The organism is Streptococcus sp. AM43-2AT (assembly GCF_003603405.1).
Lineage (GTDB): Bacteria > Bacillota > Bacilli > Lactobacillales > Streptococcaceae > Streptococcus > Streptococcus ilei.
On record NZ_QTND01000001.1, the window covers coordinates 115,698 to 173,368 of the forward strand.

The following is a 57,671-nucleotide window of genomic DNA, read 5'->3' on the forward strand; positions in this document are numbered from 1 at the left end:
CACCTTGCGAATGAGTTCTCCAGCTTGTTGTTGGACCCGGTCGCGCTCGGCCTTGTCTAAGTAATAGTGGTCGAGGAGATCCGATAAGGTCTCAAAGGTTTCCTCCTGGCTATCAGCAAAAGCGAGAGCAGCAAAGGATTTTTTCGTTAGACGAGGATCTGTTGGAGCTTCAAAGAATGCTCGGAAGGTTTTTAGTTTTTCTCCAGTTTCTAATCGACCGGCCAATTCTTGAGCAGTATCTCGACCAAGCCCTTGGAAATGGGTTTGAAGGTTTTTAGGTGTCAACTCTTCCCGGTGGAGAAAGGCGAATAATGCTTCGTCCTTGATTGTAAATGGGTTGACCGCCTCCGTTTTTGGAGGAGCTAGATAGGTCGAGCCTGGCAAGATAGTCCGGTAGCTATTTTGAGAGAAGCCAACATGTTTGATTGCTTCGATAATTTTTCCAGTTGCCTTGTCCAGAAGAATGATATTGCTGTGCTTGCCCATGATTTCAATAATCAAAGTCACAGAGATATCATCTCCAATTTCATTTTTATTAGAGACAGCGATTTCTAAGATGCGGTCATTCTCCACTTGCTGGATCTGCTCAATGACTGCTCCTTGGAGATACTTGCGCATGACCATGATAAAGGTATTGGGGAAGGCAGGATTCTCGAAGTTGGTCTGGGTCCGTTGGATCCGTCCAAAAACAGAGTGAGAAGAAAGCAAGAGTTTTTGATTCTTGCGGTTGCTACGAATTTGTAAAACCAACTCTTGTTCAAAGGGTTGGTTAATTTTTTGGATGCGACCATTTAAGAGTTCGCTTTGTAATTCATCCACCATATGGTGTAAAAAAAATCCATCAAAAGACATGGGTTTCCTCAACATTCTAGACTAGTTCTAGTAAATTATATCAAAAAAGTGGCTGAAAACCTAGGAAGAAGAAGGACAAACATTTTGCAAAAACAACCTCACTAGGAAAAGAATTTCAGGAAATGCCGAACGTTTTCAAAAAAAACATAAAAAAGTATTGACAAGGCTTACAGAAACATTTACAATGGATTCAATTAGAAAAGTAGTAAATGAAAATTTATTAGAGAGCTCACGGTTGGTGGAAGTGGGTAGTGGACATTTATGAAATTGGACTAATGATGAGATGAATTTGAAACAATAAAAATTCGGTCGGCACACCTTATCGTGCAACTTGTTGCTAGACAAGACAGAGATGTGGGAGGAGTTTATCCATTTTCCCATAAGTGAGGTGGCACCGCGATGACACGTCCTCACATAGCTTTCGCTATGTGTGGGCGTGTTTTTTGTTTCAAGAAAGAAGGGAGAAAAGAAGATGAAGAAACGATGGCGACTCAGTCTCTAACAAAGATTCAAGAAAACTAAAAAACAAATGATTGAGGTAAAAAATATGAAAAACAAACGTGTATTGGGAATGATTGGTGCTTTACTAGCTGTTATTTTGGTAGCTGTTGCTTACCCAATGTTGACCAACAAAAATGATGCGAATAAAACAAATGGAACTAAGAAGGTAAAAGTAGGTGTCTTGCAGTTGGTCAGCCACCCATCGCTAGACGAAATCTACAAGGGGATTCAAGATGGCTTGGCTGAAGAAGGCTACGATAAGGACAAGATTGAGATCGAATTCCTCAATGCGGAAGGAGACCAAAACAAGGTTGCAACCATGAGCAAACAATTGGTCCAAAACAACAACGACGTCTTGATCGGAATTGCAACCCCATCTGCTCAAGGTTTGGCTAGTGCGACTAAGGACAAACCAATCGTCATGGGTGCTATCACAGACCCAGTCGGAGCTAACTTGGTCAAAGATTTGAAAAAACCTGGTGGCAATATTACTGGAGTATCTGACCACAACCCAACGGAACAACAGTTGAAGTTAATCAAAGAGTTGACTCCAAACGTGAAAACAATCGGTGTTCTTTACTCAACCAGTGAAGATAATTCTAAAACTCAAGTAGAAGAATTTACAAAATTGGCTGAAAAAGCAGGCTACAAAGTAGTTCCTTATTCAGTCCCTTCTACAAATGAAATTGCTTCAACGGTTTCTGTCATGACTGGTAAAGTGGATGCTATCTGGGTTCCAATCGATAACACCATTGCATCAGCCTTCTCAACGGTAGTCGAAGCAAACAAAACAGCTAAAAAACCAATCTTCCCAAGTGCGACAGCCATGGTAGAAGCGGGTGGTTTAGGATCTGTGGTCGTAGACCAACATGATCTTGGCGTGGCAACTGGTAAAATGGCTGCGAAAATCTTGAAAGGTCAAAAACCAGCGGATACACCAGTTGAAATCTTCACAGATGGTAAGTCTGTCATTAACAAAAAAGTGGCAGCAGAATTAGGCATTACCATTCCAGAATCTGTCTTGAAAGAAGCTGGACAAGTCATCGAATAAAAACAAACGAATAACAAGAATGGCAAGGGAAGGAAAACAGGATTCACTTGTCATTTTTTGTAAAATCTGATAAACTAGATAGTAATTGAATAGAAATCTGCAAGACTAGTACCTCAAGGGAAGTGCCACAGGGAGAAGAGCCGTGACTGAAAGCTCTTTGCATGAAAGCTGAGTGAATTCACTTGCGTAAGGATTTAGAAATTAAGGTCTGAGTTTCAGATAAAAAACGGATGGTACCGCGTGTCAACGCTCCGAATATGGATGTGGCGCGTGGTTTTTTCTATGTCTGAGTGAAGACCATGATGGAGGAAATATGTCAACGATTGAAGAACAACTAAAAGCGCTTCGGGAAGAAACGCTGGCAGCCTTGAAGCAGATCTCTGCTGAAAATAAAAAAGAGATGCAAGAGTTACGCGTCTCTGTCCTTGGGAAGAAAGGGTCGCTAACCGAGATCCTCAAAGGGATGAAAGATGTCTCTGCTGAGATGCGTCCGGTCATCGGGAAACACGTTAATGAAGCTCGTGATGTCTTGACTGCTGCCTTTGAAGAAACAGCCAAGCTTTTGGAAGAAAAGAAAGTCCAAGCCAAATTGGCTAGTGAAAGTATCGACGTGACCCTTCCTGGACGTCCAGTTGCAAGTGGTCACCGTCATGTCTTGACCCAAACCAGTGAAGAAATCGAAGATATCTTTATCGGGATGGGCTACCAAGTCGTAGATGGCTTTGAAGTCGAAAAAGACTACTACAACTTTGAACGCATGAACTTGCCAAAGGATCACCCAGCTCGTGATATGCAGGACACCTTCTACATCACAGAAGAAATCTTGCTTCGGACCCATACTTCGCCAGTTCAAGCGCGTGCCATGGATGCGCATGACTTTAGCAAGGGGCCTTTGAAGATGATCTCTCCAGGGCGTGTTTTCCGTCGGGATACAGATGATGCGACCCACAGTCACCAGTTCCATCAGATCGAAGGCTTGGTTGTTGGGAAGAACATTTCTATGGCGGACCTTCAAGGAACGCTTCAGTTGATCGTGCAGAAGATGTTTGGTGCAGAACGTCAAATCCGTCTGCGTCCTTCTTACTTCCCATTCACCGAGCCATCTGTTGAAGTCGATGTCTCTTGCTTCAAATGTGGTGGAGCGGGATGTAATGTATGTAAGAAGACAGGTTGGATCGAAATCATGGGGGCCGGTATGGTTCACCCACGCGTGCTCGAGATGAGTGGCATTGATTCGACAGTCTATTCAGGATTCGCCTTTGGACTTGGTCAGGAGCGTGTAGCCATGCTTCGTTATGGAATCAATGATATCCGTGGCTTTTATCAAGGAGATGTTCGCTTCTCAGAACAGTTTAAATAATCATGTTAGTTAGAGTAAAAATCGATCAATTACAGACCTTACGTGACCTAGAGGTGGAAACCTATCGGGAGACCTTTGGTCCCTATATTGTTGAGGAAGACTTGGAAGAGTACTTCTCTACGGTGCTCTCTTTGGAGCAAATCGAGAAAGATCTGTTAGATCCAGAATCCGAAACCTATTTTGTCCTCAATGAAGAACAAGAAATCTGTGGTTTTCTCAAGATCAACTGGGGGCAAGCACAGACGGAGCCAGTAGAGATGGAAAAGTCCTTTGAGATTCAACGGATCTATGTCAAAAAGGAATATCATAGAGCTGGTTTCGGCAAGGAAATGTTTACCTTTGCGCTGGATCAAGCCAAGAGCCGTGGCTTTGAGTGGGCCTGGCTAGGGGTCTGGGAACGCAATTTTAAGGCGCAAGATTTTTACTACCGCTTTGGATTTGAACGATTTAGTGAACACCAGTATATTACCGGAGATACCGTGGATATAGATTGGTTATTGAGAAAGAAATTGACCTAGAATGGATAAGAAACATCTATTCTAGAGAAGGGGAGGTTACTAGACCTACCTAAGCCAGCCTCGAGCTGGAAAACACAAAATGAAAGGATCTAAACGAGGGCTTAAGGAAATCTAGGAAAGTCATTTAGATTTCAGTTTGGCCCTTGGTATCTTACATATGTTAGTTAGTTATAAATGGTTAAAAGAATTAGTGGACATTGATGTGCCATCACAAGAGTTGGCTGAAAAAATGTCAACCACAGGGATCGAGGTAGAAGGTGTCGAAACACCAGCTGCTGGTCTCTCAAAAATTGTCGTCGGAGAAGTCTTGTCTTGTGAAGATGTGCCCGAAACTCATTTGCATGTCTGCCAAGTCAATGTGGGTGAAGAAGAAACCCGTCAAATCGTCTGTGGAGCACCAAATGTGCGCGCTGGAATCAAGGTTATGGTAGCTCTTCCGGGTGCTCGCATTGCGGATAACTATAAGATCAAAAAAGGGAAAATCCGTGGCTTAGAGTCACTAGGGATGATCTGCTCACTTGGTGAATTGGGCATTTCTGACTCCGTTGTACCTAAGGAATTTGCAGATGGCATCCAAATCTTGCCGGATGATGCAGTACCAGGTGAGGAAGTATTTTCATATCTAGACTTGGATGATGAAATCATCGAACTTTCCATCACTCCAAACCGTGCGGACGCCCTTTCGATGCGTGGGGTTGCGTACGAAGTAGCAGCCATCTATGACAAGGCAGTGACCTTTAAAGAATTTTCTCTTGCTGAAACGGATCAAGCCGCAGCAGATGCCCTTTCTGTTAGCATTGACACAGATAAGGCACCATATTATGCGGCCCGTATCTTGGATAATGTGACCATCGCACCAAGTCCACAATGGTTGCAAAACCTCCTCATGAACGAAGGCATCCGTCCGATTAACAATGTCGTTGACGTGACCAACTACATCTTGCTCTACTTTGGTCAGCCTATGCATGCCTTCGACTTGGATACCTTTGAAGGAAACGACATCCGTGTGCGTGAAGCGCGTGCTGGTGAAAAATTAGTAACCTTGGATGGGGAAGAACGTGACTTGGAAGCAACTGACTTAGTGATTACGGTTGCAGACAAACCAGTAGCCCTTGCAGGTGTCATGGGTGGACAAGCTACAGAAATCTCTGAAAAGTCTAGTCGTGTTGTCCTTGAAGCTGCTGTCTTCAATGGCAAATCAATCCGTAAGACCAGTGGTCGCCTCAACCTTCGTTCTGAATCATCTTCTCGCTTTGAAAAAGGCATCAATGTGGCAACTGTTAATGAAGCCCTTGATGCCGCAGCAAGTATGATTGCTGAATTGGCTGGTGCAACCGTACGTAAGGGCATCGTTTCAGCAGGCCAGTTAGACACTTCTGATGTAGAAGTTTCTTCTACTCTTGCAGACGTTAACCGTGTCCTTGGAACAGAGCTTTCCTACGCGGATGTCGAAGATGTCTTCCGTCGTCTTGGTTTTGGCCTTTCTGGAAATGCAGAAAGCTTCACAGTCAGCGTTCCTCGTCGCCGTTGGGACATCACTATCGAAGCGGACCTCTTTGAAGAAATTGCTCGAATTTATGGTTATGACAAATTACCAGCAACCCTTCCAAAAGATGACGGGACAGCAGGTGAATTGACAGCGACTCAAAAATTGCGTCGTAAAGTTCGCACCATTGCAGAAGGAGCAGGACTGACTGAAATCATCACCTACGCTCTGACAACACCTGAAAAAGCAGTGGAGTTCACTACAGCGCCAAGTAACTTAACTGAGCTTATGTGGCCAATGACTGTGGATCGTTCAGTCCTCCGTCAAAATATGGTTTCAGGTATTTTGGATACCGTTGCTTACAACGTGGCTCGTAAGAACAAAGACTTGGCCTTTTACGAGATTGGAAAAGTCTTCGAGCAAACAGGAAATCCAAAAGAAGAATTGCCAAACGAAATCAATAGCTTTGCCTTTGCATTGACAGGTTTAGTTGCTGAAAAAGATTTCCAAACGGCAGCTGTTCCAGTTGATTTCTTCTATGCTAAAGGAATTCTTGAAGCCCTCTTTGCTCGCTTGGGTCTTAAAGCGACCTATACAGCAACGCGAGAGATCAAGAGTCTTCACCCAGGACGCACAGCTTTGATCTCACTCGGTGATCAAGTAGTCGGTTACCTCGGACAAGTGCATCCAGTGACTGCTAAGGCTTATGATATTCCAGAGACTTATGTAGCTGAGCTCAACCTTTCAGCTATCGAAGCAGCCCTTCAACCAGCTGCTCCATTTGTGGAAATTACTAAGTTCCCAGCGGTGAGCCGTGATATCGCCCTTCTCCTCAAAGCAGAAGTGACTCACCAAGAGGTAGTCGATGCCATCCAAGCTGCGGGCGTGAAACGCTTGACAGACATCAAGCTCTTTGACGTCTTCTCAGGTGAAAAACTGGGTGTCGGAATGAAGTCTATGGCCTACAGTCTGACCTTCCAAAATCCAGAAGATAGCTTGACAGACGAAGAAGTCGCACGCTACATGGAAAAAATCCAAGCTTCCCTTGAAGAAAAAGTAGACGCAGAAGTGCGGTAAATCGTAAAAATTTGGAACAGTTGAGAATTTCTCAGCTGTTTTTTTCTTACAGAATTTACTTGATATAGAGCTTAAAACCCTATAAAAATAAAGAAATTCCTTTAAGTACTCAAAATATCCATGTCAATCATCCTTCTATTTTTGACAAATATTTTTATTTTTTTGGCAAATATACTTGTCAAAAAGAAAAAGAAGTGTTACAATAATTTTAGTTGAAAGAAGGGGAGGTTTTCTTATGGGAGCCATGTGGATTCTTTTTATCCCTTTTTTGGTTATATTTTATGCAAGCTCAGAAAAGAAGATAAAAAGGTTGAACAAACGCATCAGACGATTGGAAAAACAATTAAAAGGAAATCAAGATATGTCTAGACTTTTAGAAGAATTAAAAGGCCAAACGGTCACTGTTACAGTAAATGGTTTTGGAACCGAATATGAAATTATCGATATCGATGAAGATTGGGTCAAATTAAGCCGTGAAAATAAGAAAAAAGAAAAGGAAACCAAGTTAGTCCGTATCGAAGATATTCAAGGTATTCAACTATAGGAGGCGGATGCCATGATTTTAAAAAATCGACTGAAAGAGCTAAGGGCGCGTGATGGGCTCAACCAATCCGAGCTAGCTAAGCTAGCAGGAGTCTCACGCCAGTCCATCAGTCTCTTGGAGCGGGGAGAATACACCCCCTCGGTTATCATTGCGATCACCATCGCCCAAATTTTCAAGGAACCGGTGGAGAATGTCTTTAGTCTAGTAGAGGGAGAGGAATAAAAGTGAAAAAGAAGTACAAAGAAAGGTCAGCCCGTTTTCGTTTTTGGAGAAACATTGCCATGTTCCTACCAGGTGTCATCGTCGCTTTTTTGATAGGATTTGTTGGGTCAGACCATCCTATTGAATTCCAAAAGTTATTTGATCGAGATATGCTTTATATAGGTTCTATCATTTTATATTTGATAATTTTCGGAATTGCGTCTACCTATCTTTTCTCGTCTCGTCAGTCATATCAGATGATGGAGGCGACCGAGGATGAAGACGAGGCCTACCGTTATGAAAGCCAAACGAGAAGAATCTATGACTTGGCTACGATTTTCAAAGGCGTCATGATTGTTCCCTATCTACTAGTGATTTTCTTCTCTTGCCAAAAACTAGTCTATGAAGAAAAACTGACAGGTATCCTTGGGAAATACACCATCCCGCTTACTTTCCTTGGTTTGCTTTTACTTACTTTTGGATTGGAACATCAGTTTCGAAAAACGTTTAAACAGATTTATGGAAAAGCGATTCCACGCAATTCTAGCGGAGCAGAAGTCCGTGAATTAATAATGAGTATGATGGATGAAGCAGAAAAACAAATTTGCTACGAGGAGAACTTCGACATTGTTTTCAAGTTAAGCAATTATGTCTTACCGATTTCCTTAATGGCGATATTCTTAGTTGGGATTACATTCCAGACAGATATCTTGTTAGCATTAGTAGTTGTATCACTGATTTATGTCTATATCTTGGTCTCTCAGTACAAGATTACCAAACGTTACTATAAAGAGTAGAGGAGTTTTCTATGTTAGAAATTAGAAATTTAGAAAAGAGTTTTGGCAAGAAGCAAGTCTTGTTCGGGATTGACTTGACTGCGAAAAAAGGATCTATCTTAGGTTTGATCGGGAAGAACGGAGCAGGGAAGACCACCATCTTCCATAGTATCCTCCGCTTCCTTGACTACAGTGGCGATATCCAATTGGATGGCCAAGCAATCAGTCAAGAAACCTATAAGGAAATCGGCTACCTGCCAGAAGAGCGGAGCCTCATGCCTAAGTTGACTATCTACGAGCAAGTCCGTTACCTTGCTAATCTCAAAGGAATGTCAACTGCTGAGGTCAAGGAGAAACTTCCAATTTGGATGGAAAAGCTCCAAGTAAAAGGGAAATTAACCGATAAGATTAAGAGCCTTTCAAAAGGGAATCAGCAAAAGGTTCAATTGATCATTACCATGATCCATGAGCCAAAATTGATCATCTTGGATGAGCCGTTTAGTGGACTGGATCCTGTCAATACAGAAGTGCTTAAGCAGGTCATTTTTGAAGAAAAAGAACGCGGTGCCACCATTATCTTCTCTGACCACGTCATGACCAATGTGGAAGAACTCTGTGATGAGTTGGTTATGATTCGTGATGGATCTGTGATTCTTTCAGGTCCCGTACAAGAAGTTCGCAATAGCTTCGGGAAGACTCGTCTCTTCGTATCCAATGACTTCAGTAAAGAGGAGTTGGAAGTGCTGCCTCACGTGACCAAGGTGACCATGACCAAGCAAGGTCTATGGAAGTTGGTCTTGGATGATGAGACAGCTGGTCCAGACCTCTTTGACCAGTTGACCAAGGGTCGCTATCTAGCAACCTTTGACCAACAAGCCCCAACCATTGATGAAATCTTTAAATTAGAATCAGGAGTAGAAGTATGAAACAGATGCTGATTGTTATCAAAGAAACTTATTTACGCCAAGTGAAATCATGGAGCTTTTTCCTGATGGTTCTTTCTCCCTTTCTCTTCATTGGATTGACGATCGGAATAAACTACTTCGTTGGCTCTTCTACCTCTGCTAAAAGCAACATTGCCTTGATTACAGATCAAGCTCCTGTCAAGGAAGGCTTGAAAGGAACTGATGGCTTGACCTTTGACTATAAGGATGAAGCAGCAGCTAAGAAGGCCATGAAAGAGGAAGAAATCAAGGGAATCCTCACAGTTGAAGAAAAGGATGGCCAGCTAGAGGCTCGCTACCAGAGTGAGGATGCCATGAAGCCAGATTTCAAATCAGTCCTTATGGCAAAATTGAGTCAGGTCCAACAAATGCTCAATGTTTCTAAGGCGGACTTAAGCCAAGAGCAGTTAACAGCCCTTTCGCAACAGGTCTCATTGACTGAAAAAATTGATGAGAAGAAAGAAGGGCTAAAAATGGTGCAAACCATGGTAGCTGGAGGAATCGGTTTTCTTCTTTACATGATTCTGATCTTTTATTCAAGTATCACTGCTCAAGAGGTAGCTAGTGAAAAAGGAACCAAGATCATGGAAGTGGTCTTCTCAAGCATTCGTGCAACTCACTATTTCTATGCTCGCATGATTGGTCTTTTTGGAGTAATTTTTACCCATATTGGTATCTATGCAGTCGGCTTGGGAGGCGTTTGGATGTTTAGAGATTCCATTCCTCTTGTAAAAGATATTTTATCTCCAGACTCTCCTATCACTCAACATATTGGACAATCTATTTCCTTGAACACCTTCTTCTTTATCATTCTCGGAATCTTCATGTACGTTGTTCTTTCAGCTTTCCTAGGCTCAACAGTTGCTCGTCCAGAAGATACAGGAAAGGCCCTCTCTCCTCTGATGATGTTAGTGATGGTTGGATTCTTTGGAGTGACTGCCTTGGGTAGCGCAGGAGATGTCCCTCTATTGAAGATTGGATCCTACATTCCATTCATTTCAACCTTCTTCATGCCATTCCGTACGATTAATGGCTATGCAAGTGGACTTGAATCATGGGGTTCATTCGGAATTGCCTTAGCCTTCACGCTCCTCGGCACCATGATCATTGGAAAAATCTATTCTAGCCTCATCCTACAAACAGATGATTTAGGTTTGGTCAAGACTGTTAAAAAAGCTTTAAGCTATCGCTAAAAGAGACACCTTCAGTGGATACTGGAGGTGTTTTGCTTTGTGAAATCGTTGCTGTTTGGTCTTCTTTACTTTATAATGAAAGTAGAATGAAAAGGAGGCGGACATGAACTATATTGAGTTTTCTGAAAATGAGCGTCTGTCCACGATTGTCCTTGGGATGATGCGGATCAGCCAGATGAGTGAAGATGAGGTGGAGGCCTTAGTGGAGGCGGCCTTATCGATTGGGATCAACACTTTTGATCTGGCGGACATCTATGGCGATGGCCAGTGTGAGGTCCTACTTGGTAAGGTCCTCAGACGTCGTCCGGATCTTCGGGACCAGATGTGGATCCAGTCCAAGTGTGGCATTCGCAAAGACGGCTTTACCTATTTTGATTTTTCTAAGGACTATATTTTGGACTCCGTCGATGGCATACTCGAGCGCCTGCAGATCGAGCGCTTAGATAGTCTCCTCCTTCACCGACCGGATGCTCTCATGGAGCCTGAAGAAGTAGCAGCAGCTTTTGATCACTTGGAGCAAGCGGGCAAGGTCCGTCATTTTGGAGTGTCCAATCAAAATCCTATGATGATGGAATTGCTCAAAACGGCTGTCAAACAGCCTCTCAAGGTCAACCAGTTGCAGTTGAGTGCCGCCTTTACACCGAGCTTTGAAGCTGGTTTTCATGTCAATATGGAAGGGCCAAAAGCAGCCGTGCGAGATGGCAGTGTTTTTGAGTATTGTCGCTTAACAGATACGGTGATCCAAGCCTGGTCTGTCCTTCAGCATGGCTATTTCAAGGGGAATTTTGTCGGTAAGGAAGAGTTTGCGGCTCTCAATCATGTCCTTAATGACTTGGCGAAGAAATACCAGGTCACTCCGATAGCCATTGCCCTTGCTTGGGTCCTCCGCTATCCAGGGAAGATGCAGGCCGTCATCGGAACGACCAAACCCCAGCATGTCCTTGAAGCGGGGAAAGCAGCAGATGTCACCTTGACCCGCAAGGAATGGTACCAAGTCTACCTGGCTGCAGGAAATGATTTGCCATAGAATATTTATTAGTAGACCAGACTTCACTTCTATCAGTGGGCTGGTTTTTTTGTTTTATGCTTTACGGATTTTTCTTGACAATTCTTTCTTTGTTATGGTATTCTTTATGCAACACATGTTGCGTAACAACTGTTGCGCGAAAGGAGTCTTATGCCACCAAAGGTTAAATTTAGTAAAGAGACTATGATTGGGACGGCTTTACAATTGGTGAGAGAAGAGGGCCTGGCTAGTTTGACGGCTCGAGCATTAGCAGAGAAACTGGGAGCCACACCAAGAGTCATTTTTGGGCAATTTGCAAATATGTCTGAGTTACAAACAGAGGTTATTGTTGCTGCGGAAATGGTAGTGGTGGAGTATATACGCCAGGCTTTAGAAGATGAGAAGCCTTTTCGATCTGTCGGGGTTGCTTATATCCTGTTCGCCTCAAAAGAGCCCCAACTCTTTCAATTGCTTTTCCAAAATCCTAGTAAAGATCCGATTCGTCGCTTTCAAGATTTTCTTCCCATGAAGGATCATAGTTACCAATTGGTTCTGGATTCGATTGTCGCAGACTATCCGTTGACGTTAGAGGAGGCTAGTCGCTTGTACCAGCATCTATTTATCTACTCACACGGGATGGCCTCTATGGTTGCTTCTGGTATTTATCAGTTCAGCATGGAAGAAGTGATTGGATTATTGACAGAAGTTTGTCAATCTCTCATCAAAGAAATGGTAGGAAAGAAATGATTCAACTAGAAAATGTTCACAAAAGCTATGGGCAAACCAAGGTCCTAAAAGGGATTGATCTGCAGATTCAAGACCAGGATGATGTGGTTATCCTAGGCCCTTCTGGATCGGGCAAGTCAACTCTCTTAAACGTATTATCCGGATTAGAAAAGGTAGACGAGGGGCATATTCTCATTCAAGGACAGGATTTATCGCAACTCACGGATGCTCAATTGACAGCCTTCAGACGTGAGAAGATTGCCTTTATTTTCCAGCAGTATTATTTATTACCTAATCTGACGGTCAGACAGAATGTAAAGATGGGAGCCGACCTGGCAAACAATCATGATTTTTTGCAGATCATCGAAGATTTGGGGCTTGTCGATAAGCTGGACAAGTATCCAAGTGAATTGTCTGGTGGGGAACAGCAGAGAGTGTCTATTGCTCGGGCCTTGGCCAAAAAGCCAGAGATTCTTTTCTTAGATGAGCCGACGGGAGCTCTCGATGAAGAAACAGGGCGCAAGATTCTTGACTATATCTGGAAGTTGAAGGAAAAGCTAGGATTTACCCTAATCATGGTGACGCACAACCAAAATATTGCGGATATGGCGAGAACCATCATTCGTGTCAATAGTGGCAAGATTACTGAAGTGGTGACCAACGATCAGCCTCAGACTGCCTATGAGATTGGATGGTAAGCTATGTTTTCAGTAAAAGATATTCGAAAATTAGTTGTCGTCAGTATTATTGGGGCTTGTGCGGTCTTTGTGGCCAATCTCTTCTTGAATTTTTATTTGGATATCGAGCAGTTGGAGATTTCTAAAACCAATCCGATGATTACGACCTACTATGATGCCCAAGTTTCGCTATCTTGGATGGTGGCCATGGTCAGTGGAGTCGTCTTGTCCTTGACGTCGATCCTTCTCATGTGCTTTTATATTAAACAATTTGTCGATGGCCACAAGGAACAATTAGGAATTTTAAAGGCCTTGGGCTATAGCAATGGCCAGTTGGCTAAACGATTTTGGGCTTTTGGACTCAGTTTTGGAGTTGGAGCGCTTCTTGGCTATTTCGCTTCTTTTCTAATGATGGGACATTTTTATGACTTTCGTAATGAGAAGGGGATTTTGCCAGACATTACCATTCATTTTCATTGGCAACTCTTCCTTGCTTTGGTGATGCTGCCAACGACCTTCTTTATGGTTCTTGCGATTGGCTATGCTCGAAGACAACTACAAACGCCGGCCCTTCGCTTATTGAAAAAATCTCCAACACCGATCAAGGTCAAAAGGAGAAAGAGGGCTCCTAAGAAAGAGAAAGCCTTCCTAAAAGAGTTGTCTTCGTCGCTGATGTGGGGTAGAAAATCGATCTTGTTTTTTGTAGTCTTTGGCTCCATGTGTTTCGCGGCCATGGTTCAATTGTCCTTTGGCCTAAGTGATTACACAGATGACATCATCCAAGCTATGATGATTATGATTGGCTTAATCCTTTCTTTCTCTATTCTCTTTTTGTCATTGGGGATTGTGGTCTCAGAAGGTCGCGAAACCTTGGCTTTGATGAAGGCCTTTGGCTACACAGATCGTGAATGCCAAAGTCATATTCTCTCTCCCTATCGTTTCTGGGCCTATCTAGGATTCCTTCTTGGGACGGCTTATCAATACGGTATTATGGAAATTTTGATCGGGGTGATCAAAGATACGGTTCCTGAAAAAATTGAGCATCACTTTGACTGGAACGTTTGCTTTTGGACGTTGATCGGATTTGCGGTGGTTTATGAAAGCCTCTTTTATCTCTCCAATAGAAAACTCCAAAAACAAACCATCAAAGAAGTGCTCTTAGCAGAATAAAATAAATAGAAAGAGGCTAGGACAAAAGTCCTAGCCTCTCAATTGTCTTTGGGTTGTCGAGCAAGACGCAGTGGTTGAGTGGGCTCTACTACGCTGATTTCATCAGCTTTTACAGCCCTACTCAACTGTGCGGAGGTGGGACGACGAAATCGAATTCTAACGAATGACCGATTTCTGTCCCACTCTCTTTTCTTGTGAAACTCATTGACAGAGAGGGGCTTTTCCGCTATTCTAAGGGAAATAATAGAAATAAAAGGGAGACAGCATGAAACGGAGCTACTGGCAGGACCTGAAGGGGGCCTTTTACTTAATCTGGCGCAACAAATGGTCCTTTATCTCTGTGGGGATCCTCCTGCAGTTTGTGATTGGTATTGGGGTTGCGGCCTTGAGCTTGGTGTCCCTCAGTACCAGTGAATAGGAATACGGTTTAAATAGAAATCTGGCTTACTAGGTTTCAAGATGGCCAAATTGGAATATTCTTTAGTGATGTTACCTAAATGTTTGATTTTTCTTCCATATTCCTCTATACTAAGTAGTATGAATAATGAAAGTCGTCCCTACAGTAACGCTGTCAGGGCGCTTTCTCTTTCTATAGCTTTCTTTTGTAGGCGCAATCCTCTCAGAACGAAGGACTGTTTCTTTGTTCGGAAATGGACTGCCAGTAAAGAAAACTTTACTAACTAGTATTTTTAGGAGGTAACTATGCTTCAGTCATTGATTGCTGAAATCAAGGAATACAAGAAACCCTCTATTCTAGCCTCACTCTATATGGTGTTTGAGGTCATGTTTGAGATTTCTATTCCATTCATTATGGCGACGCTTTTGGACAAGGGGGTTCAGAAGGGGGATATGACCACTGTTCTCACCTATGGTCTCCTCATGTTGGTCTTCGCCTTTCTCTCTCTTTTCTGTGGGATGCAGTCGGCTCGCTACGGGGCTTTTGCTTCAGCTGGATTTGCTAAGAACCTACGGAAGGCAATTTTCAAGAAGATCCAAACTTTCTCCTTCGAAAACATCGATAGCTTCTCCTCAGGTGGTCTGGTAACCCGAATGATGACGGATGTGACCAATGTGCAGAACTCCTATCAGATGGTGATCCGGATCTGTGTGCGCGCACCGCTCAATCTGATCTTTGCTATCGTTGCTAGCTACTTGATCAATCCGCAGATGGCTAGTATCTTTGTAGGGATTACCCTTTTCTTGGGACTGGTCTTGGGGTTGATTACTAAGCTTGTCTATCCACTCTTTACCAAGGTCTTCGAGGCCTATGATAACTTGAACAACAGCATCCAGGAAAACATCACCAACATGCGCGTGGTCAAGTCTTATGTCAAGGAAGAAGAAGAGACTGTCAAGTTTAAGAAAGCTTCTCGCTTGATCTACAACATGTTCATGAAGGCTATCCGCATCGTGATCTTGAGTAGTCCAGCCATGATGTTATCCTTGTATGCTTCCTTTATCTTGATCTCTTGGATCGGGGCACAACTCATCGTGGGTGGAAGCTTTACGACTGGTGAGCTGACGTCTATGTTTGCCTATGTCATGACCATCCTTATGTCCCTCATGATGTTTATGATGATCTTTGTTATGCTCTCGATCTCTATGGCATCTGTAGAACGGATCAATGAAGTCCTTGGGACAGAGTCAACCATCGTCTCTCCGGAGAACGGTCTGACAGAAGTGGCAGATGGCTCTATTACCTTCGACCATGTGGACTTCGCCTACACAGATGAAAATGGTGACAAGACCCATGTCTTGTCCGATATCAACCTCAGCATTCGCTCGGGTGAAGTGATCGGGATTCTTGGGGGGACTGGTTCCGGTAAGTCTAGTCTGGTCCAGCTCATCCCTCGTCTCTATGATGTGGAGTCTGGTAGCGTTAAGGTCGCTGGTCAGGATGTGCGAAACTATGATTTAGATCATTTGCGCAAGCAAGTAGCCATGGTGCTTCAAACCAATGTCCTCTTCTCTGGTACCATCAAGGAAAATATGCGCTGGGGGAATAAGGATGCGACGGATGAAGAAATCATGGAAGCTTGTAAGATTGCTCAAGCGGATGAATTTATCCAGAACTTTAAGGATGGCTATGATACCATGATCGAACGTGGTGGAGCCAATGTGTCAGGTGGTCAGCGTCAACGTCTCTGTATCGCCCGCGCTCTCTTGATGAATCCAAAGATTTTGATCTTAGATGATTCGACCTCGGCTGTCGATACTAAGACCGATAGCCTGATCCGTCAAGGATTGGCTACCAGTCTTAAAGACACGACCAAGATCATCATTGGTCAACGGATCTCTTCTATCCAAGATGCAGACCGGATCGTGGTCATGAATGATGGTAAGATCGATGCGATTGGTACTCACCACGACTTGATTGAGACCAATGCCATCTACCGTGAAGTCTATGACATGCAAACCCAAGGGAAAGGAGGACAAGCAGATGCAGAATAAGAAAAAAGCAGGCTGGGGCTCTCTCGTGCGCTTACTGGCCTACATGTGGCAACAGTATAAGTTCGTCCTTCTCTTAGCAGCTGCCCTTATCGTGACAGCCTCCCTTTCTACGGTCTATATTACATCCTCCATCCGAGCCTTGGTGGACCAATATATCCAACCCATGCTGGATAGTGGAAGCAAGGACTTTGGCCCCCTCTTAACTTTCTTATCAACATTAGCAGTGATTGGAGTGGTGGGAGTTTTGGCCAACTATGGCTTCTCCCTCATTATGGCGACAGTGTCTCAGGATACGCTACGCTCTCTGCGGAACCAGCTCTTTGCCCGTATGCAGAAGCTCCCTGTGAAGTATTTTGATACCCACCAGCACGGGGACATCATGTCTATCTATACCAATGACATCGACGCTCTTCGCCAAGCGATCGAGCAGTCCATCCCGCAGCTCTTGCAGTCTGCCATCACGATCATCGGTGTAGCAGTCAGCATGATCATGATTAGCCCTCTTCTTTTCCTTCTCGTTCTTTCGATGGTCGGCGTCATGGCCTATGTCATTAAGGATATCTCTGGCAAGTCTGGTCGCTATTTCGCCGATCAGCAAAAGAACCTAGGGATTGAAAATGGCTTTATCGAAGAGATGATGGCTGGTCAAAAGGTAGTCAAGGCCTTTGTCCATGAAGAGGAAAGCATTGAAGCCTTTGAGCGGATCAATGACCAACTCTTTGAATCATCCTACCAAGCTAACCGCTATGCCAATGTCCTGATGCCGATCTTGGGGAACCTGGGAAATGTCTCCTTCGTCTTGACCTCATTGGTCGGAGGAATCTTCGCCTTGAATGGGATCAGTGGCCTCACCATTGGTGGTCTCATGGCCTTTCTCCAGCTCAACCGTTCCTTCAACGGGCCTATCACCCAAGTATCGCAACAGTTGAACTTTGTCCTCATGGCTCTGGCTGGGGCAGATCGGATCTTTGATCTCTTGGATGAAGAAGTCGAAGTGGATGAAGGGAAAGTGACCTTGGTCAACTATGAAGAGGTCGATGGTCGCATGGTCATCACTGATAAGAAGACCAACCTCTGGGCTTGGAAACACCCGCGGGAAAATGGAGACTATGAACTGGTCAAATTGGTCGGAAATGTCGTCTTTACCAATGTAGACTTCTCTTACAATGAGAAGAACCAAATCCTCTACGATATCAACCTCTATGCGGACAAGGGTCAAAAGGTGGCCTTTGTAGGCGCGACAGGAGCAGGGAAGACCACCATAACCAACTTGATCAACCGTTTCTACGATATTCAATCAGGATCTATCACCTATGATGGTATCGATGTGAAGCTGATCGAGAAGGCTTCGCTCCGTCGCTCTCTAGGGATTGTCTTGCAGGATACCCACCTCTTCACTGGAACCATTGCAGAAAATATCGCCTATGGTCGATCAGATGCGACCCGGGAGGAAATCCTGGAAGCAGCCCGCATTGCCAATGTGGATTCCTTCGTCAAACATTTGGACCAAGGCTACGATACTGTCTTGAACGATGATGGAGCCGGTCTATCCAATGGTCAACGTCAGCTGATTGCTATTGCGCGTGCTGCCTTGGCCAATGCGCCAGTCTTGATCCTTGATGAAGCGACCTCTTCGATCGACTCACGGACAGAGAAGATGGTCCAAGAAGGGATGGATCGCCTGATGGCCGGACGCACCGTCTTTGTCATCGCCCACCGTCTCTCAACCATCGTCAACTCGGACGTGATCATGGTCATGGACAAGGGACGCATCATCGAGCGAGGCAACCACGCTTCCTTGATGGCAGAACGCGGGACTTATTACCGCCTCTACACCGGTGGTCTTGAAATTGATTAACACAAAAAAAGTCTGAGCGTTGGCACAGGCTTTTTGCTTATGGATAATGTTGTCTTTGAAACTTTCCTTAGGTGAGATCGGATGTCAGCGAACTTCGAAGAAGTTCCATGACTAAATCAAGATACAAAGGGCGTCTGCGGATAAAGTCAAAATAGAAAGTTTGACGCAGAATCTTTGGATTCTAGGAAGACTTATCTTTTTGACACAATCCGCAGCCCGTGTTCAATTCGTTTTGAGCCCCTTCACTCTTTCATTTCTGGGCTCAGGCTAAAACAGTTTCCCAAACTGTTTTACTCTAAATAATTCCGTGTGAGGCTGGGACAAAAGTCCTAGCCTCTCAATTGTTTTTGGATTGTCGAACAAGACGCAGTGGTTGAGTGGGCTCTACTACGCTGTATTTATCAGCTTTTACAGCCCTACTCAACTGTGCGGAGGTGGGACGACGAAATCGAATTCTAATGAATTACTGATTTCTGTCCCACTCTCTTTTTATGACTTCACTCATTTCCATGGTATAATGGGAGGACTATTCATAGAGAAGATCAAAAGGAGACAAGAGTGGATCAAAAACATCACTGCCAAGTCCTATGGGCGAAAAATAAATACCTGGTGCTGAGTCGTTCTAGTAATATCTACAAGGAAATTCGGGAATACCTCAAGCAAGACCGGGTAGAGGTCAGCCAGGTTGAGGGCTTGATCCAGCAAGCGCTGGCTTTACCGGAAAATCGTGGCCAGGTCTCCAACGCCTTCCAGCATATCTGGGGCTATTTCAAAAAGCAGGCGACTGCAGAGGAAAAGGCGGACTTCATGTTGTTACTTGAGAAGTACCAGCATGGCCAAGCTAGCCAAGAGGACCTTATCAAGGGGATCCAAAATCTCCTTGAGCGCTACCCTAATCGCTATTTACAAGATTCGACGCTACTAGGAGGCCAATAGATGAGACTTTGGCACCAAGACTTGATTCCCAAACTCCCACGCCCCCAGCTCCTGGGCCAACACCGAGAATGCTGCGCTCTGAGAGGCAATGGCTGGGGCAAGAAGCATGCGACGGTCAACTATGTCTTTGACTACTCGCCTTATCGCCTCTATGCCTATCACCGCCTGATCATGGAGGAGATGACCGCTAGAGGATACAAGGTCAGCCCAGAGTGGTGGGAGCCGACCTACCGAGGCAAGACCTGCCCAGCCTATCCAGAATTGGAAAAGGAAGCTTTGAACACCCCCATCTATCCCGAGCACCAGGCTACTTACCTCCAAGAATGCCTGGAGAATCTGACAGAAAAAGGGATTCAATTAGACTAATTATTGATTAAGTAAAAATGTAAGTTAAACCATTCGTAATCAAATTATTACTAATGGTTTTTAGTATCTGAAATATGATAAAATAGAAAGGATAATACATTAATTAAGGAAAGTAAAAATGGCAAATAAAGAAAGTGCAGAGCGTAAGGAGCTTCATCGAAAAATATGGGCGATTGCGGACGATGTTCGTGGAGCTGTTGACGGTTGGGATTTCAAGCAGTACATACTGGGAATTCTTTTCTATCGCTTTATTTCTGAGCACATGGCAGACTATTTTGATCATGCTGAGCATGAGGCTGGAGATATAGAATTTCGTTATGCTGATTTGAGTGATCAAGAAGCTGAGCGAGATTTCAAACCAGGGACAGTTGAGGATAAGGGGTTCTTTATTCTTCCAAGTCAATTGTTTAAGAATGTCGTCAAGAATGCTTCACAAAATGAAAATTTAAACGAAGATTTAGCTAAGATATTCCAAGATATTGAGAAGTCGGCGATTGGATTCAAGTCTGAGGATGATATCAAAGGTTTATTTGATAACTTGGACACACGAAGTAACATTCTTGGTGGAACTGTTCCAGAGAAAAATAAACGTCTTTCTGATATTCTTAATGGTATCAATAGCATTAACTTTGGCAACTTTGAGGAAAATGACATTGATGCCTTTGGGGATGCTTATGAGTTCTTGATTTCCAACTATGCGAGTAATGCTGGTAAAAGTGGTGGTGAATTCTTCACTCCTCAGACAGTTTCTAAATTACTTGCTCGTTTGGTGATGGTTGGTAAGGATAAGATTAACAAGGTCTACGACCCAACATGTGGGTCGGGCTCTCTCTTGTTACAGATGAAAAAACAATACGAAGACCATATTTTGGAGGATGGTTTCTTTGGTCAAGAAATCAATATGACCAACTACAACTTGGCTCGTATGAATATGTTCTTGCACAATATCAACTACAATAACTTCGATATTAAGCGAGGAGACACCCTTTTAAATCCTCAACATTTGGATGAAAAACCGTTTGATGCGATTGTTTCAAACCCTCCTTACTCTGTCAAATGGGTGGGAGATGGAGACCCAACTCTCATCAACGATGACCGTTTTGCACCAGCTGGTAAACTAGCTCCTAAGTCAAAAGCTGACTTTGCCTTTATCATGCATAGTCTCAACCACTTGTCTAACAGAGGTCGAGCAGCCATTGTATGTTTCCCAGGCATTTTTTATCGAGGAGGTGCTGAGAAGACCATTCGTCAGTATCTAGTAGATAACAACTTTGTTGAAGCAGTGATTGCTCTGCCTGATAATCTCTTCTTTGGAACCTCTATCGCAACCACGATTTTAGTGTTGGCGAAGAATAAACTAGAAAATAAAACACTTTTTATCGATGCGAGTAAGGAGTTCAAAAAAGAGACCAATAACAATGTCTTGACGGATGACAATATCGACCATATCGTTGAATTATTTACTAATTATCAAAGTGTAGACTACAAAGCAGCTCTTGTTGATAATGAAGTGATAGGTTCAGAGCAGGATTACAACCTTTCTGTCTCTACCTATGTTGAACAAGAAGATACACGTGAGAAGATTGATATTAATGAGCTTAATAAAGAAATCGCTGAGACTGTTGCTAAAATTGACCACTTGCGTGCAGAGATAGATAAGATTGTAGAGGAACTAGGAGGTAAATTATGAACATCCTAGAAGAAATTCAAAACTGCCCCGTTAAGTGGAAAGAGCTAGGGGAAGTGTGCGAAATTGTCAGAGGAAATGGGTTACAGAAAAAAGATTTTGTAGATGAAGGCATACCTTGTATTCATTATGGACAAATATATACATATTACAGTAGTTATGTATATAAAACGAAATCATTTGTCTCTATTTCTTTGTCTGAAAAGTTGAAAAAAGCACAAACTGGCGATATTATTGTAGCGACAACTAGTGAAAATATAGAAGATGTAGGAAAATCTATTGTTTGGTTGGGAGATGGTGATGTATGCATTGGAGGTCATTCTTGTATAATAAAAACGAATGAAAATCCAAAGTATATAAACTATTATATGCAATCTATTTTCTTTCAAAAACAGAAAGAAAAACAAGTAATTGGCACTAAAGTTATAGAGCTTTATCCTAAAAATCTATCAAAGATTAAAATCCCAATTCCTCCTCTAGAAATTCAAGAAAAAATCGTGCAGATACTTGACAAAATGACTGAGTATGTTACAGAATTGACCTCAGAATTGACCTCAGAATTGACCTCACGTAAAAAGCAATATTCTTATTATCGAGATAAACTCTTATCATTTGAGGATGAGGTATACCAGGTTGAGTGGAAGACTCTAGGAGAAGTGGCTAGATTTAATTATGGCTATACTGATAAAGCGAAAGAGACGGGAGATATTAGATTTATTCGAATTACTGATATTGATGAAAATGGTTATCTCAAGTCGAATGATAAAAAGTATATTTCTTTAACCGAAGAATCTAGAAACTATCTAGTAAAACATGGTGACTTATTGATGGCTAGAACGGGTGCTACTTATGGTAAAACTTTATTTATTGATACTGCTGAAACTAGCGCGTATGCCTCTTTCTTAATAAAAATTACTCCATCAGAGAAGTTAAATTCGAGATACTATTGGCACTTTTCAAAGAGTGAATTGTACTGGAAACAGGCTAATAATTTGGTTTCAAAGGCAGGTCAGCCCCAGTTTAATGCGAATAGTTTGAAAAATGTAAAAATCCCAATACCTTCTTTAGAAATCCAGTCTCGTATTGTTCAAGTTCTGGACAACTTTGATATGGTTTGTAACGACTTAAATATTGGACTGCCTAAGGAGATTGAGCTACGTCAAAAACAGTACGAATATTTCCGAGAAAAACTCTTGACATTCGTCGCCGAAGGCGAGTACACTGACAGTACAGTACAGTACAGACAAGACATCATTAGGCTCTTAAATTGGGTATTTGGTCCAATTCGGGTGAAGTTAGGACAAGTCATCAGTTTACAACGTGGGAAGCGTCTTGTTAGAAATCAGCTAACTACTTCAGGAAGTTTTCCAGTTTATCAAAACAGTTTGACGCCTTTGGGATATTATACCGAAGCAAACAGAGTGAAAAATACTAGTTTTGTGATTTGTGCAGGAGCGGCTGGTGAAATAGGATATTGTGATACGGACTTTTGGGCAGCAGATGATGTGTACACATTAGAGACGTCAGATAATATTTCTGATAAATTTATGTACTATGTCTTGTTAAGTAAGCAAGATAGACTCAAATCGCAAGTTCGAAAGGCAAGTATTCCGAGATTATCTAAGGATGCTATTGATAAAATGACTTTTTACTTACCATCCATTACAGAACAAGAAAGAATTGTCTCCATTCTTGACCATTTCAACACCTTAACTAACTCTCTTTCTGAGGGCCTTCCAAAAGAAATCGAACTAAGACAGAAACAGTATGAATACTGGCGAGAACAATTATTAACCTTTACTAGATAAAGTCTTTAATCAATGTGAGATTGAATCTCAATTAAAACAAAAAAGGAACATACCATGGTTGATTATTCAAAAGTACATGAAGTAATTGCGGAAACAAATGAAGGGATTCTCTTGGCTGAGTATCAACCAGAGTATCGCACGGATCGAGAATATCAGTCAGAGGCTGATTTAGAAAATCAGTTGATTTCTGATTTGGTGAATCATCTCAACTATGAACGCTTAAATATTCATACACCTGAAGAGCTCTTAGCAAATGCCAAGATGCAAATTGAAAAACTTAATAAGGTGACTTTTTCGAATGCTGAGTGGGATCGCTTTGTAGTAGAGTATTTAGACTGCCCCAATGAAGGATTAGTTGAAAAAACTCGAAAAATTCAAGAAAATTTTATCTATGACTTTGTCTTTGATGATGGACGAATTAAGAATATTTTTATCATTGATAAGAAAAATATTCATAACAATAGTATGCAAGTCATCAACCAAGTGACTCAGATGGGAAGTCACACTAATCGATATGATGTAACCATCTTAGTTAACGGTCTTCCCTTAGTTCAGATTGAATTGAAAAGACGCGGGGTTAGTCTAAAAGAAGCTTTTGAACAAATCCATAGATATAGTAAGGAAAGCTTCAATAGTGAAAATTCTTTATACAAATACATTCAAATTTTTGTCATTTCTAATGGAACTTATACACGCTACTTTGCAAATACGACAGCTCAAAATAAAAATCATTATGAATTCACCTGTGAATGGGCAGACCGTAAAAATAAAACCATTCACGATTTAGAAGACTTTACTGTCACTTTCTTGAGTAAGCGAGTCCTCTTGGAAGTCTTGACCAAGTATTGTGTCTTTGATGCGGATAATACCTTACTCATCATGCGCCCATATCAGATAGCTGCAACAGAGAGTATTTTACGAAAGATTCATTCCACAAATGAAATGAAGAATTTCGGTACGATTAATGCTTGTGGCTATATCTGGCATACGACAGGTTCAGGGAAAACTTTGACCAGCTTTAAGACCGCTCGTTTAGCAACGGAGTTGGACTATATTAATAAAGTGATTTTTGTGGTGGATAGAAAAGACCTTGACTATCAAACCATGAAGGAATATCAAAAATTCCAACCAAATTCAGTCAATGGTAGTAACAATACAAAAGAACTCCAACGTAGTATTGAAGAAAATGATGATCGAATTGTTGTCACAACCATTCAAAAGTTAAATAAATTCATCACTGCGAATCCAAACCATGAAATCTATAGTAAAAAATGTGTTTTAATCTTTGATGAATGTCATCGCTCTCAGTTTGGGAAAGCACAAAAACGGCTTAAAAAAGCTTTTAAACAGTATGCCTTATTTGGATTTACTGGGACTCCGATTTTCCCAGAAAATAGCTTAACGGGAGAAACAACACAAGAGGTTTTTGGCGAACAACTTCATAACTACGTTATTACAGATGCTATCCGAGATAAAAAAGTGTTGAAATTCAAGGTTGACTATAACTATATCAAACCTGAAATAAATAAGTATAGAGAAGCGGAAAAAGCAGTCGGCCGAGAGCTTGATGAGAAGAAGCTCAAAAAGATGGAGAAGGAACTCCTTTTGCATCCAGAACGGATAGCAACTATCACAGAGTACCTTTTGAGAGTTTATAATGATAAGACGCATCGAAATCAACACTATACTCATAAACAAAAACAACTGTCTGGATTTAATGCCATGCTGGCTGTACAAAGTATTGAAGCCGCGAAATTATACTATGAAGAACTTCAGAGACAACAAGCAGAAATACCAGAAGCTAAGCGTTTGAAGGTCGCGACTATTTTTAGCTTTGCGCCTAATGAAGAACAGTCAGCTTATGGCGAGATTCAAGATGAAGAGCTAGATCCTCAAGATGCAACTATGCCTCTTTCATCTAAAGAGTTTCTTTCTAAGGCAATCCACGACTATAATCAAATGTTCAAGACCAACTTTTCGACTGATGGGAAAGAGTTTCAAAATTACTATCGTGACCTTTCTAAAAGAGTAAAGTCCAAGGAAGTGGATTTGCTGATTGTAGTGGGTATGTTCTTGACAGGATTTGATGCTCCAACCATGAATACTCTCTTTGTTGATAAAAATCTACGTTATCATGGTTTGATTCAGGCTTTTTCTAGAACCAATCGAATTTTTAACAAGGTTAAACCATTTGGGAATATCGTATGTTTCCGTGATTTAGAAAAGGCCACTCAAGAAGCTATTAAAACCTTTGGGGATACCAATAAACTTGATATTATCTTAGAAAAAAGTTTTAGCGAATACATGGATGGTTTCGTGGATCAGGTAACGGGTGTTAAGGTCAAAGGTTATACAGAAGTCTGTCAGGAAATTCTGGAAAGATTCCCTAATCCACAAGAAATTGAAACAGAGCATGATAAAAAAGAATTTGTTAAGTTATTCGGTGAGTTTCTGAAGCTTGATAACGTCCTTCGAAATTATGATGAATTTCAAGAAACCGACAAGCCTATTTCGGAAGGGTATCTCCAAGATTTAAGAAGTTCTTATGTAGAAATTCGAGATGAATTCTTAAACCTTAAAAATTATGAAAGAACAAAAGACTTAGGTGTTGACCTTTCAGATATTGAATTTGAGATTGAACTCTTAAAAACAGATGAGATTAATCTAGACTATATCCTTGCTTTGATTGTCGAAAAATCGAAGAACTCTGAGTCTAAAGAAGCAATGAAAGCTGAAGTTAGCCGTGTCATCCGCTCAAGTATTGATATTCGTGCTAAGGAAGAGTTGGTTATTGGGTTCATTAGTGATACTGATTTAGCGAGTCTGAAAGACCATGATGAGATTATCAATGCCTTCTATGCTTATGGTAAAGAACGTAAAGCAGTCGCTATTCGTGAATTGGCAGAGTCTGAAAAGCTTGTAAAAGATTATCAATTATTCATTGATCGATCTATTCAACGAGGTTATGCTGAGAATAGTGGAGCTGAGTTGGATTCGATTATTCCACCAACTTCTCGTAGACAAGGAGCTCGTGAACGTAAGAAACAAGATATCCTTCATAAAATTCAAAACCTGGTTGATATTTATTCTGGAATCTAATTGATTATTAATCATTAACTATTTGTACTAAAAGCTTCTTGGATGAAAATTTGAGTGAAGTTTATTCTCCTTTGTTAATAATTACAGTTATCTTATATCCACTTGGTTAACTTCTTACCCTCCTTAGTTTTCTAAGGAGGGTTTTTTGTCGAGTTATTTTTCTTGCTTCTTTGAAAAAAGAGTGTATAATGATGTAATATAAAATGTTACAACAAAACAAAAACGAAAAGGAGAAAACTATGGCCTACGCCTACAATAGCAAGATTTACTTGGCAGAAGCTGTGCTCAATGTGAAGGATTTGGCGCGCCAGACTGCTTTTTACACCCAAATTTTGGGCTTAGAGATGTTGTCTCAGTCGGAGAAGGAGGTCCTCCTTGGGGCTGGGGGCAAGTCCTTGGTCCATCTCATCCAAACGGACCGGTCTGAATCTGTTAGAGCTAGCTATGGTCTCTATCACATGGCCATTCTCCTACCTAGTCGAGAGGACTTGGCGGATGTCTTCAAGCATATTGCTGAGCTGGACTATCCCTTTGTCGGGGCTGCGGACCATGGCTACAGTGAAGCCCTCTATCTCGAGGACCCAGAGGGCAATGGTATCGAGCTCTACCTGGATAAGCCAGTGGCGGACTGGGATATCCGTGAGGATGGTCGCATCATCGGGGTGACAGAGGAACTCTCTGCTCAAGAAATCTATGAAATGGGGCGCAAAGTAGTGCCCTTCCAGATAGCGTCCGATACCCGCATGGGACATATCCACCTCTCCGTAAGGGATAGTCGAGTAGCGTCAGCCTTTTACCAAAAGGTGCTGGCATTATCGGATAAGTTTACTCTTCCATCAGCCAGCTGGATCGCTTCGGGTGACTACCACCATCACTTGGCAGTCAATGAGTGGGGTGGCAAGCACTTGGCCAAACGAGAAGCCCAGCTTCCTGGACTTGCCTATTACGTCATCCAAGTAGAAAAGAAAAAAGACTTGGTTGCCATTGCAGAGCGAGCAAAAGAGCAGGAGGCACCTGTCAACTGGTTGACCTCAAGCGAGCTCGAGTTTACAGACCCAGATGGGATTGTAACACGTGTCAGAAAGGGTTAGAAAGCTTGATAAATCTGTCTTTTTGAGAGAAAAAATAAAAAAATAGTAAGAATTAGTAATATTCAAGATGTAATTCTTGACTTTATACCTGGGTCGTGTAGAATAGTAATTGTAATAAATGATATTACAACAGAAAGAAGAAACATCTATGAAAAACATTTTATTTATCGTCGGATCTCTTCGTCAAGAATCATTCAACCAACAAATGGCTGAGAAAGCAGAAAGCCTTCTTGAAGGAAAAGCAACAGTGACGTACTTGGACTACAAGGACATCCCGATGATGAACCAAGATTTAGAAACGCCAACCTTGCCAGCGGTGCAAGCGGTGCGTGATGCAGTCCTTGCTGCGGACGCCATCTGGATCTTCTCACCAGTTTATAACTTTGCCATTCCAGGTGTGGTGAAAAACTTGATCGACTGGCTCAGCCGTGCCCTTGACCTATCAGAAACTCGTGGCCCATCTGCTCTTCAAGACAAGATCGTAACAGTCTCTTCAGTTGCTAATGCTGGACACGAGCCAATGTTTGCAGCCTACCAATCCCTCTTACCATTCGTTCGTACCCAAGTAGTGGGAGACTTTACAGGAACAACCGTTAACCCAGAAGCCTGGGCAACAGGTGAACTGGTCTTGACAGACGAAGCAATCGCAGGATTGGAAAAACAAGCCCAAGCTTTATTGGAAGCATAAGAAAAGAGAGTGGGACAGAAATCGGACATTCGTTAGAATTCGATTTCGTCGTCCCACCTCCGCACAGTTGAGTAGGGCTGTAAAAGCGGATGAAATCAGCGTAGTAGAGGCCACTCAACCACTGCGTCTTGCACGACAATCCAAGAACAATTGAGAGGCTAGGATTTTTGTCCCAGCCTCTTAGAATGTAGAGAAACTACTTTTTACGTAAACTATCTAGATGATTCTTCAATATAATGACTTCTATTTTTAGTCATTTAAGAAGATCTAAAACTTTCCGCTGTGTGCAAAGTGCCTGAAACGCAATTGTTTCAGGCACTCGGAATTATTGAGAGTAAAACAGTTTGGGGAACTGTTTTAGCCTGAGCCTAGAAAATAAAGAGCGAGGAGGCTCAATAATTAGTCATGGAACTTCCTGGATTGCTGAAATCATCCACTGGATAATTTCACCTAACCTCCGTACTCACCTAAGGAAAGTTTTTTTGAAGATTTTATCTTCAATAGCTGAGACAGAAGTCTCAGCTTTTTTAGATACTAAACAATTGTCCGAAGAGATAGGTTACACCCATGGTAAGTAGTCCAATGACCAAGTTACGGATCATGGCTTGCTTGGTTGGGGCTTTTCCTAGCTTGGCGCTGGTGTAGCCAGTAAAGAGAAGGGAAAGGGCTACGATGATCACCGTTGCAGGGATCCGGATTTCTTTGGGAAAGAGAAGGATGGACAGCATGGGAGGAAGAGATCCGAGGACAAAGGCAAGGAAGCTAGAAACGGCCGCATGCCAAGGATTGGTAAACTCTTCAAACTCCAGGCCATACTTTTCTTCCACCAGGGCCTTGAGAGGGTGTTTGAGAAAGGCCCGCTCGGTCATGATTTGAGCAGCTGTTTCGCATTCCCCATTTTGAATATAGGCTGCGTAGAGGGAGTCGCGTGCAGCTTTTGGATCGCGGTCCAAAAGGGCTTGTTCTCGACTCACAGCGGCTTCTTCTGTATCCTTTTGAGTCGATACAGACACGTATTCACCACCTGCCATAGAGAAGGCACCAGCTAGAATTGCAGAAAGGCCAGATAGAAAGATGATCCAGAGGTTACTGGTCGCACTGGCAACCCCAATGACAACTCCAGCGATTGAGATAATGCCATCATTGGCACCGAGCACTCCAGCCCGTAAGATATTTAAGCGGTCGTTAAAAGAGGCATCAACCCCATGTTTTGTTTCAGTCATACTTGTCTCCTGATTTCTTATTTAGAATGATTATAATTAAATGTTTATCAGTTTGCAAGTCTTTTGTCCCAAATGATAAAAGTCCGACAATTTAAGAAAAGTCTAATGACCATTTAATCCTGAGTTAATCCTAAGGTAAGAGAGGGAAATATAGATATTATAGTGTTTTGACATTCGAAATAATTTTAGATATAATTTACAAAAGTAAAAATATTTATAGGAGAGAACCATGAAAAAATTAGTCGCAAGTGGAATCACTTTGCTTTCAGTCTTGACCTTGGTCGCATGTTCGGGAAATCAAACTGCAAAACCAGAGGCTTCTTCAGAGAAATCTTCTAGCAAGGTGGAAAAGAAATCTTCTTCCTCAAAGAAAACATCCTCAACTAAGAAGAAATCATTTTCATCAAAGAAATTTGAATTGACGGATGATACAAGTAGCTCTTCCAGCCAGTCTTCATCAGGCTCTGGCGCTCAAGCAACAGCTCCAGAAGTTGTTTTGGTGACAGATCAAGAAATTGAAAATGCGAAAACAATCGGTGATATCAAGGGACTTTATGCAAAACTAGCTGAAAATTATAAGAAGCATGCCAATGAATTGGGAGAAAAGTTGCCAAAATCTGAACAAGAATCTTACTTCAAGACCTTGGAACCTGGTATCAAAAAGATGGATGAAGAGTTGGCTTCTGTGAATGAAACACTGACTCAATTTGGAGATGATACAACGCTTTTCCCAGAAGAGCACCGTGCAGCCTTTATTGAGGCCTTCAAAGCAACCCGTGATACGATGACAAATGCTTTGGTAACTGCGTATAAGTTTGTTGGAGGTTTGACTAGCTAATCCTCTATCTTCTCTGTGGGAACTTAGTTTCTGTAGCTATAGATTGGATCAAGATCAAAAGTAAGAAAAGAGTCAGCAGATTGCAATTTCCATCTGCGGACTCTTTTTTGCTGTCTTGCTTTGCTAGTCTTTTAGAGTCAGTCGTGCTATAATCGTACTAGCAGATTATTGAAGGAGAAGTTCATGAATCAAACAGTCGAATATCTAAAAGAACTCACAGCCATTGCATCACCGACGGGCTTTACAGAAGAAGTGGCAGCCTATTTGGTGAAAACCTTGACAGAGATGGGCTACAGTCCGATCCGTACAGCTAAGGGAGGGGTGACAGTTGTCCTCAAGGGTGAAAATGACGAACAACACCGCTATATCACAGCCCATGTGGATACGCTTGGAGCGATCGTGCGGGCAGTCAAGCCAGATGGCCGTCTCAAACTGGATCGCATCGGTGGCTTCCCTTGGAACATGATCGAAGGGGAAAACTGTACTGTCCATGTAGCCAATACTGGTAATACCCACTCGGGTACTATCCTTGTCCACCAAACCTCTTGCCATGTTTATAAGGATGCGGGAACTGTGGAGCGGACTCAGGACAATATGGAAGTGCGCTTGGATGAAAAAGTAACCAATGAAAAAGAAACGCGTGACTTGGGGATTGAAGTGGGAGACTTTATAAGTTTTGATGCTCGGACCATTGTCACGGATACAGGCTTTATCAAGTCTCGTCACTTGGATGACAAGGTCAGCGCTGCTATCTTGCTCAACCTCTTGCGCCTCTATAAGGAAGAAGGCGTGACTCTTCCAGTGACGACTCACTTTGCCTTTTCTGTCTTTGAAGAAGTTGGGCATGGCGCTAACTCTAGCATCCCGGCTCAAGCTGTCGAATACTTGGCTGTGGACATGGGGGCGATGGGAGATGACCAGCAGACAGACGAGTACACGGTTTCTATCTGTGTCAAAGATGCTTCGGGTCCTTACCACTATAGTTTCCGCCAGCACTTGGTAGCCTTGGCCAAGGAGCAAAACATCCCTTACAAACTGGACATCTATCCTTTCTATGGCTCTGATGCCTCCGCAGCCATGAGTGCAGGAGCAGAAGTCAAGCATGGTCTTCTCGGAGCAGGGATCGAATCGAGCCACTCCTATGAGCGGACCCATGTGGATTCTGTGGTGGCGACAGAACGCATGGTCGATGCCTATCTCAAGAGTGACTTGGTGAAATAAGCTCAATTTTTAGGTATCACAAAAATAGCTTTGTATCTGCCTAGTCTAGTTGACTGGGCAGATTTTTTAGGATAAACTGTCAAAAAATTCTTGACAAGCCAAAAAATTGTAGTAAAATATGTAGTAAATCAGAAAGTAACTAGTCTAAGATTTTCAGGGAGCCTGCGGCTATTGTGAGCAGGTAGTCGGAGTTAGTGAACATTGGGCTGATTGTTTAGAGTAGGAGAAGATAACACATATTCTTCTCGGTAGGCACCCCTTATCGTGCAACTCCTTGTTAGAGGAGATAGAGATAATGGTCGCTTTCTACCCTTTTTGACCATTAACTGAGGTGGTACCGTGTTAAATCCGATTTAATGCCCTCACAGAGTTTTACTCTGTGAGGTTTTTTGTATTCTTTTGAAATTGGTCTAGTTGTTAACTTTGAAGACTATTGGATGTGATTGGTCAGGACTTGCATGGCTTCGTCCTTAGGAAAAGAAAGGAATTCTTATGAAAAAAATTTTACCAGCTGATACCTTAACCCCCATTCTAGCCTACATGCGTGTCCAAGGAGACCATAAGGTTATCCTTGAGTCTATCCCGCGTGAGAAGGAGAATGCCCGCTTTTCTATCGTGGCCTACAATCCAGTCTTTGAGGTAACCTATCAGGATGGGGTCCTATATGAGAATGGCAAGGTGCTGGAGCAAGATCCTTTTGACTACCTCCATCAGGTAACGGTCAAGGGGTTGACATCTGATCTTCCTTTTGCCGGTGGAGCTATCGGTTTTGCGGGCTATGATATGATCGGAGTCTATGAGGAGATTGGACGGATCCCTCAAGATACCATTGGGACACCAGATATGCATTTCTTCATCTATGAATCCTATTTGATCTTTGACCACAAGAAGGAAAAAGTATATGTGGTGGAGGACAATATCTACTCTGGTCGGAGCAATGATGCAGTCCGTCAATCACTGGGGAAAGTGGTGACTGATTTGCAAACTCAAGCACCAAATGAGTTCACCCCTCAGGCCTTGCAGGCCCTGCACTTCAGCAACCACATCGAAAAAGAAGTCTTTATGGATATGGTGGCCAAGGCCAAGAAGCTGATCCGCGAAGGTGATATGTTCCAGTGTGTCCTCAGTCAACGTTTTTTAGCAGACTTCGAGGGAGATCCCTTGGATTATTATCGAAATTTGCGCGTGACTAACCCATCCAACTATCTTTATTTCTACGACTTTGGCGACTACCAGATCATTGGGGCCAGTCCGGAAAGTCTGGTATCGGTGAAAAAAGGAGAGGTGACGACTAATCCAATCGCTGGAACTCGACCACGTGGGACGACGGAGGAAGAGGACCAAGCCCTGGCTCATGAACTCCTCCACGATGTCAAGGAAACAGCCGAGCACCGCATGCTGGTGGATCTGGGACGCAATGATATCGGGAAAATCGCCCAAAACGGAACGGTCGAGGTGACCAGGTATATGGAAGTGGAGTATTTCCGTTATGTTATGCATCTGACCAGTGTGGTCAAGGGACAACTCCTGCCTCACTTAACAGCTCTAGATGCTTTGAAAGCTACACTACCAGCTGGAACAGTCTCTGGGGCTCCTAAGATCCGGGCCATGCGTCGGATCTATGAGTTGGAAGAGGAAAAACGTGGGGTCTATGCGGGTGCGATCGGCTACCTCTCCGCTACAGGGGATATGGACTTTGCCATTGCCATCCGGACCATGATCCTCAAAAATCAAAAGGCCTATGTCCAAGCTGGAGCAGGGATTGTCTACGACAGTGTTCCGGAGAATGAATTTTACGAAACGATTAACAAGGCAAAATCAATGACAAGAATAGGAGATGTTCAATGATTTTATTAGTGGATAATTATGATTCCTTCACCTATAATTTGGCCCAATATCTGGGAACATTTACAGAGGTTGAGGTCTTGCGAAATGATGATGAACGCTTGTATGAGCAGGCGGAGTTGGCAGATGCCCTTGTCTTTTCACCAGGTCCAGGTTGGCCGGCAGATGCTGGGAAAATGGAAGCCATGATCAAGGACTTCGCTGGTAAAAAGCCCATGTTAGGGATTTGTCTTGGTCATCAGGCTCTGGCAGAAACATTTGGCGGCAAGTTGCGCTTGGCTAAGAATGTCATGCATGGGAAACAAAGTCAGATCATCTTTGAAACACCTTCACCAATTTTTGAGGATATTGACAATGAAGTCCCCATCATGCGTTACCATTCGATCGTCGTTGATCAAATGCCAGAAGAATTTGAGGTCACGGCCATTACTACGGACGACCAAGAAATCATGGCCATTCAACACAAGAGTCTGCCTATCTACGGGCTTCAATACCATCCTGAGAGTATCGGTAGTCCAGATGGCCTAAAAATGATTGAAAATTTTGTGAAGCTAGTCCTAGACTAGACCGGTAGTACTAAGCAGATAGAATACCGAATAAACCTGTAGTACTAAGCAGATAGAATACCGAATAAACCTGTAGAAAAGACAAGAGGAACTCCTTATGAAAGAACTATTCTTACAAATCTCTAATCGCCAAGACTTGACCCAAGAGCAAGTCCAAGAAGTCTTTGATCAAATCTTGCAGAACCAACTATCAGAAAGTCAAATCGCTGCCTTTTTGATGGGACTCAAAACCAAGGGAGAAACAGCGGACGAAATTACGGGGATTGTACGCGCCTTAAAGGCCCATGCGACGGTTTTACCCGAGACCTTTTCAGATGCCATGTGTAACTGTGGGACTGGTGGCGATCAATCCTATAGCTTTAACATTTCGACGACGGTTTGCTTTGTTCTGGCTGCTGGAGGGATCCGCATGGCCAAGGCCGGCAATCGCTCTGTTTCTTCTAAGTCAGGATCTGCGGATGTCCTAGAAGCGCTTGGCATCAACGTAGCTGCTTCGCCAGAAACCCTCTCTAAAGCTTTGGACGAGGTTGGTTTGGCCTTTATCTTTGCTCAGACCATGCATCCAGCTATGCGCTTCATTGGCCCAGCTCGTCAAGCTATGGGGATTCCAACGATCATGAACCTGGTCGGCCCTCTGGCGAATCCGCTGGACCTAGAAACGCAACTCATGGGTCTCTATCGTGCCGAATTGCAAGAAATTGTCGCCCGTGCTATCCAACAGTTGGGACGCAAACGTGCAGTGGTCATCACAGGTCCTGACAATATGGACGAAGCGGCTCTCTATGGGACCAATACCTACACCCTGCTAGAAGATGGGAACATCAGCCAGCATACCTTTACCTATGAAGATATGGGGATGGAAAAGGTGGAGCTATCCGAAATTACAGGTGGTGATGCCAAGGAAAATGCTGCGATTCTCCTCAGTGTCTTGAAGAATGAAGCCAGCCCTTATCTGGAAACGACGGTTCTCAACGCTGGTCTGGGCTTCTTTACTAATGGGAAAGTCGCAACGATCAAAGAAGGTGTAGAGTTGGCGCGCCAATTGATAGCGGATGGTTCTGCCCTTGCTAAATTGCAACACTTACAAGAGGTTCAAGTATGAGTAAAGCCTTTCTACCTACAATCTTAGAACAAAAAGAAAAAGAAGTGGCTCAAATGGTCATGGAAGACCTCCAACCTCTCCGTCAGACCTACCGTCTCTATGATTTTCTCAAGAGCCATCAAGAGCACTTACAAATCATCGCCGAGGTGAAGAAAGCCAGTCCTAGTATGGGGGATATCAATCTGGATGTGGATATTGTCGCCCAAGCTAAGACCTATGAAGAAAATGGGGCAGCCATGATCTCGGTCTTGACGGACCAAGTCTTCTTTAAGGGGGATCTAGACTATCTTCGTGAGATTTCTTCCCAGGTGACGATTCCAACTTTGGCCAAAGATTTTATCATTGATGAGAAACAAATTGTCCGCTCTCGCAATGCGGGAGCTACAGTCATTCTCTTGATAGTCGCAGCCCTACCAGAAGCCCGGCTCAAAGAACTCTATGACTTTGCGACGGGGCTTGGTTTGGAGGTTCTTGTAGAAACCCATAACTTACCTGAGCTCGAAATAGCCCATCGGATTGGGGCTGACATCATCGGGGTCAACAACCGGAACCTCGTCACCTTTGAAACAGATCTGAATACCAGTCTTGAATTGTCTGCGCATTTCAAAGACCGGCCCGTTTATATATCTGAGTCCGCTATTTTTAATGGTGCAGATGCAAGCCTTGTTGCTCCCTACTTTAATGGGATTTTAGTAGGGACTGCTCTCATGACAGCAGGGGATGTAGCAGAAAAGGTCAAGGAGTTACAAATTGACAAAGGTTAAAATATGTGGCCTGTCTACAGTGGAAGCAGTGGAGACAGCTGTCCTAGCAGGCGCAGACTATATCGGTTTTGTGTTCGCTGAGAGCAAGCGGCAAGTCAGTCTGGAGCAAGCCCAGGAATTGGCAAAACGGGTGACTGGCAAGTCCAAAATTGTCGGAGTCTTTGTCTCACCAAGTCTAGAGGACTTGGAACAAACCATTGGTCAGGTTTCCTTAGACATGGTTCAGATTCATGGAACCTTTGATGAAGCTCTGATTCCATTGATTTCAGTTCCCGTCATTCGAGCAATTCAGCTCAGTGATCAGGAAGCCCAAGTAAGCAGTCAGGCAGATTATCTGCTCTTTGATGCTCCAGTAGCTGGGAGTGGTCAAACCTTTGATTGGGGCTTGCTGAAAGATCAGAAGATCCAGCAGGACTTCTTTATAGCAGGGGGCTTGACAGTGGACAATGTCCGCCAAGCTAGAGAGACCTTTCAGCCATATGCAGTAGATGTCTCCTCGGGGGTCGAAACGGACGGTCGCAAAGATATAGAAAAGATAAAAGCATTTATAGAAGGAGCGAAAGCATGAACTATCAACTACCGGATGAAAAAGGATTTTATGGAAAATTTGGAGGACAGTTTGTTCCAGAAACCCTGATGACAGCCGTGATTGAACTCGATAAGGCTTATAGAGAAGCCAAAGCAGATCCAAGCTTTCAAGCGGAATTGGATGACTTGCTCAAGAATTATGTAGGTCGGGAGACACCCCTTTACCATGCCAAGAGTCTTTCCAAGCACATCGGTGGAGCTCAAATCTACCTGAAACGGGAAGACCTCAACCACACAGGGGCTCACAAGATTAACAATGCCCTTGGGCAGGTCTTGCTGGCAAAACGAATGGGCAAGAAGAAAATCATCGCGGAGACAGGGGCTGGTCAACACGGGGTAGCGACTGCGACGGCTGCGGCTCTCTTCGAGATGGAGTGCACCATCTACATGGGAGAAGAAGATGTCAAACGTCAAGCCCTCAACGTCTTTCGGATGGAGCTCTTGGGAGCAAAAGTTCATAGTGTAACGGACGGATCGCGCGTGCTGAAAGATGCGGTCAATGCGGCCCTTCGTGCATGGGTAGCTGGGATCGATGATACCCATTACATCATGGGATCTGCCCTCGGACCAGCTCCCTTCCCAGAGATTGTTCGAGATTTTCAATCTGTTATTGGTAAGGAAGCGAAACGTCAGTTTGCAGAGGTCTCAGGTGGAAAACTTCCTGACGCGGTCTTAGCTTGTATCGGTGGGGGTTCCAATGCCATTGGCATGTTTTATCCCTTCGTAGAAGATGAATCTGTAGCTATGTACGGAGCAGAGGCGTCTGGCCTTGGTTTGAATACGGACAAACACGCAGCTACCTTTGCCAAAGGTCGTCCAGGAATTCTTCACGGAGCCTTGATGGAAGTGCTTCAAGATGCCCATGGACAAATCATGGAAGCTTTCTCCATCTCTGCTGGTTTGGATTATCCTGGTGTGGGTCCAGAGCATTGCTATTTCAATGAAATTGGCCGGGCAACCTATGATGCGATCACGGATGAAGAAGCCCTTGAAGGATTTCAATTGCTTTCACGTTTGGAAGGGATTATCCCAGCCTTGGAGTCCAGTCATGCTATCGCTCTAGCGCAAAAAGTCGCAGCGGAAATGAGTCCAGATCAAACGCTCATCGTCTGCCTATCTGGTCGTGGAGACAAGGATGTCATGCAGGTAAAAGAACGGTTTGAAGCAGAAGGGAAGTAGAAATGACGAAAACACTAACAGAGTATTTACAAGCCATCAAAGACAGTAAGCATGGGATCTTCGTGCCTTACATTATGGCGGGGGATCACGAGCAAGGACTGGATGGCCTATTTGATACCATCCAGCTCTTGGAAGAAAGTGGAGCATCGGCTATTGAAGTGGGTATTCCTTGGTCTGATCCTGTAGCAGATGGGCCGGTCATCGAAATGGCTGGGCAACGCAGTTTAGCTAAGGGCGTGACCTTAACAGCTATTGTGAAAAAACTCCAAGAACAAGAGGCCAAGATTCCTCTCGTCATCATGACCTATATCAATCCGGTCTACCAATATGGGATAGAAGCCTTTATAAAAGAATTAGCTTCTACCTCAGTCAAAGGTTTGATCATTCCGGACCTGCCAAATGAGCATGCGGATATGATAGCCCCTTACTTGAAAGAGAGTGACGTTGCCCTCGTTCCCTTGGTCAGCTTGACCACTGGTATCGAACGCCAGAAGACTTTGATCCAAGAAGCAGAAGGCTTTATCTATGCGGTAGCCATTAATGGGGTAACTGGGAAAATGGGCAACTACCGGGATGACTTGGATCAGCACTTGGCGACCTTGAGAGACTTGGCCACTATTCCAGTACTGACAGGTTTTGGAGTCTCCACTAAGGAAGATATCGACCGCTTTAATCAGGTATCTGATGGTGTCATCGTCGGATCGAAAATTGTTCGGGACCTTCATGAGGGCAAAACCAGCGATGTCAAGGACTTTGTAGACTATGGTTCCCACTTTAATAAATGCTAAGGATAAGAAAAATTACAAAATTTAATAAATTTTCAGAAAATTACTTCTCTTCTGAAAATCTTTGTGGTATAATCTTAAGACAACCTTAAAAATTTATTAGGAGTAAACAATGAAAAAAAGAAATGTCATTGCTCTTGCAGGAGTAGCTCTTCTTTCAGCAGGTATTCTTGCAGCATGTTCTGGTGGTTCTAAATCATCTAGCTCTAGTTCAAAATCAAGTGAAGCAGGTCAAAAGTTCTCTTATGTCTATGAGACAGAACCTGAAAACTTGAACTACATCACATCTGGTAAAGCTGCAACCCACGAAATCACAGGAAACTTGATTGATGGATTGTTTGAAAACGACAAGTATGGGAATTTGATTCCTTCACTTGCTAAAGATTGGACAGTTTCAGAAGATGGCTTGACTTATACTTACAAACTTCGTGATGATGCTAAATGGTATGATTCAGAAGGGGAAGAGTATGCGGACGTGACAGCTGATGACTTCGTTGCAGGTATCAAATATGCCGCTGACCACAAGTCTGAAATGCTCTACATCATTCAAAATTCCATCAAGGGCTTGAATGATTATGTTGAAGGAAAGACTTCTGATTTCTCAAATGTTGGCATTAAAGCAGTCGATGATCATACCCTTCAAATCACTTTGAACCAGGCAGAGCCTTTCTGGAATTCTAAGTTGACTCTTGGAATTACGTTCCCTATCAACGAGAAATTCGTAGAATCTAAAGGGGACAAATTTGCCCAAGCGAGTGACACTAGCTCTCTTCTTTACAATGGTCCTTACATCTTGAAGAGCTTCACTTCTAAATCATCTATCGAGATGAGCAAGAATGAAAACTACTGGGATAAAGACAATGTTCACATCACAGACGTTAAGCTAGAATACTATGATGGTCAAGACCAAAGTAAATTGGCCAACTCATTTGAGGACAACGCTCTTAGCCTTGCTAAATTGTTCCCAACTGGACCTGGATTTACTGACCAAGCTAAGAAGTTTAAAGATGAAATCATCTACACTCCACAAGATGCCAGCACTTTCGTTATCGGTGTCAACATCGATCGTCAGTCATACAAGTACACATCAAAAACAACTGATGAAGAAAAATCATCTACTAAGAAAGCTCTTTTGAACAAAGACTTCCGTCAAGCGATCAGCTTTGCCTTTGACCGTGAAGCCTATGCTGCCCAAGCAAATGGTAAAGATGGAGCAAGCAAACTGATCCGTAACTTGTACATCCCACCTACATTCGTTCAAGCAGATGGTAAGAGCTTCGGTGAGATGGTTAAATCTGAGTTGGTGACTTATGGAGACGAGTGGAAAGATGCAAATCTTGACGATGGTCAAAATGGTCTTTACAACGCAAAACAAGCCAAAGAAGAGTTTGCGAAAGCTAAATCTGCACTTGAAGCAGACGGCGTGAAATTCCCAATCCACTTGGATATGCCAGTAGACCAAACGACTCAATCTAAGGTTCAACGTGCTCAATCCTTCAAACAATCGGTTGAAAGTACGCTTGGAAAAGAAAACGTCGTTGTCGACATCCATATGGTATCCAAAGAAGACCTCTTGAACGTAACCCTCTTTGCTGCAAAAGCAGAAGACGAAGACTGGGATATCTCAGATAACGTTGGATGGAGCCCTGACTATCAAGACCCATCAACTTACCTTGATATCTTGAAAGCATCTTCTGGTGAAAACACTCGTACCTTCCTTGGATTTGACCCAAGCGAAAACAATGAGGCAGCTAAGAAAGTTGGTTTGTACGACTTTGAGAAGATGGTAACAGAAGCAGGAGCTGAAACACAAGACCTTAACAAACGTTATGAGAAATATGCTGCAGCTCAAGCTTGGTTGACAGATAGTGCATTAGTCATCCCAACAACATCTAAGACTGGTCGTCCATTCTTGACTCGTGTTGTACCATTCTCAGCACCATTTGGCTGGACCGGTGGTAAAGGAAAAGACAACGTTGTCTATAAAGGTATGGAACTTCAAGACAAGGCTGTTACTACTGAAGACTACAACAAAGCTCTCGAAAAATGGAAGAAAGAGCAAGCAGAGTCTAACCAAAAAGCTCAAGAAGAATTAAAAAACCATGTGAAATAAGCATGAATTAATCGAGGCAGTTCGCCTCGATTTTTTTGTTAAAAAGAATTTGATATAAAAGCGCTTACATAGTATAATAGCTGTATTGATTACAAAATAGCGAGGTCTCTTTTATGAAAAAGAAAACAATGGTGTCGATGGTGGCTTCTAGCCTCCTGCTAGCTCCCTTTATCTTAAATCAAGTGGTGGCAGCAGATGAGAATCTACCAGAGCTTTCTCCAACGAAAGAAGTCGTGACTCAGGTGGCTCCTGAGCCTGTAACTTCTGAAGGAGCAGCTTCCCAATCTCAAGCGGATCAGACTGCATCAGTCCCAAGTGTGGATCAAAAGAAGGAAGACGTGACTTCTGAACCAACAATAGCGAGTCCAATAGATCCGGCAGAGACGGAGAAGGTCGATAAGCCAGTTGGTCAAGACAAGGATCTTACGACTGTGGAGAAAACTAATATCCCACAGGCGCCTCAGGGAACAGGTGCACAAGCTAGCCCAGCTACTTCGGCAGGCACATCTTCTCCGGCAACTGGACAAGCCTTAACTTCTTATACAGGCAGCTTGGTAAATAGTGACCTTAAGGACAAGGAATTAACCGTTCAAAATGCTGTTGATGAATTGCTTCAGTGGGCTGCGAAGGATCCCAAACAGGCTGGTCAATCGACCGCAGATCGGGAACGATTTGCTAAAAGTCTGGGAATGATTAGTAGCCAGGAGGACTTGAATCGTAAGGTCAGTCAGGAAGAGCTGACTAATATGTACAGCATTGCCAAGAAGCTCTATGATGCCTATCGCTCTGAAAAGAAAGCTCCTCTCTTTTTAAACGGGCGAGCTCAGCCGATCTTCCCTTATACTACAGGGGAAAAAGCAGATGAAGACTATCACTATGAGGATAGCGAAATTGTTCGCTTCCCAGTCTATGTAGAGACCGATTACGATACAGATGGGGATGGCAAGCCAGACTTAGTCAAGGCCATTGTCCAGTTGCCTAAGGCGGTGGCCAGGGGAGACTTTAAGGCGGCGACCATTCTCGAAGCGCGTCCATATGTAGCAGGAACCTTGGATGAGAACAATGTGACCCTTGAAAGCTTGGGCTTACCGACAGATGGCTCTTACGATATGAAGAAATTGCGGGAGCAACCAGCTAAACGCCAGGCAGTCGGAAGCTCTTCGACAGTCGAAGCAGCCAAGAAAGCCAAGGCTTCGGATTGGTATTACTACAGTCCCTACGAGTATATCTATGACTACGAAAACTTGAACTGGTATGACTATTTCTTGGTCAGAGGTTATGCCTTTATCTCCAGTGCTGGTCTAGGAACCAAGGGATCAGAAGGGTTCAATACGACAGGGTCTGATCTGGAAATCAATGCCTTCAAGAATATTATCGAGTGGGTCAATGGCAAGCGCAAAGCCTACACAGATAAGACTAGCAATGTCGAAATCAAGGCAGATTGGGCTACAGGAAATGTCGCCATGACTGGTCTATCCTGGGCTGGAACTACGACCTTTGGTGTCGCAGCGACAGGAGTCGAAGGTTTGAAGACCATCGTACCAGCTGCTGGGATTGCTTCTTGGTATGACTATTTTAACAGTCAAGGAACAGCCTATGGGAACCCACCATACAGTGACCTTTCTTGGTTGTCCCTCTACGTAGGGACTCGGATCTTGGATGAAGCTGACTGGGCTGGTATTTGGCAAAATTATGCCAACTACATCAACCAGCTCAATAAGGATCAAAATGCACATGAACGCAATTACAGCGATGTCTGGAAGGAACGGGATTATACCCTCAATCCTGAAAAATTAAAGACCAGTGCCCTTCTGGTTCATGGTTTAAATGATGACAATGTCAAAACCAAGCATTTTGAACTCATGTACGATGCCCTTAAGAAAGCAGGGCAGGATGTCAAACTCTATCTCCACCAAGGAGACCACGTCTATCCAGCAGCTATGTCCCGTGGTTATGGTATTCAGGCTAATGGACAAGATTTCTATGACCTGCTCAATACCTGGTTGACCCATTACCTATATGGAGTGGAGAATCAGGTCGAAAATCTACCAGCTGTCTTGGCGCAAAATAACTATGACCCAAGCAAGTGGACCACGTATGATAATTGGAAGACCACGCAGCGCCTCTTCCTCAATGCGCAGTCGAAACGCTTGGAAGAAACGATTTCGAGCGATTATGCTGGAGCTGGTGTCGAAGTTGCCAAGCGTGATGAAACCGTGAGCCAAGGTTCTTCAAAAGCCAACATGACCTTCGTATCGGAAGTGACAGAAGACACCACTATCAAAGGACATATCCCTGTACACTTCAAGGCAGCCCTTGCTAAGGGGAAAGGAAAGAACTTCCAAATCAATGCTCTTTTAGTCGACGTATCGGATGAAGAATTTGATGTGGTCGGCAACGGTGGGGTTAAGGCGGATAAAAAAGCAGATGGCTTCTGGATGGGTAGCAATTTAAGCAACCTTTCTGTGGCTGAATTCGAAACCATCAAGACCAAGTATAAGGTCATCGCAAAAGGTTGGATCAACCTGGCCAACCCTGAGTCTGGCTATGATTCAGCGAGCTCAAGAAATAGCATCGAGCCAAAAATTGGAGAATTCCACGACTATACGGTCCATCTCCAACCAAACCTTTATACGGTTAAAAAAGGACACAAGCTAGCCCTAGTCTTCAATACTTATGATCCATCAGACTTAACCGTTGAGAATCCTTATGAAGTGACATTCAAGACAGATTCGATCCGTGCGACTATTCCGATCGTAGAAGGGACTCGTTCCCAGGTAGCCTCTTATCTTCCGAACGCGGCTGATACAGCATATGCTGCCCTTCCTGAGATTCAAGGAGCAAAATTAGTAGAACCAGCCATTCATTCTATCGAAGAATACCATCTGCCAGTCCTTCCAGAGCCTGAAAGATATGGAAAACCAGAAATTCCTGCTAGTCCAAGTCTTCTTCCTCTCGTCAAATCAGCTGAGAAAGAAACGGCAAAACCAGAGTCTCTATCTGTTGCTTATGGACAAAGATTTGTCTCTGAGACGGTTAAAGAAGCAACTCCAGCACAAGAAAAAGCAGGTCAGCTTCCTCAAACAGGTAGCGCAGAGGAATGGATGGGATTCTATGGTTTAGGTACCCTCTTCTTGTCTAGCCTTCTTTTCTGGAAGAAAAAGAAAGAGGAGAACCAAAGCTGAGGAACGTAGCAAATATTTCTAAAAACTTCAATTTTGGTGTAGAATAGAACTATCAATGAGAGATTAGTGACAATCACTGATCAAAGGAGGAACTATGGTACACGTACTAACAGATGCAACATTTGAACAAGAAACTAGCCAAGGTTTGGTCTTGGTCGACTTCTGGGCAACTTGGTGTGGTCCTTGCCGGATGCAGGCACCAATCTTAGAACAGCTGGCAGAAGAAATCCATGAAGATGACTTGAAAATCTTTAAGATGGATGTGGATGAAAATCCAAACACTGCTCGCAACTTCGGCATCATGTCCATCCCAACTCTCTTATTCAAGAAAGATGGCCAAGTGGTGAAACAAGTCGCTGGTGTTCATACCAAAGAACAACTCAAAGCGATTGTTGCAGAATTAAGCTAACAGAAAAGAAGCCCATGCTTCTTAGATGATTAAACTCGTTCATTTCCAACTGAGGAAGTGAGCGAGTTTTTTCTTTCATGAAGTTGTTAACAGAATCAGATAAAGAATTGACAGCGCTTTCCTAAGGTGTTAGAATGAACCTGTAGTTTGCTATAAAATATAAGAAAGAGAGTGGGACAGAAATCGGTCATTCGTTAGAATTCGATTTCGTCGTCCCACCTCCGCATAGTTGAGTAGGGCTGTAATAGCTGATGAAATTAGCGTAGTAGAGCCCACTCAACCACTGCGTCTTGCTCGACAATCCAAAGACAATTGAAAGGCTAGAACTTTTGTCCCAGCCTCTTCAGTCAATCTTATTTTCTAGTTAGTCTGCTAAAACCCATACGCTGACGGAGCGGTCTGAGACTGGGAAATCAGCCCAACCGTCTTCTTCAATTTGGATGGTATCTTGGTAATTTCCTAAAGCGTCGTAGTAAGTCCGTCCTGCATAGACTTGGCCGATTTCCATCCGTTTTGCGGATGAAGCAGCATTTGAAATAACGCAGGCGATAGGAGCAGTCTCTTCAGTTCCAGACCGCGTCCAACCAATACAGTTAGGATCGTCAAAGTAGTCTCTTTGTTCACCGTAGGCTAAGTCTTTGCGGATACGAAGGAGTTGATCAAGCTCCGCTTGGAAATCTTGCTGGGCAAACTCACCTGAAATCCCGTAGTAGTCTCCATAAAAGACACATGGAAGTCCGGCCTCGCGGAGGAGAATGAGGGCGTAAGCAGCAGGCTTGAACCATTCACCGACTGTGGACTCTAAGGCTTGTCCTCTTTGGGTATCGTGATTATCGACAAAGGTTACCGCGCTTTCTGGATGATTGCTTGCAAGAGTACCATTGAAAATAGTCGTTAAATCAAAGTTTTCCCCTTCTTGGCTAGCTCTAAAGAGATTTTGGTGGAGGGCAACGTCCACTAAGTCAAACTTGTAGTCAATGCTGGCTAGGTAGTCATTGTTGCTTTGTTCATCCCCATTCCAAAACTCACCAAATACATAGAAATCTTCTCCATATTTGTCCGTAATTTGTTGGATGAAGTTCTTCATGAAGAAGGAGTCGATGTGTTTAACAGCGTCTAGACGAAAGCCTTGAACCCCAGTTGTTTCAATAAACCATTCTGCCCATTGATTGAGGTTTTCGATCACTTCGGGGTGTTTAAAGTCGATATCGGCGTACATGAGGTAATCGTAGTTTCCGTTCTCACTATCAACGAGGTAGTCTTGTGCCCAACCTTTGTTTTCCCCTTGAATCTGGTAAATCCCACTCTTATTGCGGGAAGCATCGTAATCGGTACCAGTAAAGTGGTACCAATGCCAGTGGAAGTCATTGTAGGCCCCATTTCGACCATCAAAGGTAAATTTTGTCCAACCTTTGATCGTAAAAGGCTCTGTCAAGACGATGGTCCGATCGTTAGGGTCCACTTCGACCACTTCAAATGTTTCTAAACCGTCGGCAGCTGCTTTATGGTTGAGAACGACATCGGCCATGGGTTGGATTCCAGCTTCTTTTAAGGCTTGGATGGCTTGCAAGTAGTCCTCTTTGAAACCATATTTGGTCCGAACAGTCCCTTTTTGGTCGAATTCTCCAAGGTCAAAGAGGTCATAGACGCCGTAGCCGACATCATTGGCAGAAGTGGCTTTAAAAGCAGGAGGCATCCAAATTTTACGAATACCCAAGTCTGCTAGGTGAGGAGCATCTGCAGCTAAGCGGGACCAGTGTTGACCATCCGAAGGTAAGTACCATTCAAAATATTGCATTAAGGTTTGATTTTCCATTTGTTTCTCATCTTTCGTGAATTAATGCCTTATTTTACCAAAAATGAAAGGATAGGGCAAAGGTTTATGCTCTCGAAAGCGCTGTCTTTATTTCATAGTGTATAAATGGGTAAAAAGATAGGTCTTGTATGGATCAGAGAGAGGGATTTGGCCCCATGAATAGGAACTATTTTTTTATTTTTATTCAAGTTCGCTCAATCTGTCTTAGAAGACCCTGCAGGTTGAAGAAGTGTCTCTATCAATTGATTTACAGGAAGGAAAGTCCAGAGAGCTTTCCCTGCTGTAAGTTTCGTTGTGATACTGTTTGAAAGCAGGTTGAAGGTCCTAGAATAGAGGTAATATAGACTCTTTCTAGGAGAGATAGCTATTATCATTAAAAGGAGGCCTCCATTGAGATCCATAGAAGATTTCCAAGAACAAATTGCCACTATATTTCAAGAAGCCATGGCAATTCCTAGCTTTACCAATGCCGAGACAGAAAGGGAGATGGAAGACTATTTAGACCGACGAATTGGGGCTATTCCATATTTCAAGAGTCACCCCCATCACTTTGGTCGCTACCCTCTTCCTAATGACCATCTCCATCGTAGTGTCAACTGGGCTTTGGTCGATAAGGGAAAGAAAAAGACAGTGATTCTTTTTCACCACCACGATACGGTAGATCTAGAAGATTACGGTCCCCTCGCACCTATAGCTTTGGATTCTGAAGCATTGGTTCAAGCCTTGAAGGGCATCGATTTTCGTTCAGAAATGCAGGAGGACCTAAATTCTGGCCAATGGCAATTCGGACGAGGTTCTTGTGACATGAAGGCGGCTTTAGCCCTCCAGCTGGGAGTCCTAGAAGCCTATGCCTCAGATCCTGATGGGGGCCAGGTAAATCTGCTTTATCTATCTGTGGGAGACGAGGAGTCCTATTCTCGTGGGATGAGAGGAGCCTTGGGTCTACTCTGTCAGTTAAAAGATGAGTTTGACTTGGACTATGTGTTAGCAGTGGATTCAGAGCCCTTTGAAGCAGGGGGTGACAAGGAGAAAGTTCTTCACATCGGAACGGTTGGCAAGCTCATGCCGGTCGTCGTCGCCCAGGGGGTCTTGTCTCATATGAAGGAGCCCCTCAAAGGAATCAACGCCCTCTCTCTCCTAATAGCAGTTGCATCAAAATTGGACCTTCACCCAGACTTATCTGATAATGCTCTGGGTGAGCGGTCTCCCCTTCCTTCTTGGTCTTATCTGAGGGATTTGAAGGATCAATATGATGTGTCGACTGTCCTTCATGCTGCCGGCTATTTCAGCGTTCTGCATCTGAAAAAGACCCCTCAAGAATTGTTGCAACGCATCAAAGAGTTGAGCCAGGAAGCGGTTGATCAATTTTATGTCAAATACTTGTCCCTTCAGGACCAAGCAGGGCAAGAACATGTGATCTCTCAGCCAAGAGTCATCAGCTATCAAGAATTGCTGGATCGTTGCCAAAAGAAGGAAGGATTTTTAAGCTTTCAAGATCAGTGTGAGCAAAGAGCCTATCAAGATTTCTTATCAGGAGTCAGCTATCAGACCATTGCCATCCAGCAGATTCAAAGTTTCTTAGAGTTTTTGAGTGAGAAAAATCCTCTGGTGGTTATTGGCTTTGCTCCACCTTATTACCCTTCTATGAATTGTCGGTCTTTACCGAATACCAGTCTAAAAATTGATAACCTAATAGATGATTATCGCTACTATTTAGCAAGCAGGGGCTTGTCACTGAAGGTGGAAGAGTACTTCATGGGCATTTGCGACACCAGTTATTGTGCCTTGGAGAGAGAGCTAGAAAGCTATCAAGTCGTATTGGATAGTTTAGCTATCCCCTCTCAAGTTTACGAGTTGGATCTTGCAAACATTGCACAGATTCAAGTGCCTGCGGTCAATTTAGGGCCTTGGGGCAAGGAACTCCACCAAAGAGGGGAGCGGGTCTTTACGGAGGACCTCCTAGATATCATTCCTAGTTATCTATTTGGCCTTCTCTACCGCTTGGATGAATTACTTTAATACTTGAGTTTTCCATTGACAAAAGAGGAAAAATGGAATAAAATATTGGCAAAACAAGTAAACCGTTTTCCTTCATCAGGGAAGTGGGATAGAAGAGGGAGAATCTATGATTGAATTTCAAGGAGTCACAAAAGATTACGATGGGCATCTGGCTTTGAACCACTTGAATTTGACCATTGAAGATGGGCAAATTGTCGGCTTGATTGGCCATAATGGTGCCGGAAAATCAACGACCATTAAGAGCTTGGTCAGTGTCATCACACCGACGACAGGCAGCATTCTAGTCGATGGGAAGGATCTCTACAGCAATCGATTAGAAATCAAAAAGAAAATTGGTTACGTAGCCGATTCGCCAGATCTCTTTCTACGTTTGACAGCCAATGAATTTTGGGAGTTGGTTGCCACTTCCTATGATATGAGCCAGCAGGAATGTGATGAGCGTTTGGAACATTTGCTCAACCTTTTTGACTTTACAAGTCATCGATATGAGGTCATTGAGTCTTTCTCTCATGGGATGCGCCAGAAGGTCTTTGTTATCGGAGCTCTCCTATCTGATCCAGACATCTGGGTTCTAGATGAGCCGATGACTGGTTTGGATCCACAAGCCTCCTACGACCTGAAACAGATGATGCGGGAACATGCTGATAAGGGGAATACCGTCATCTTCTCAACCCATGTCCTCGAAGTGGCAGAGCAACTCTGTGATAAGATTGCCATCCTGAAGAAGGGGAACCTCATCTTTTATGGGACCATTGAGGAACTGAAGGGGCAACACCCAGAACAAAGCCTAGAGTCCATCTATCTTGGACTGGCTGGTCGAAGAGAAGAGGTGAGTCCAGATGCGTCTTAAAATGGTTCGTCGCCTAGTGGATGTCAACATCATCTATGCTACTCAGCCCGCACAATTAGCGAAATTTCGTAAGAAGCAGGAAAAGAATCCGACTAGGAAGGTGAATGTTTCCGCCCAGTCCATTCGGACCTATATTTTTATTGGTCTCCTTTATCTTTTCCTTTTTGGGATTCTCTCAAGTGCCAATGATTTCGTCTCTAGCCCTGGTCCCTTTGTCAATATGATTACGCTCTTTGGGCTATTGACTATTTCCCAAGGCTTGATGAGTTTTTACAATGTCTTTTACGAGAGTAAGGATTTGCAATTTTACCGTCCCTATGCTTTTTCGGATGCAGAAGTGATTGCAGGAAAGAGTATTTCGGTGGTCTTAGTGCTCTTGATGGCCCTGCTTCCAATGGTCAGTTATTTTATCATTCTGCCTATCCAAGCAGGGGGAAATGTCCTAGTGGGGCTTTTTCTTGGCCTTCTTTGTGCCATGATTCTCCTCTCCATCCTTTTCTTGGGCACCTTGTTCTTATCCCACTTGATTACCAAATCAGCTGTCTTTAAGAAGCACACAAGTTTGGTATCAAACCTCATCATTGGCTTGAGTAGTCTCCTTTCCATTGGAGCTTATCTCTATATCAATATGCTCCAGTCAGAGCATTCGGTGGCTGGTGATTTGGTTACTCAACCAAGTATTTTTCCTCCGATAGAGGTCTTTCATGCCTTTATCTTGAATCCTTTGGATTCAGGTGCTCTGCTTGGGATGTTGGCTTGGGTTCTGGTTTTAGCAGTCCTCATTCTACTGGTCAAAAGTCAGGTCTTGCCTCATTTTTATGATGCTGCCCTTGAGGTCTCTTCCAGCCATGCGGTCAAGGAGCGGGTGAGTCAGATGAAGGTGGGAGATCAGAAAGCCTTCCATCGCTTTACCGTTTCTTATCATAAACGGCTTCTAAGTGATGGTACCTTGCTGACGCAGGTTATCTTTATGATGGCGATCTTTCCGTATCTTTTCACATTTGGCTTGTTTTTAGGGGCATCGCGAGCTTCCCTTCAGATTGAAAACTACCTCACACCCCAATATTTACTTCCCTTATCTCTTATCGCTTTCATGATCGGAGTCTTTAACTCTGTAGAAAGCCTGACCAGTATCGGGATTTCTTTGGAACGGGAAAATTTCGCTTATCTTCGTTCCCTTCCGATTGATTTTAAACGCTATTGTTTGAAGAAGTTTTGGATTCTCTTTTCCGTTCAGTCAGCTTTGCCGATTGTACTCTTAGTAGGGGTGTCCAGTTACTTTGGGGTTCATCCCCTCTCTCTTCTAGCCATGCTTTTGATTTGGTTTTTGACCAGTTTGAGTTTGAGTGTGATCGCTTTTCGACGAGACTACAAGCTCTTAACGACTAATTGGTCGACTGTAACGGATCTAATGAACCGGAATAGAGGAAATGCTGCCTTGAGAGGATTGTTGATATTCGTCTTTATTATCGTCATGCTAGTCCTAATAGGCTTTACTTTCTATCTATCCGCTGTGGCTTTCACCACCCTGATTGCTAGTGTGATTTATCTTCTTATTGCTGGTATAGGAGCTCTTGCGACTTACCTTATTTATAAAGGCACTTTCTACAAATTTAACCAAGAAATTGGTGAATAAAAATAGAGAGTGGGACAGAAATCGGTCATTCGTTAGAATTCGATTTCGTCGTCCCACCTCCGCACAGTTGAGTAGGGCTGTAAAAGTTGATGAAATCAGCGTAGTAGAGCCCACTCAACCACTGCGTCTTGCTCGACAATCCAAAGACAATTAAGAGGCTAGGACTTTTGTCCCAGCCTCTTTTGAATTTATGTTGATTTAGATTTCATAGCCGATTAAGAGGCCGCCTTCTTCAGCATAGAAGCTACATAGACCAGAGGTCGGAAGGACTTCGATATCCGCATTGGCGAATTTTTCATGGACCAAGGCAGAGAGTTGTTCTACGAATTTTTCGTTGCGACGGTGAGCAATGGTGATATGTCCCCCTTTATAGCCAGCTTTGAGCATTTCTTCAAAAGTAGTGGAAATAGCTTTCTTTTGGCCACGGGCTTTATGGAGAAGCTCAAGGGTCCCGGTATCGCTGGCTTGACCGACCATACGGATATTTAAGAGGCCAACAACAGTCCCGATAATTTTATTGAGACGACCATTTTTGACCAAATTATCGACCTTAGCAAGGACAAAGATTAGTTTGGTTTTCTCTTGGTATTTGGTGATGACTTCGACCACTTGATCAAAGTCAAGGTCCTGGGCGATTAATTGATGGAGTTTGCGAACGAGTAGATCCACTTCACCTCCAGCTGATAAACTATCAATCACATGGATATTGGTAGTCGGATGTTCTTCTTGATAAAGTTTTTTAGCGACTTGAGCACTATTGTGGCTACCAGACAAAGTACCAGTGATGGTAACAACGATAATATTGTCAGCTCCCTTGAAGGCTCTCATATAGTCATCAGGACTGGGACAAGCTGATTTGGAAGCAGTAGTCGTTGCATACATATCTTCCATCATTTTGTCTGTATCCAGATTAGCGTCGTCTGTATAGATGGTCTCACCAATCTGAATGGTAAGGGGAACTGAAACAAAGCTTGTATCTGGTGCAGCGCTTTCATAAGTACGGTAATCACAGCCTGAATCTGCAATAATTTTCCATGTCATTTTTATTACCTCAAAATGTAAAAAATTGTACATTGACAAGTAGTTAGTCTTTTTTTACAATTATATCATGAAGTTGCTTTCTCTGAAAGCAGATACATTCGGATGATACAGATAGAAAGTAAGTGTTATGGCAGAAAGAAAGATATCAGAAAAATCCTTAGAAAATTTGAAACGCTCCAACCAAGAGAGTAATGCCATTACACGGGAATCCCTGGAGATTTCATTGCTCCAATTGCTAGATAAAAAGGACCTAAAAAAGATCACCATTTCGGAGTTAGTGGAGAGAGCAGGGGTTTCCCGAGCAGCTTTTTACCGAAATTATGAGTCAAAAGAAGAATTGCTGGAATCTATCTTCCAATCAACTGTTTCGAAAATTACCCAGTCTTTAGAGGGTTATAATTTTAAGACCGATTTGTACCAGATTTGGGTTTATCTCTTTAAAGAGGCCAAAAAGGAAGCCCGCATTATCAGCTTAGCCGTCGATTATAATTTTGAAAAACTACTCACCAAGGCTGTTTATGAATTTCTGGAAAAGAGAAGTAAAACTCAGAAATCATCACAAGGACCAGCTAGTTATTTAAATTCCTTCCTCAGCTCAGCCATTGTCTCTGTCTTAGCTAAATGGATTAAGGATGGCATGAAGGTGCCGGCGGAGAAGATGGCCTCCTTGGGTCTTCCCTTGTTTCCTCAAAAGAAAAGAAAATAAAAAATGATCTACTAGATCGAGTGATTATTTCGACTCTAGTAGGTCATTTTTGACTTTATTTAGGAAACGGTCTAGTTCTTTTTGGTTTTTGAGAGCGATGAATTTGTCTGAATAGGTTTGGCCGACAGTCTGATAGCGTGTGACCTGTCTGACTTGGCGACCATCCCAAAGAACCCAGCGGATGAATTCCCAGTCTAACTTTTCAATGCAACCAGTTGCCATGCTGTCTCTAACTTGACCTCGGAAGTGACGGGCCCGCTTCCAGGCCCGATAAAGGCAGTTCCAACGGGAGAAATTTAGGAAGATAATCCAGTCGGACTCTTCCAATCTGCGCTCGTATTGGCACCAAGCATAGTTGCCATCAATGACCCAGTTTTCTTTGGTATCTAAAAAAGTAAGGACTTCTTGCTCCATCTTGTCAGGGTCATTGTCCTGCCAATTCAGAAGGAATTGCAGACGGTCTAGGTGAAGCAGTGAAAGTTGATAGTGATCAGCAAGGGTCTTTGCAAGAGTAGATTTTCCTGATCCAGAATAGCCGATAATCGTAATTTTCATCGTATCTCCTCATATGGAAGCAACAAAAAAAGCTCCGGAGAGCTCATTTTGTATGCAATTCTTGATTAACCAAGTTTCGCTGCAAGACGTGCTTTATCACGGCTAGCTTTGTTTTTGTGGATCAAACCTTTAGTTTCTGCTTTATCGATAGCTGAGCTAGCAGCGCGGTAAAGTTCTTCAGATGGGTTTGCTTCAAAAGCTTTGATTGCAGTACGCATAGCTGATTTTTGAGCTGAGTTTTTTTCGTTGTGTTTAACGTTCAATTCAGCGCGTTTGATAGCTGATTTAATGTTTGCCAATTTTTTCACCTCCAATGATATTCTAACTCTCTTATTATATCTGAAAACTTTTCTTTTGACAAGCCCAAACTAATTTTTCTTCGAAACGCTATCTCTTAGAGTTGGTTTTGTTATCAAACTCTTATCTCTTGAGGTAGATTTCATCAATCTCATGGTTGGCAGATTTGTGTAGGATCAGTTCAGCACGGTTGCGGGTGGGCTCGATGTAGTCTTTTAGATTTAAGAGGTTGATAGACTCCCATACCTGATGAGCAAAAGCTAGGACTTCAGCTTCTGGTTGCTTGGTAAAGCGATGGTAGTAGTTGCTTGGATCATCCTTCGCACGGTCCAATAATTTTTTAAAGCGGTCAATATACCAGGACTCAATATTGGCAACCTCAGCATCTACATAGATGGAGAAGTCAAAGAAGTCTGTCATATAGAGGCGATCATTTTGAGGATTCTGAAAAACATTGATCCCTTCAACAATAATGAAGTCTGCAGCTTGGATGGTTTGCTTCTGGTCAGGGACGATATCATAAATCTCATGAGAATAGACGGGAATCTGGTAACTCTGACCATTTTTTAGCCCATTCAGGAAATCCAAGAGAAGTTCCATATCATAACTTTCAGGGAAGCCCTTGCGATTGAGAATGTCTTGTTCAATCAAAGTCGCATTGGGATATAAGAAGCCATCTGTCGTCACTAGCTCCACTGTAGAACCGGAAAAGGTCCGAGAAAGAAGGATTTGAAGAAGGCGGCTAGTCGTTGATTTGCCGACAGCCACAGACCCTGAAATTCCAATCATAAAAGGCTGTTTTTTGCTTTCCTGTTGGAGGAAGATGCCTTTAGAGAAGGCTAAGTCTTCTTTTGCTTTTTTGTAGATTTGAATTAAGTGTGTCAGGGGTAAATAAATGTCTGTTACATCTTGTAAACTAATGAGGTCATTAAAACTCTTGATGGAATTCAATTCCTCTTCAGATAGAGGAGGAGTTGATTTTCGGTGGAGATTTTGCCAAGTTTGTCGATTGATTTTTTCGAAGTGTAGAAATTCTTTATCCATTGCAAGCCTTTCCTCCATAGTGACCTTTAGTATAACAGTTTTGTTGTTTTCTGTAAACGATTTAAAAATAGGTTAAATTATGCTATAATGCTAATATGAGTAAAATGTACTATGATGAACATCCAGATGCTCAACATGATATCCACGAGTTACATGTGGTCCTTCTAGGAGAGCGGATGAAATTTTTGACGGATGCTGGCGTTTTTAGTAAGAAAATGATCGACTTTGGCAGTCAGGTCCTCTTGTCTTGTCTGTCTTTTCAGCAAGGAGAGACGGTTTTGGACGTTGGTTGCGGATATGGTCCACTTGGGCTTTCTTTGGTTAAGACCCAAGGAGTTCATGCTACTATGGTAGACGTCAATACACGTGCTCTTGATCTAGCACGGAAAAACGCGGCTTTCAATCAAGTAGAAGCAAAGATATTCCAATCCAATGTCTATGATCAGGTTGAGGAAAGTTTTGATCATATTATCAGTAATCCTCCGATTCGGGCTGGGAAAAAGGTGGTTCATGAAGTACTTTCTGGAAGCTTTGACCATTTGAATCCTGGTGGAGACTTAACCATTGTCATTCAGAAAAAACAGGGTGCTCCAAGTGCGAAGGCAAAGATGGAAGAAGTCTTTGGAAATTGTGAAATCCTCAAAAAAGACAAGGGTTATTATATTTTAAGGAGTGAGAAAACCACATGAGAGCTGTAGATATCATTCAGAAAAAACGTGATGGCATTGAATTGAGTAAAGAAGAAATTCACTGGCTGATTGAAGGCTATGTGGCTGGAACAGTCCCAGACTATCAAATGGCTGCCTTTGCCATGGCGGTTTACTTCAAAGGAATGACAACTCAAGAAATCTCAGATTTGACCATGAAGATGGTGGAAACCGGGGAGCAATTCGACCTCTCTGCTATTAAAGGCATTAAGGTGGATAAACACTCTACAGGTGGTGTAGGGGATAAAGTAACGATTGTGCTGGCCCCTCTAGTAGCTAGCTTTGGTGTCCCAGTAGCCAAGATGAGTGGTCGTGGCCTTGGACATACAGGTGGGACTATTGATAAACTAGAATCTATCAAAGGATTCCAAATTGAGCGGACCCAAGAAGAGTTCATCAAACAAGTGCAAGACATTGGTCTTTCTGTTATCGGACAGTCTGACCAATTGGTCCTAGCAGATAAGCTTCTCTATGCGCTTCGGGATGTGACGGCAACAGTTGACACGATTCCCTTGATTGCGAGTTCCGTTATGAGTAAGAAGATTGCTGCTGGAGCAGATGCAATCCTTCTGGATGTGACCGTTGGAGAAGGGGCCTTTATGAAGACCATCGAAGAAGCGCGTGAACTGGCCCGCACCATGGTGGATCTTGGAAATGCTGTCGGTCGCAAGACTATTGCTGTCTTGACGGATATGAGCCAGCCTTTGGGAACCAGCATTGGGAACCGTTTGGAAATTCTTGAAGCCTTAGATATTCTTCAAGGCAAAGGTAGAGAAGACGTGACCCACTTCATTTGCGAATTGGCTCAAATTATGTTGGAGCTTGGTGGGGTGACGGCTAGCTTGGAAGAAATCAAACAACATCTGACAGCTGGCAAAGCTCTGAAGAAGTTTGAGGAAATGGTCCTTGCTCAAGGTGGAGATTTGGAAGATCTATACCGTCCAGCTCAGGTAAAAGAACAAGTACCTGTCTATGCAGAAGCGGATGGCTATATTGCAGCATTGCCTGCTATGGAACACGGACTCTTCGCAATGCGTCTGGGGGCTGGAAGAGCGGTTAAATCAGATGTTTTAGACTATGAGTCAGGGATTGTTTTTGCTAAGAAAGTCGGGGATCCTGTTCAAAAAGGGGATCTTGTTGCAACTATTTATACAAACTTAGAAATTTGTCAAAAAAACATTGCAGAATTCCAAAAAAATGTTAAAATACTAGACAAGGTTGTAAGCGTTTCAGAAATTATTGAAATCGTATCGTAATTCGTTTAGGGGAGATTCATTAATGAAATTAAACAAATACATAGACCACACACTATTAAAACCGGATGCACAGCAAGAACAAATCGAGGCTTTGATCGAAGAAGCGAAAGAATATGATTTTGCGAGTGTTTGTGTGCAACCAACATGGGTCAACTTCGCAGTTGAAGGACTTCGGGATTCAGATGTAAAAGTGTGTACAGTGATTGGTTTTCCTCTTGGCGCGAACACACCAGCTGTTAAAGCATTTGAAACTCAAAATGCCATTCAAAATGGAGCCGATGAGATCGATATGGTCATCAATATCGGTGCCTTGAAATCCAAAAACCTTACGTTAGTAGAAGAGGATATTCAGTCTGTTGTGGATGCAAGTGGGGATCACTTGGTAAAAGTGATCATCGAAACCTGCTTATTGACCGAAACTGAAAAAGTAGTAGCTTGCCAGATCGCTAAATTGGCGGGAGCTGACTTTGTCAAAACTTCGACTGGATTTTCTACTGGTGGGGCAACTGTTGAGGATGTGGCTCTCATGCGCCAGGTTGTGGGACCTGATATGGGAGTAAAAGCATCTGGTGGGACTCGTAGCTATGAGGATGCTCAAGCTATGATCCAAGCGGGTGCTAACCGAATTGGTACTTCCTCTGGAGTAGCCATTATGAAGGGAGAAGTAGCCCATGGCGACTACTGAGTTGATTGACCTAGCTGTAAAAACAAGTGAGAATGCTTATGTACCTTATTCTCATTTTCCAATCGGGGCTGTCCTTGTGACAGATGATGGAAAGCTTTATACAGGCGTCAATGTTGAAAATGCTAGCTTCGGCTTGACCAATTGTGGTGAGCGAACAGCTATCTTCAAGGCTGTTTCAGAAGGAGAGCGTTCATTTAAGGAATTAATTATTTATGGTCAGACTGAAAAACCAGTTTCACCCTGTGGTGCTTGTCGCCAGGTGATGGCTGAATTTTTCGAGCCAGACCTACCGGTTACTTTGGTAGCCAAAGATAAATCGACGGTCGTGATGACGGTCAAGGAATTGCTTCCATATTCCTTTACAGATCTTACCTAGTAACTTCTGTAAAGGCGGTCTATTGACCCTTATATTAATCCGCAACTTAGTTGCATATCTTATTTAGGAGGTTCAGAAATGAACAAGAAACAATGGTTAGGCCTAGGTCTAGTAACTGTCGCTGCAATCGGACTTGCTGCATGTGGAAATCGTGCGTCTCGCAAAGATTCTTCAGATGCAAAAACTGATTTAAAAGCTGCTATCGTTACTGACACAGGTGGTGTTGATGATAAATCATTTAACCAATCTGCATGGGAAGGTCTACAAGCTTGGGGTAAAGAAAATGGTCTTTCTAAAGATAACGGATTTACTTACTTCCAATCTACAAGTGAAGCAGATTTTGCGAATAACTTCAGCCAAGCTGCTACAAACGGCTACAAATTAGTGTACGGTGTTGGTTACAAACTTGCTCCAGCTGTTACTGCTGCTGCAGATGAAAATGCTGATATCAACTATGTTATCATTGACTCTGTTGTTGGTGATAAGAAGAACGTAGCATCTGCTGTTTTTGCAGATAATGAAGCTGCTTATCTTGCAGGGGTTGCTGCAGCCAAAACTACGAAGACAAACAAAGTTGGTTTCATCGGTGGAGCACGTGGTGAAGTTATCACTCGTTTTGAAAAAGGATTTGAAGCAGGCGTGAAGTCTGTAAACAAAGACATTTCAGTTGATGTACAATATGCTGAAGACTTCAACAACCCTGAAAAAGGTAGAACAATTGCAGCAACACAATACGCTGCAGGAGCTGACGTTATTTACCAAGCTGCTGGTGGTACAGGAGCTGGTGTCTTCAAGGAAG

The 57,671-nt window shown here is 43.2% G+C and carries 51 protein-coding genes (2 of these 51 cut by a window edge); 44 read left to right on the forward strand and 7 right to left on the reverse strand.

Going from position 1 to position 57,671, the window contains the following annotated elements; all coding sequences use genetic code 11:
* Positions 1-852: the 5' portion of an NFACT RNA binding domain-containing protein gene (locus tag DW930_RS00540; RefSeq protein ID WP_123159045.1), read on the reverse strand. It extends 810 nt beyond the left edge of the window; the window shows 852 of its 1,662 coding nt (coding positions 1-852); it begins with the start codon at positions 850-852; the stop codon falls past the left edge of the window.
* 547 nt (positions 853-1,399) lie between these two features.
* Here DW930_RS00540 and trpX point away from each other — a divergent pair.
* From trpX to DW930_RS00660, 23 genes are all read left to right on the forward strand, one after another.
* Positions 1,400-2,404: a tryptophan ABC transporter substrate-binding protein gene (gene trpX / locus DW930_RS00545; protein ID WP_123159046.1), complete on the forward strand. Its 1,005-nt coding sequence runs from the start codon at positions 1,400-1,402 to the stop codon at positions 2,402-2,404.
* 313 nt (positions 2,405-2,717) lie between these two features.
* A complete protein-coding gene (gene pheS / locus DW930_RS00550) occupies positions 2,718-3,764 on the forward strand; it encodes a phenylalanine--tRNA ligase subunit alpha (protein ID WP_023023788.1) in 1,047 nt (348 codons plus the stop codon).
* A gap of 2 nt (positions 3,765-3,766) precedes the next feature.
* Positions 3,767-4,282 carry a GNAT family N-acetyltransferase gene (locus DW930_RS00555; RefSeq protein ID WP_123159047.1) on the forward strand — a complete coding sequence of 172 codons (516 nt, stop codon included), beginning with the start codon at positions 3,767-3,769 and terminating at the stop codon, positions 4,280-4,282.
* A gap of 157 nt (positions 4,283-4,439) precedes the next feature.
* The gene (gene pheT / locus DW930_RS00560) at positions 4,440-6,845 is read left to right on the forward strand and encodes a phenylalanine--tRNA ligase subunit beta (RefSeq protein ID WP_123159453.1); all 2,406 of its coding nucleotides are present in this window, start codon (positions 4,440-4,442) and stop codon (positions 6,843-6,845) included.
* Between the two features lie 235 nt (positions 6,846-7,080).
* Entirely contained in the window at positions 7,081-7,389 is a 309-nt protein-coding gene (locus DW930_RS00565; protein WP_120701778.1) for a hypothetical protein, read from the forward strand.
* A gap of 12 nt (positions 7,390-7,401) precedes the next feature.
* Positions 7,402-7,611, forward strand: coding sequence for a helix-turn-helix transcriptional regulator (locus tag DW930_RS00570; RefSeq protein WP_003002675.1), 210 nt, complete (start codon positions 7,402-7,404; stop codon positions 7,609-7,611).
* 2 nt (positions 7,612-7,613) lie between these two features.
* Positions 7,614-8,387: a DUF3169 family protein gene (locus tag DW930_RS00575; protein ID WP_123159048.1), complete on the forward strand. Its 774-nt coding sequence runs from the start codon at positions 7,614-7,616 to the stop codon at positions 8,385-8,387.
* Positions 8,388-8,398: 11 nt separating this feature from the next.
* The gene (locus tag DW930_RS00580) at positions 8,399-9,292 is read left to right on the forward strand and encodes an ABC transporter ATP-binding protein (protein WP_013903836.1); all 894 of its coding nucleotides are present in this window, start codon (positions 8,399-8,401) and stop codon (positions 9,290-9,292) included.
* Positions 9,289-10,503 (forward strand): ABC transporter permease, encoded by a 1,215-nt coding sequence (locus DW930_RS00585; protein ID WP_123159049.1) that lies wholly within the window; start codon positions 9,289-9,291, stop codon positions 10,501-10,503. The genes DW930_RS00580 and DW930_RS00585 overlap by 4 nt, the downstream gene beginning before the upstream one ends.
* Positions 10,504-10,606: 103 nt before the next feature.
* The gene (locus DW930_RS00590) at positions 10,607-11,530 is read left to right on the forward strand and encodes an aldo/keto reductase (RefSeq protein WP_123159050.1); all 924 of its coding nucleotides are present in this window, start codon (positions 10,607-10,609) and stop codon (positions 11,528-11,530) included.
* A 150-nt stretch (positions 11,531-11,680) separates the two neighbouring features.
* Positions 11,681-12,256: a TetR family transcriptional regulator gene (locus DW930_RS00595; protein WP_123159051.1), complete on the forward strand. Its 576-nt coding sequence runs from the start codon at positions 11,681-11,683 to the stop codon at positions 12,254-12,256.
* Positions 12,253-12,933 carry an ABC transporter ATP-binding protein gene (locus DW930_RS00600; RefSeq protein ID WP_123159052.1) on the forward strand — a complete coding sequence of 227 codons (681 nt, stop codon included), beginning with the start codon at positions 12,253-12,255 and terminating at the stop codon, positions 12,931-12,933. The genes DW930_RS00595 and DW930_RS00600 overlap by 4 nt, the downstream gene beginning before the upstream one ends.
* 3 nt (positions 12,934-12,936) lie before the next feature.
* The gene (locus DW930_RS00605; RefSeq protein WP_123159053.1) at positions 12,937-14,082 is read left to right on the forward strand and encodes an FtsX-like permease family protein; all 1,146 of its coding nucleotides are present in this window, start codon (positions 12,937-12,939) and stop codon (positions 14,080-14,082) included.
* Between the two features lie 265 nt (positions 14,083-14,347).
* Entirely contained in the window at positions 14,348-14,500 is a 153-nt protein-coding gene (locus tag DW930_RS00615; protein WP_123159054.1) for a dTDP-6-deoxy-D-glucose-3,5-epimerase, read from the forward strand.
* Positions 14,501-14,784: 284 nt separating this feature from the next.
* Entirely contained in the window at positions 14,785-16,533 is a 1,749-nt protein-coding gene (locus DW930_RS00620) for an ABC transporter ATP-binding protein (RefSeq protein ID WP_123159055.1), read from the forward strand.
* Complete coding sequence (locus tag DW930_RS00625) at positions 16,523-18,391, forward strand: ABC transporter ATP-binding protein (protein WP_123159056.1); 1,869 nt, start codon at positions 16,523-16,525, stop codon at positions 18,389-18,391. Before DW930_RS00620 ends, DW930_RS00625 begins: the two co-directional genes overlap by 11 nt.
* A gap of 558 nt (positions 18,392-18,949) precedes the next feature.
* Entirely contained in the window at positions 18,950-19,327 is a 378-nt protein-coding gene (locus DW930_RS00630) for a YbgA family protein (protein ID WP_123159057.1), read from the forward strand.
* Positions 19,328-19,693: a TIGR02328 family protein gene (locus tag DW930_RS00635; RefSeq protein WP_123159058.1), complete on the forward strand. Its 366-nt coding sequence runs from the start codon at positions 19,328-19,330 to the stop codon at positions 19,691-19,693. It abuts the gene before it with no gap.
* Between the two features lie 118 nt (positions 19,694-19,811).
* Entirely contained in the window at positions 19,812-21,383 is a 1,572-nt protein-coding gene (locus DW930_RS00640; RefSeq protein ID WP_123159059.1) for a type I restriction-modification system subunit M, read from the forward strand.
* Complete coding sequence (locus tag DW930_RS00645; RefSeq protein ID WP_123159060.1) at positions 21,380-23,188, forward strand: restriction endonuclease subunit S; 1,809 nt, start codon at positions 21,380-21,382, stop codon at positions 23,186-23,188. Before DW930_RS00640 ends, DW930_RS00645 begins: the two co-directional genes overlap by 4 nt.
* A gap of 54 nt (positions 23,189-23,242) precedes the next feature.
* A complete protein-coding gene (locus DW930_RS00650) occupies positions 23,243-26,287 on the forward strand; it encodes a type I restriction endonuclease subunit R (RefSeq protein ID WP_123159061.1) in 3,045 nt (1,014 codons plus the stop codon).
* Between the two features lie 239 nt (positions 26,288-26,526).
* A complete protein-coding gene (locus tag DW930_RS00655) occupies positions 26,527-27,378 on the forward strand; it encodes a VOC family protein (protein WP_123159062.1) in 852 nt (283 codons plus the stop codon).
* A gap of 148 nt (positions 27,379-27,526) precedes the next feature.
* Positions 27,527-28,066, forward strand: coding sequence for an NADPH-dependent FMN reductase (locus DW930_RS00660; protein WP_123159063.1), 540 nt, complete (start codon positions 27,527-27,529; stop codon positions 28,064-28,066).
* A gap of 527 nt (positions 28,067-28,593) precedes the next feature.
* On the opposite strand, the gene DW930_RS00670 is transcribed toward DW930_RS00660, so the two are convergent.
* Positions 28,594-29,289, reverse strand: coding sequence for a VIT family protein (locus DW930_RS00670; protein ID WP_023027030.1), 696 nt, complete (start codon positions 29,287-29,289; stop codon positions 28,594-28,596).
* Between the two features lie 229 nt (positions 29,290-29,518).
* Here DW930_RS00670 and DW930_RS00675 point away from each other — a divergent pair, with 229 nt between their 5' ends.
* The 12 genes from DW930_RS00675 to trxA all read left to right on the forward strand — a co-directional run bounded on the left by DW930_RS00675 (position 29,519) and on the right by trxA (position 43,884).
* Entirely contained in the window at positions 29,519-30,127 is a 609-nt protein-coding gene (locus tag DW930_RS00675; protein ID WP_123159064.1) for a hypothetical protein, read from the forward strand.
* 183 nt (positions 30,128-30,310) lie between these two features.
* Entirely contained in the window at positions 30,311-31,348 is a 1,038-nt protein-coding gene (locus DW930_RS00680; RefSeq protein ID WP_123159065.1) for a M42 family metallopeptidase, read from the forward strand.
* Between the two features lie 492 nt (positions 31,349-31,840).
* Entirely contained in the window at positions 31,841-33,196 is a 1,356-nt protein-coding gene (gene trpE / locus DW930_RS00685) for an anthranilate synthase component I (RefSeq protein ID WP_123159066.1), read from the forward strand.
* Positions 33,193-33,759 carry an aminodeoxychorismate/anthranilate synthase component II gene (locus DW930_RS00690; protein WP_123159067.1) on the forward strand — a complete coding sequence of 189 codons (567 nt, stop codon included), beginning with the start codon at positions 33,193-33,195 and terminating at the stop codon, positions 33,757-33,759. The genes trpE and DW930_RS00690 overlap by 4 nt, the downstream gene beginning before the upstream one ends.
* A 97-nt stretch (positions 33,760-33,856) precedes the next feature.
* Positions 33,857-34,861, forward strand: a complete 1,005-nt coding sequence (gene trpD / locus DW930_RS00695) for an anthranilate phosphoribosyltransferase (RefSeq protein WP_123159068.1) — start codon at positions 33,857-33,859, stop codon at positions 34,859-34,861.
* On the forward strand, positions 34,858-35,625 hold the full coding sequence (gene trpC / locus DW930_RS00700) for an indole-3-glycerol phosphate synthase TrpC (RefSeq protein WP_123159069.1): 768 nt from the start codon (positions 34,858-34,860) through the stop codon (positions 35,623-35,625). The genes trpD and trpC overlap by 4 nt, the downstream gene beginning before the upstream one ends.
* Positions 35,612-36,193 carry a phosphoribosylanthranilate isomerase gene (locus DW930_RS00705; protein ID WP_123159070.1) on the forward strand — a complete coding sequence of 194 codons (582 nt, stop codon included), beginning with the start codon at positions 35,612-35,614 and terminating at the stop codon, positions 36,191-36,193. The genes trpC and DW930_RS00705 overlap by 14 nt, the downstream gene beginning before the upstream one ends.
* Positions 36,190-37,392, forward strand: coding sequence for a tryptophan synthase subunit beta (gene trpB, locus DW930_RS00710; protein WP_123159071.1), 1,203 nt, complete (start codon positions 36,190-36,192; stop codon positions 37,390-37,392). The genes DW930_RS00705 and trpB overlap by 4 nt, the downstream gene beginning before the upstream one ends.
* 2 nt (positions 37,393-37,394) lie before the next feature.
* Positions 37,395-38,180 carry a tryptophan synthase subunit alpha gene (trpA, locus tag DW930_RS00715; RefSeq protein WP_123159072.1) on the forward strand — a complete coding sequence of 262 codons (786 nt, stop codon included), beginning with the start codon at positions 37,395-37,397 and terminating at the stop codon, positions 38,178-38,180.
* Between the two features lie 109 nt (positions 38,181-38,289).
* Complete coding sequence (locus DW930_RS00720) at positions 38,290-40,290, forward strand: peptide ABC transporter substrate-binding protein (RefSeq protein ID WP_123159073.1); 2,001 nt, start codon at positions 38,290-38,292, stop codon at positions 40,288-40,290.
* A 113-nt stretch (positions 40,291-40,403) separates the two neighbouring features.
* Positions 40,404-43,475: a CocE/NonD family hydrolase gene (locus DW930_RS00725; protein ID WP_123159074.1), complete on the forward strand. Its 3,072-nt coding sequence runs from the start codon at positions 40,404-40,406 to the stop codon at positions 43,473-43,475.
* A 94-nt stretch (positions 43,476-43,569) separates the two neighbouring features.
* The gene (gene trxA / locus DW930_RS00730) at positions 43,570-43,884 is read left to right on the forward strand and encodes a thioredoxin (RefSeq protein ID WP_006595996.1); all 315 of its coding nucleotides are present in this window, start codon (positions 43,570-43,572) and stop codon (positions 43,882-43,884) included.
* A gap of 364 nt (positions 43,885-44,248) precedes the next feature.
* On the opposite strand, the gene DW930_RS00740 is transcribed toward trxA, so the two are convergent.
* A complete protein-coding gene (locus tag DW930_RS00740; protein WP_123159075.1) occupies positions 44,249-45,700 on the reverse strand; it encodes an alpha-amylase in 1,452 nt (483 codons plus the stop codon).
* 444 nt (positions 45,701-46,144) lie between these two features.
* Here DW930_RS00740 and DW930_RS00750 point away from each other — a divergent pair, with 444 nt between their 5' ends.
* The 3 genes from DW930_RS00750 to DW930_RS00760 all read left to right on the forward strand — a co-directional run bounded on the left by DW930_RS00750 (position 46,145) and on the right by DW930_RS00760 (position 50,205).
* A complete protein-coding gene (locus tag DW930_RS00750; protein ID WP_123159454.1) occupies positions 46,145-47,719 on the forward strand; it encodes a M20/M25/M40 family metallo-hydrolase in 1,575 nt (524 codons plus the stop codon).
* Between the two features lie 106 nt (positions 47,720-47,825).
* Positions 47,826-48,569, forward strand: a complete 744-nt coding sequence (locus DW930_RS00755) for an ABC transporter ATP-binding protein (RefSeq protein WP_023027015.1) — start codon at positions 47,826-47,828, stop codon at positions 48,567-48,569.
* A complete protein-coding gene (locus DW930_RS00760; RefSeq protein WP_123159077.1) occupies positions 48,559-50,205 on the forward strand; it encodes a hypothetical protein in 1,647 nt (548 codons plus the stop codon). The genes DW930_RS00755 and DW930_RS00760 overlap by 11 nt, the downstream gene beginning before the upstream one ends.
* A gap of 198 nt (positions 50,206-50,403) precedes the next feature.
* Here DW930_RS00760 and DW930_RS00765 read toward each other — a convergent pair whose 3' ends face one another.
* Positions 50,404-51,246, reverse strand: coding sequence for a DegV family protein (locus DW930_RS00765; protein WP_123159078.1), 843 nt, complete (start codon positions 51,244-51,246; stop codon positions 50,404-50,406).
* A 127-nt stretch (positions 51,247-51,373) separates the two neighbouring features.
* Here DW930_RS00765 and DW930_RS00770 point away from each other — a divergent pair, with 127 nt between their 5' ends.
* Entirely contained in the window at positions 51,374-51,952 is a 579-nt protein-coding gene (locus tag DW930_RS00770; protein ID WP_023027012.1) for a TetR/AcrR family transcriptional regulator, read from the forward strand.
* A gap of 24 nt (positions 51,953-51,976) precedes the next feature.
* Here the strand turns inward: DW930_RS00770 and DW930_RS00775 are convergent, their stop codons facing one another.
* From DW930_RS00775 to coaA, 3 genes are all read right to left on the reverse strand, one after another.
* On the reverse strand, positions 51,977-52,507 hold the full coding sequence (locus DW930_RS00775; protein ID WP_123159079.1) for a DNA topology modulation protein: 531 nt from the start codon (positions 52,505-52,507) through the stop codon (positions 51,977-51,979).
* Between the two features lie 65 nt (positions 52,508-52,572).
* Positions 52,573-52,821, reverse strand: coding sequence for a 30S ribosomal protein S20 (rpsT, locus tag DW930_RS00780; RefSeq protein ID WP_023027010.1), 249 nt, complete (start codon positions 52,819-52,821; stop codon positions 52,573-52,575).
* Between the two features lie 106 nt (positions 52,822-52,927).
* Positions 52,928-53,848, reverse strand: coding sequence for a type I pantothenate kinase (gene coaA / locus DW930_RS00785; RefSeq protein ID WP_117744419.1), 921 nt, complete (start codon positions 53,846-53,848; stop codon positions 52,928-52,930).
* A gap of 95 nt (positions 53,849-53,943) precedes the next feature.
* Between coaA and DW930_RS00790 the strand changes: the two genes are divergently transcribed.
* The 5 genes from DW930_RS00790 to DW930_RS00810 all read left to right on the forward strand — a co-directional run.
* A complete protein-coding gene (locus DW930_RS00790; RefSeq protein ID WP_023027008.1) occupies positions 53,944-54,537 on the forward strand; it encodes a class I SAM-dependent methyltransferase in 594 nt (197 codons plus the stop codon).
* Complete coding sequence (locus DW930_RS00795) at positions 54,534-55,811, forward strand: pyrimidine-nucleoside phosphorylase (RefSeq protein ID WP_023027007.1); 1,278 nt, start codon at positions 54,534-54,536, stop codon at positions 55,809-55,811. The genes DW930_RS00790 and DW930_RS00795 overlap by 4 nt, the downstream gene beginning before the upstream one ends.
* Positions 55,812-55,833: 22 nt before the next feature.
* On the forward strand, positions 55,834-56,496 hold the full coding sequence (deoC, locus tag DW930_RS00800; protein ID WP_023027006.1) for a deoxyribose-phosphate aldolase: 663 nt from the start codon (positions 55,834-55,836) through the stop codon (positions 56,494-56,496).
* Positions 56,483-56,872: a cytidine deaminase gene (locus DW930_RS00805; protein WP_023027005.1), complete on the forward strand. Its 390-nt coding sequence runs from the start codon at positions 56,483-56,485 to the stop codon at positions 56,870-56,872. Before deoC ends, DW930_RS00805 begins: the two co-directional genes overlap by 14 nt.
* Before the next feature lie 78 nt (positions 56,873-56,950).
* Positions 56,951-57,671: the 5' portion of a BMP family protein gene (locus DW930_RS00810; RefSeq protein WP_120701814.1), read on the forward strand. Its footprint extends 335 nt past the window's final position; the window shows 721 of its 1,056 coding nt (coding positions 1-721); its start codon is at positions 56,951-56,953; its stop codon lies beyond the right edge, outside the window.

Excerpts from the sequence above, each read along its gene's own strand:
- trpX (WP_123159046.1), top strand. The coding sequence starts at position 1,400 with ATGAAAAACAAACGTGTATTGGGAATGATTGGTGCTTTACTAGCTGTT.
- pheS (WP_023023788.1), top strand. The coding sequence starts at position 2,718 with ATGTCAACGATTGAAGAACAACTAAAAGCGCTTCGGGAAGAAACGCTG.
- DW930_RS00555 (WP_123159047.1), top strand. The coding sequence starts at position 3,767 with ATGTTAGTTAGAGTAAAAATCGATCAATTACAGACCTTACGTGACCTA.
- pheT (WP_123159453.1), top strand. The coding sequence starts at position 4,440 with ATGTTAGTTAGTTATAAATGGTTAAAAGAATTAGTGGACATTGATGTG.
- DW930_RS00565 (WP_120701778.1), top strand. The coding sequence starts at position 7,081 with ATGGGAGCCATGTGGATTCTTTTTATCCCTTTTTTGGTTATATTTTAT.
- DW930_RS00570 (WP_003002675.1), top strand. The coding sequence starts at position 7,402 with ATGATTTTAAAAAATCGACTGAAAGAGCTAAGGGCGCGTGATGGGCTC.
- DW930_RS00580 (WP_013903836.1), top strand. The coding sequence starts at position 8,399 with ATGTTAGAAATTAGAAATTTAGAAAAGAGTTTTGGCAAGAAGCAAGTC.
- DW930_RS00585 (WP_123159049.1), top strand. The coding sequence starts at position 9,289 with ATGAAACAGATGCTGATTGTTATCAAAGAAACTTATTTACGCCAAGTG.
- DW930_RS00590 (WP_123159050.1), top strand. The coding sequence starts at position 10,607 with ATGAACTATATTGAGTTTTCTGAAAATGAGCGTCTGTCCACGATTGTC.
- DW930_RS00595 (WP_123159051.1), top strand. The coding sequence starts at position 11,681 with ATGCCACCAAAGGTTAAATTTAGTAAAGAGACTATGATTGGGACGGCT.
- DW930_RS00600 (WP_123159052.1), top strand. The coding sequence starts at position 12,253 with ATGATTCAACTAGAAAATGTTCACAAAAGCTATGGGCAAACCAAGGTC.
- DW930_RS00605 (WP_123159053.1), top strand. The coding sequence starts at position 12,937 with ATGTTTTCAGTAAAAGATATTCGAAAATTAGTTGTCGTCAGTATTATT.
- DW930_RS00615 (WP_123159054.1), top strand. The coding sequence starts at position 14,348 with ATGAAACGGAGCTACTGGCAGGACCTGAAGGGGGCCTTTTACTTAATC.
- DW930_RS00620 (WP_123159055.1), top strand. The coding sequence starts at position 14,785 with ATGCTTCAGTCATTGATTGCTGAAATCAAGGAATACAAGAAACCCTCT.
- DW930_RS00625 (WP_123159056.1), top strand. The coding sequence starts at position 16,523 with ATGCAGAATAAGAAAAAAGCAGGCTGGGGCTCTCTCGTGCGCTTACTG.
- DW930_RS00635 (WP_123159058.1), top strand. The coding sequence starts at position 19,328 with ATGAGACTTTGGCACCAAGACTTGATTCCCAAACTCCCACGCCCCCAG.
- DW930_RS00640 (WP_123159059.1), top strand. The coding sequence starts at position 19,812 with ATGGCAAATAAAGAAAGTGCAGAGCGTAAGGAGCTTCATCGAAAAATA.
- DW930_RS00645 (WP_123159060.1), top strand. The coding sequence starts at position 21,380 with ATGAACATCCTAGAAGAAATTCAAAACTGCCCCGTTAAGTGGAAAGAG.
- DW930_RS00650 (WP_123159061.1), top strand. The coding sequence starts at position 23,243 with ATGGTTGATTATTCAAAAGTACATGAAGTAATTGCGGAAACAAATGAA.
- DW930_RS00655 (WP_123159062.1), top strand. The coding sequence starts at position 26,527 with ATGGCCTACGCCTACAATAGCAAGATTTACTTGGCAGAAGCTGTGCTC.
- DW930_RS00660 (WP_123159063.1), top strand. The coding sequence starts at position 27,527 with ATGAAAAACATTTTATTTATCGTCGGATCTCTTCGTCAAGAATCATTC.
- DW930_RS00670 (WP_023027030.1), bottom strand. The coding sequence starts at position 29,289 with ATGACTGAAACAAAACATGGGGTTGATGCCTCTTTTAACGACCGCTTA.
- DW930_RS00675 (WP_123159064.1), top strand. The coding sequence starts at position 29,519 with ATGAAAAAATTAGTCGCAAGTGGAATCACTTTGCTTTCAGTCTTGACC.
- DW930_RS00680 (WP_123159065.1), top strand. The coding sequence starts at position 30,311 with ATGAATCAAACAGTCGAATATCTAAAAGAACTCACAGCCATTGCATCA.
- trpE (WP_123159066.1), top strand. The coding sequence starts at position 31,841 with ATGAAAAAAATTTTACCAGCTGATACCTTAACCCCCATTCTAGCCTAC.
- DW930_RS00690 (WP_123159067.1), top strand. The coding sequence starts at position 33,193 with ATGATTTTATTAGTGGATAATTATGATTCCTTCACCTATAATTTGGCC.
- trpD (WP_123159068.1), top strand. The coding sequence starts at position 33,857 with ATGAAAGAACTATTCTTACAAATCTCTAATCGCCAAGACTTGACCCAA.
- trpC (WP_123159069.1), top strand. The coding sequence starts at position 34,858 with ATGAGTAAAGCCTTTCTACCTACAATCTTAGAACAAAAAGAAAAAGAA.
- trpB (WP_123159071.1), top strand. The coding sequence starts at position 36,190 with ATGAACTATCAACTACCGGATGAAAAAGGATTTTATGGAAAATTTGGA.
- trpA (WP_123159072.1), top strand. The coding sequence starts at position 37,395 with ATGACGAAAACACTAACAGAGTATTTACAAGCCATCAAAGACAGTAAG.
- DW930_RS00720 (WP_123159073.1), top strand. The coding sequence starts at position 38,290 with ATGAAAAAAAGAAATGTCATTGCTCTTGCAGGAGTAGCTCTTCTTTCA.
- DW930_RS00725 (WP_123159074.1), top strand. The coding sequence starts at position 40,404 with ATGAAAAAGAAAACAATGGTGTCGATGGTGGCTTCTAGCCTCCTGCTA.
- trxA (WP_006595996.1), top strand. The coding sequence starts at position 43,570 with ATGGTACACGTACTAACAGATGCAACATTTGAACAAGAAACTAGCCAA.
- DW930_RS00740 (WP_123159075.1), bottom strand. The coding sequence starts at position 45,700 with ATGGAAAATCAAACCTTAATGCAATATTTTGAATGGTACTTACCTTCG.
- DW930_RS00750 (WP_123159454.1), top strand. The coding sequence starts at position 46,145 with ATGGCAATTCCTAGCTTTACCAATGCCGAGACAGAAAGGGAGATGGAA.
- DW930_RS00755 (WP_023027015.1), top strand. The coding sequence starts at position 47,826 with ATGATTGAATTTCAAGGAGTCACAAAAGATTACGATGGGCATCTGGCT.
- DW930_RS00760 (WP_123159077.1), top strand. The coding sequence starts at position 48,559 with ATGCGTCTTAAAATGGTTCGTCGCCTAGTGGATGTCAACATCATCTAT.
- DW930_RS00765 (WP_123159078.1), bottom strand. The coding sequence starts at position 51,246 with ATGACATGGAAAATTATTGCAGATTCAGGCTGTGATTACCGTACTTAT.
- DW930_RS00770 (WP_023027012.1), top strand. The coding sequence starts at position 51,374 with ATGGCAGAAAGAAAGATATCAGAAAAATCCTTAGAAAATTTGAAACGC.
- DW930_RS00775 (WP_123159079.1), bottom strand. The coding sequence starts at position 52,507 with ATGAAAATTACGATTATCGGCTATTCTGGATCAGGAAAATCTACTCTT.
- coaA (WP_117744419.1), bottom strand. The coding sequence starts at position 53,848 with ATGGATAAAGAATTTCTACACTTCGAAAAAATCAATCGACAAACTTGG.
- DW930_RS00790 (WP_023027008.1), top strand. The coding sequence starts at position 53,944 with ATGAGTAAAATGTACTATGATGAACATCCAGATGCTCAACATGATATC.
- DW930_RS00795 (WP_023027007.1), top strand. The coding sequence starts at position 54,534 with ATGAGAGCTGTAGATATCATTCAGAAAAAACGTGATGGCATTGAATTG.
- deoC (WP_023027006.1), top strand. The coding sequence starts at position 55,834 with ATGAAATTAAACAAATACATAGACCACACACTATTAAAACCGGATGCA.
- DW930_RS00805 (WP_023027005.1), top strand. The coding sequence starts at position 56,483 with ATGGCGACTACTGAGTTGATTGACCTAGCTGTAAAAACAAGTGAGAAT.